38 protein-coding genes and 1 pseudogene (1 of these 39 running past the window's edge) are annotated in these 57,671 nt (G+C 47.7%); 25 read left to right on the forward strand and 14 right to left on the reverse strand.

Annotated elements, in window-relative coordinates:
* The first annotated feature begins 68 nt into the window (after window positions 1-68).
* The 3 genes from nhaA to BHV83_RS17175 all read left to right on the forward strand — a co-directional run bounded on the left by nhaA (window position 69) and on the right by BHV83_RS17175 (window position 8,112).
* Entirely contained in the window at window positions 69-1,433 is a 1,365-nt protein-coding gene (nhaA, locus tag BHV83_RS17165; RefSeq protein WP_005638809.1) for a Na+/H+ antiporter NhaA, read from the forward strand.
* The gene (locus BHV83_RS17170; protein ID WP_005638808.1) at window positions 1,420-2,307 is read left to right on the forward strand and encodes an aldo/keto reductase; all 888 of its coding nucleotides are present in this window, start codon (window positions 1,420-1,422) and stop codon (window positions 2,305-2,307) included. The genes nhaA and BHV83_RS17170 overlap by 14 nt, the downstream gene beginning before the upstream one ends.
* Window positions 2,308-2,580: 273 nt before the next feature.
* On the forward strand, window positions 2,581-8,112 hold the full coding sequence (locus BHV83_RS17175; protein WP_286757806.1) for an alpha-2-macroglobulin family protein: 5,532 nt from the start codon (window positions 2,581-2,583) through the stop codon (window positions 8,110-8,112).
* Between the two features lie 118 nt (window positions 8,113-8,230).
* Here BHV83_RS17175 and msrC read toward each other — a convergent pair whose 3' ends face one another.
* A complete protein-coding gene (gene msrC, locus BHV83_RS17180) occupies window positions 8,231-8,704 on the reverse strand; it encodes a free L-methionine (R)-S-oxide reductase MsrC (protein WP_022322015.1) in 474 nt (157 codons plus the stop codon).
* Between the two features lie 62 nt (window positions 8,705-8,766).
* On the opposite strand from msrC, the gene BHV83_RS17185 reads away from it, so the two are divergent.
* From BHV83_RS17185 to BHV83_RS17225, 9 genes are all read left to right on the forward strand, one after another.
* Window positions 8,767-10,113 carry an MATE family efflux transporter gene (locus BHV83_RS17185; protein ID WP_005638802.1) on the forward strand — a complete coding sequence of 449 codons (1,347 nt, stop codon included), beginning with the start codon at window positions 8,767-8,769 and terminating at the stop codon, window positions 10,111-10,113.
* Window positions 10,114-10,155: 42 nt separating this feature from the next.
* Window positions 10,156-10,797: a cytidylate kinase-like family protein gene (locus BHV83_RS17190; RefSeq protein ID WP_005638800.1), complete on the forward strand. Its 642-nt coding sequence runs from the start codon at window positions 10,156-10,158 to the stop codon at window positions 10,795-10,797.
* 173 nt (window positions 10,798-10,970) lie between these two features.
* Entirely contained in the window at window positions 10,971-11,741 is a 771-nt protein-coding gene (locus BHV83_RS17195; protein ID WP_005638798.1) for a sulfide-dependent adenosine diphosphate thiazole synthase, read from the forward strand.
* A 597-nt stretch (window positions 11,742-12,338) separates the two neighbouring features.
* Window positions 12,339-12,749, forward strand: a complete 411-nt coding sequence (locus BHV83_RS17200; RefSeq protein ID WP_286757807.1) for a DUF6769 family protein — start codon at window positions 12,339-12,341, stop codon at window positions 12,747-12,749.
* Between the two features lie 93 nt (window positions 12,750-12,842).
* Window positions 12,843-14,060 carry an efflux RND transporter periplasmic adaptor subunit gene (locus BHV83_RS17205; RefSeq protein WP_195292706.1) on the forward strand — a complete coding sequence of 406 codons (1,218 nt, stop codon included), beginning with the start codon at window positions 12,843-12,845 and terminating at the stop codon, window positions 14,058-14,060.
* A gap of 23 nt (window positions 14,061-14,083) precedes the next feature.
* Window positions 14,084-17,200 (forward strand): efflux RND transporter permease subunit, encoded by a 3,117-nt coding sequence (locus BHV83_RS17210; protein WP_195292705.1) that lies wholly within the window; start codon window positions 14,084-14,086, stop codon window positions 17,198-17,200.
* Entirely contained in the window at window positions 17,197-18,378 is a 1,182-nt protein-coding gene (locus tag BHV83_RS17215; protein WP_022321485.1) for a TolC family protein, read from the forward strand. The genes BHV83_RS17210 and BHV83_RS17215 overlap by 4 nt, the downstream gene beginning before the upstream one ends.
* A 169-nt stretch (window positions 18,379-18,547) precedes the next feature.
* Entirely contained in the window at window positions 18,548-20,857 is a 2,310-nt protein-coding gene (locus BHV83_RS17220; RefSeq protein WP_022321484.1) for a GH92 family glycosyl hydrolase, read from the forward strand.
* 66 nt (window positions 20,858-20,923) lie between these two features.
* Window positions 20,924-23,161 (forward strand): GH92 family glycosyl hydrolase, encoded by a 2,238-nt coding sequence (locus BHV83_RS17225; RefSeq protein ID WP_371746015.1) that lies wholly within the window; start codon window positions 20,924-20,926, stop codon window positions 23,159-23,161.
* A gap of 144 nt (window positions 23,162-23,305) precedes the next feature.
* Here the strand turns inward: BHV83_RS17225 and BHV83_RS21855 are convergent.
* Window positions 23,306-23,407 (reverse strand): annotated as a pseudogene (locus BHV83_RS21855) (ATP-binding protein); the annotation flags it as partial.
* A gap of 202 nt (window positions 23,408-23,609) precedes the next feature.
* On the opposite strand from BHV83_RS21855, the gene BHV83_RS17230 reads away from it, so the two are divergent.
* On the forward strand, window positions 23,610-24,152 hold the full coding sequence (locus BHV83_RS17230; RefSeq protein ID WP_046451932.1) for a UpxY family transcription antiterminator: 543 nt from the start codon (window positions 23,610-23,612) through the stop codon (window positions 24,150-24,152).
* A gap of 10 nt (window positions 24,153-24,162) precedes the next feature.
* Here BHV83_RS17230 and BHV83_RS17235 read toward each other — a convergent pair whose 3' ends face one another.
* A complete protein-coding gene (locus BHV83_RS17235; RefSeq protein WP_195292703.1) occupies window positions 24,163-25,686 on the reverse strand; it encodes a cobyric acid synthase in 1,524 nt (507 codons plus the stop codon).
* The gene (locus BHV83_RS17240; RefSeq protein WP_005638787.1) at window positions 25,683-26,186 is read right to left on the reverse strand and encodes a GNAT family N-acetyltransferase; all 504 of its coding nucleotides are present in this window, start codon (window positions 26,184-26,186) and stop codon (window positions 25,683-25,685) included. Before BHV83_RS17240 ends, BHV83_RS17235 begins: the two co-directional genes overlap by 4 nt.
* 745 nt (window positions 26,187-26,931) lie before the next feature.
* Here BHV83_RS17240 and BHV83_RS17245 point away from each other — a divergent pair.
* The 8 genes from BHV83_RS17245 to BHV83_RS17280 all read left to right on the forward strand — a co-directional run bounded on the left by BHV83_RS17245 (window position 26,932) and on the right by BHV83_RS17280 (window position 37,204).
* Complete coding sequence (locus BHV83_RS17245) at window positions 26,932-27,522, forward strand: hypothetical protein (protein WP_005638780.1); 591 nt, start codon at window positions 26,932-26,934, stop codon at window positions 27,520-27,522.
* Between the two features lies 1 nt (window position 27,523).
* Window positions 27,524-28,396, forward strand: a complete 873-nt coding sequence (locus tag BHV83_RS17250; protein WP_046451935.1) for a DUF2764 domain-containing protein — start codon at window positions 27,524-27,526, stop codon at window positions 28,394-28,396.
* Between the two features lie 109 nt (window positions 28,397-28,505).
* Entirely contained in the window at window positions 28,506-30,263 is a 1,758-nt protein-coding gene (locus BHV83_RS17255) for a V-type ATP synthase subunit A (RefSeq protein WP_122116162.1), read from the forward strand.
* 8 nt (window positions 30,264-30,271) lie between these two features.
* Window positions 30,272-31,591, forward strand: coding sequence for a V-type ATP synthase subunit B (locus BHV83_RS17260; RefSeq protein WP_005638774.1), 1,320 nt, complete (start codon window positions 30,272-30,274; stop codon window positions 31,589-31,591).
* Between the two features lie 75 nt (window positions 31,592-31,666).
* A complete protein-coding gene (locus BHV83_RS17265) occupies window positions 31,667-32,290 on the forward strand; it encodes a V-type ATP synthase subunit D (protein ID WP_005638772.1) in 624 nt (207 codons plus the stop codon).
* Window positions 32,287-34,107 (forward strand): V-type ATP synthase subunit I, encoded by a 1,821-nt coding sequence (locus BHV83_RS17270; protein ID WP_005638769.1) that lies wholly within the window; start codon window positions 32,287-32,289, stop codon window positions 34,105-34,107. Before BHV83_RS17265 ends, BHV83_RS17270 begins: the two co-directional genes overlap by 4 nt.
* A gap of 76 nt (window positions 34,108-34,183) precedes the next feature.
* A complete protein-coding gene (locus tag BHV83_RS17275; protein ID WP_005638767.1) occupies window positions 34,184-34,636 on the forward strand; it encodes an ATP synthase subunit C-like protein in 453 nt (150 codons plus the stop codon).
* 129 nt (window positions 34,637-34,765) lie between these two features.
* Window positions 34,766-37,204, forward strand: coding sequence for a S9 family peptidase (locus BHV83_RS17280; RefSeq protein WP_005638765.1), 2,439 nt, complete (start codon window positions 34,766-34,768; stop codon window positions 37,202-37,204).
* A 41-nt stretch (window positions 37,205-37,245) separates the two neighbouring features.
* Here BHV83_RS17280 and BHV83_RS17285 read toward each other — a convergent pair whose 3' ends face one another.
* Both BHV83_RS17285 and BHV83_RS17290 read right to left on the reverse strand, forming a co-directional pair.
* Window positions 37,246-37,530 carry an HU family DNA-binding protein gene (locus BHV83_RS17285; RefSeq protein ID WP_005638763.1) on the reverse strand — a complete coding sequence of 95 codons (285 nt, stop codon included), beginning with the start codon at window positions 37,528-37,530 and terminating at the stop codon, window positions 37,246-37,248.
* 1,300 nt (window positions 37,531-38,830) lie between these two features.
* On the reverse strand, window positions 38,831-39,667 hold the full coding sequence (locus BHV83_RS17290; protein WP_270518920.1) for a DUF6261 family protein: 837 nt from the start codon (window positions 39,665-39,667) through the stop codon (window positions 38,831-38,833).
* A gap of 408 nt (window positions 39,668-40,075) precedes the next feature.
* Between BHV83_RS17290 and BHV83_RS17295 the strand changes: the two genes are divergently transcribed.
* The 4 genes from BHV83_RS17295 to BHV83_RS17310 all read left to right on the forward strand — a co-directional run bounded on the left by BHV83_RS17295 (window position 40,076) and on the right by BHV83_RS17310 (window position 44,027).
* Complete coding sequence (locus BHV83_RS17295) at window positions 40,076-40,450, forward strand: BlaI/MecI/CopY family transcriptional regulator (protein WP_005644064.1); 375 nt, start codon at window positions 40,076-40,078, stop codon at window positions 40,448-40,450.
* Window positions 40,451-40,492: 42 nt separating this feature from the next.
* Window positions 40,493-41,701 carry a M56 family metallopeptidase gene (locus tag BHV83_RS17300; protein ID WP_286757809.1) on the forward strand — a complete coding sequence of 403 codons (1,209 nt, stop codon included), beginning with the start codon at window positions 40,493-40,495 and terminating at the stop codon, window positions 41,699-41,701.
* A 7-nt stretch (window positions 41,702-41,708) separates the two neighbouring features.
* Window positions 41,709-42,947, forward strand: coding sequence for a DUF4934 domain-containing protein (locus BHV83_RS17305; RefSeq protein WP_286757810.1), 1,239 nt, complete (start codon window positions 41,709-41,711; stop codon window positions 42,945-42,947).
* Window positions 42,948-43,049: 102 nt separating this feature from the next.
* Window positions 43,050-44,027: a Gfo/Idh/MocA family protein gene (locus tag BHV83_RS17310; RefSeq protein ID WP_005644058.1), complete on the forward strand. Its 978-nt coding sequence runs from the start codon at window positions 43,050-43,052 to the stop codon at window positions 44,025-44,027.
* Window positions 44,028-44,104: 77 nt separating this feature from the next.
* On the opposite strand, the gene BHV83_RS17315 is transcribed toward BHV83_RS17310, so the two are convergent.
* From BHV83_RS17315 to BHV83_RS17350, 8 genes are all read right to left on the reverse strand, one after another.
* On the reverse strand, window positions 44,105-46,600 hold the full coding sequence (locus BHV83_RS17315) for a beta-N-acetylglucosaminidase domain-containing protein (protein ID WP_286757811.1): 2,496 nt from the start codon (window positions 46,598-46,600) through the stop codon (window positions 44,105-44,107).
* 190 nt (window positions 46,601-46,790) lie between these two features.
* Complete coding sequence (locus tag BHV83_RS17320) at window positions 46,791-48,485, reverse strand: DUF3857 domain-containing protein (RefSeq protein ID WP_286757812.1); 1,695 nt, start codon at window positions 48,483-48,485, stop codon at window positions 46,791-46,793.
* A gap of 44 nt (window positions 48,486-48,529) precedes the next feature.
* Entirely contained in the window at window positions 48,530-50,497 is a 1,968-nt protein-coding gene (locus tag BHV83_RS17325; protein WP_119216257.1) for a DUF3857 domain-containing transglutaminase family protein, read from the reverse strand.
* A gap of 53 nt (window positions 50,498-50,550) precedes the next feature.
* Window positions 50,551-51,666 carry an AMP-binding protein gene (locus BHV83_RS17330; protein WP_286757813.1) on the reverse strand — a complete coding sequence of 372 codons (1,116 nt, stop codon included), beginning with the start codon at window positions 51,664-51,666 and terminating at the stop codon, window positions 50,551-50,553.
* A complete protein-coding gene (locus tag BHV83_RS17335; RefSeq protein WP_286757816.1) occupies window positions 51,641-52,684 on the reverse strand; it encodes an o-succinylbenzoate synthase in 1,044 nt (347 codons plus the stop codon). The genes BHV83_RS17330 and BHV83_RS17335 overlap by 26 nt, the downstream gene beginning before the upstream one ends.
* 18 nt (window positions 52,685-52,702) lie before the next feature.
* Window positions 52,703-53,527 (reverse strand): 1,4-dihydroxy-2-naphthoyl-CoA synthase, encoded by an 825-nt coding sequence (menB, locus tag BHV83_RS17340; protein ID WP_005638730.1) that lies wholly within the window; start codon window positions 53,525-53,527, stop codon window positions 52,703-52,705.
* A gap of 37 nt (window positions 53,528-53,564) precedes the next feature.
* On the reverse strand, window positions 53,565-55,229 hold the full coding sequence (menD, locus tag BHV83_RS17345; RefSeq protein WP_005648772.1) for a 2-succinyl-5-enolpyruvyl-6-hydroxy-3-cyclohexene-1-carboxylic-acid synthase: 1,665 nt from the start codon (window positions 55,227-55,229) through the stop codon (window positions 53,565-53,567).
* Window positions 55,230-55,392: 163 nt separating this feature from the next.
* Window positions 55,393-57,671 carry the 3' portion of a TIM-barrel domain-containing protein gene (locus BHV83_RS17350; RefSeq protein WP_286757814.1) on the reverse strand. Its footprint extends 1,588 nt past the window's final position, so the window shows 2,279 of its 3,867 coding nt (coding positions 1,589-3,867); its start codon lies beyond the right edge, outside the window — the gene reads right to left on this strand; its stop codon occupies window positions 55,393-55,395.

Raw genomic sequence — 57,671 nt, forward strand, 5'->3', positions numbered from 1 at the left:
ACAGTTGTTAGGAAAAAATCAAAGGGAAGCGGTTTGCACGCCGCTTCCCATAAATATTTAAATACCATATGGATAGAACCATCAACGTTATCCTTAAACCGTTGCGTCGTTTTGCTATGCAAAAACCGAATGCGAGTATCTTATTATTCATGGCTATGATTCTTGCTATGCTATTTGCCAATTCCCCTTGGGCGGAGTCCTACCATAACATCTTATCTCATCCGATTGATTTGAAGATAGGTAATTTCACACCGTTTATGCATCATGGAGAAGTGATGCCGATGCTGGTCTTTGTGAATGATGCCTTGATGGCAGTCTTCTTTTTTGTGATTGGATTGGAGATTAAGCAGGAAATTCTGATTGGGGAGTTGAGTTCGGTACGGAAAGCACTGCTTCCGATTATTGCGGCCTGCGGCGGGATGATCGTTCCGGTATTGTTTTATTTTCTGGTTTGTCATTCGGCACCCGAAGTGCGAGGTGTGGCTATTCCGATGGCGACCGATATCGCCTTTGCCTTGGCTGTTTTAGGGTTGTTGGGAAAACGGGTTCCACTCAGCATGCGTATTTTTTTGACGGCATTGGCGGTGGTGGATGATATCGGCGGAATCATTATTATCGCCTTGTTTTATAGTGGTGAGATTGCGTTTGAGCCACTTCTGATCTCACTCGCCTTGCTGGCTTTGCTATATGTAGGGGGAAGGATGAGGGTGAATAACATTGCTTTCTACTATATAATAGGTTTCTTTGTGTGGATGCTATTTCTTGAGTCGGGTATTCATCCGACCATAGCGGGTGTGCTGGTCGCATTCACCGTTCCGGCTCGTCCGGTTGTTAAGCTGGATGATTTCACTTGTGAAATGACTGGCTATCTGGATATGCTGGATTACACAGAAGTGCGTCATTCCCGGAAAGCGGCGGTTCTTTCATCGACACAGATTCAAGTTCTCAACAATATTCATTCATTGGCGGACAAAACAATCAGTCCGTTGCAAAGCATTGCCAACAAACTCCATCCGTTAGTCAATTATCTGATCCTGCCGCTCTTCGCTTTTGTCAATGCAGGCGTTACTTTCGGGGATATCGGGATCGGTTCGTTACTGGGAATCCCGTTGGCGGTATTCTTCGGCCTGTTTGCCGGAAAGTCGCTGGGTATTTTCCTGTTCACCTATATTTTTGTCCGTTTGCGTCTTGCTACGATGCCGGAAGGGGTGAGCAAACGGAACCTATTCGGGGTGTCGATGTTGGGCGGTATCGGTTTTACGGTAGCTCTCTTTATCGCGAACCTGTCTTTTGCCGGGATGCCTGATGTCGGAGTAGAGCTATTGAATCAGGCAAAGTTGGGCGTATTTGCCGGTTCGTTCATTTCAGGCTTGTGCGGTTATTTGATATTAAAGAAAGTATTACCTAAAAATTATAGAGATGGACAGACGTAAATTTATTCAGACTGGGATTGCCGGAGTAGCCGGTTTATCGTTAGTCCGCACAGGACTTGCCAACATACAGATGACCGTACCTTCGGATATATCGGTCGACAGGGTGAAACTGGGAAAGACCGGATTGAAAGTCTCTCGTATAGCTATGGGAACCGGGACGAAAGGCTGGAATTACCAGTCCAATCAGACCCGGCTCGGACTGGATAACTTTGTGAAGATAGCCCGTCACGGTTATGAACGCGGTATTCGCTTCTTCGATATGGCCGATATGTACGGTTCGCAACCATTTGTCGGAAAAGCCCTGAAAGAGTTGCCTCGTGAGAAACTCACGCTGATGACGAAGATGTGGACCTACGACGAAGGGTCGGAAAAACGCGAGTCGGTCAGCAAAACCCTCGACCGTTTCCGCCAGGAAGTTGGTACGGACTATTTCGATATCCTCCTACTGCACTGTATGACGAAAGGCGACTGGGCGGAAACTCGTAAATTTTATATGGACGGCCTGGCGAAAGCCAAGCAGGATGGTATCGTGAAAGCTGTCGGCGTCTCCTGTCATAACTGGGAAGCGCTGGTCGAGGCAGTCGACAATCCGTGGTGTGACGTTATCCTCGCCCGCTTGAATCCGTTCCAAAGCCATATGGATGGGACGGTCGAAGCCGTAAACGAACTTTTAGGCAAGGCACGCAAGAAAGGCAAAGGGCTTATCGGAATGAAAATTTTTGGTGAAGGCAAACATGTTTCTGATGCCGAACGCGAACGTTCCATCCGTTTTGCTGTTACCGAAAGTAACTTGCATTGCATGACACTTGGTCTGGAGTCCATCGCGCAGATGAATGATGCGATAGAGCGGGTGATGCGGAATGCCAGAGGATAGCTGCCTTATTCCGCCACCTTGCGTATCTTGTGCCGATACTGATAATCAGCTGTTAACGCGAAAAAATAATCAGTTCGGCACATGGCATTGCCAGCCATAATCCCCTTTCTCCCAATAAGTGAGGAAGGGTGAGGAAAGAGTTTGCAAAAGTAGTCTTTTAAGTCCGGCCAGAAATTACCATTTGGTAAAAAATAAGAATAATAATGTACATAAAAATGCTTATATTCGCAGACAGTCTGTTTGTCGAAAGTGTAACTGTTAAATTCAGGAAATATGGCGAAATATCTGTATTATATCTGTGCCTGTTGTTTTTTGTTTTTATTCAGCAGATGTGGAAAAGGTAAAAGCGAATCCGAAGAGATCCCTTTCAATCCCTATGTGGAGGCGTTTACCTCCGGTACGATTTCAAGATATACGCCCGTATATCTTATTTTCAACCAGGAAATAGCAGTTGACAGAATGGAGCCTGACCAACTTCGTGACCTGGTCAAGATCAAGCCCGAGACAGTCGGCGAGTTCGCATTTGAAAATAGCCGGACGATCGTATTCAAGCCATCCAAGAGTTTTGAGCGCGACACTCGTTACGAGGTAAAGGCTGATCTATCAGAGTGGTTTGATACGGAACGAAAGGACAAATATTTCTCATTCAGATTCTCGACGCAGCCTTTGCTGTTGCGTGCCAACCTGCAATCCGTCGATATCAACCGGAAGAATGAAAACGGCTACGACATTGTCTGCTCGGTATTTACGCCGGACAGGGAAATTCCCGAAACTGTAGAGTCGCTTGTCCGTTTCTCCGAAAAGGCGAATGCCAGATGGCAACATAGTCCCGACGGAAAGAGGCATGAAATTTCTATCTCGAACATACAGGCCGGGACGGATGCGACACGTGCCTTTAAATTATCCGTAGCCCCGAATAAACTGAAAGTGCCGGAGGAGGAACTGCTATCTGTCGATATTCCCGAACTGAATGATTTTGCCGTGTATGAAGTCGAATATGTCGCAGAGCCGGAACGTTACGTCGAAGTCACCTTTACGAAACTACTCGATGCGGCACAAAACATGCAGGGACTTGCCTGGATCGACGGTAACAAATCGGAGACCGTCAATGTCGAGGGCAATAAGCTCCGCCTTTATCCCGATGCAGGTAGCAAAGGTGCCCTTAATGTTCATCTGAGCCAGAACATCAGAAGCAAAAACGGGCTGAACCTGAAAGAAAGCATCGTTCGTCAGATCGTAGTCAGTGATGAAAAGCCGGAAGTCCGTTTTATCGGCAACGGTGTGATCATCCCACAGTCCACACAACTGACTATTCCTTTTCAAGCCGTCTACTTGCGCGGCGTAGTAGTGCGTGTCATCAAGATATTCGAACAGAACATCGGACAATTCCTTCAGGTGAATGATCTCGAAGGAACGAGTGACCTGATGCGTGTCGGTCGCCTGATCGCGCGTAAAACGATCTTCCTCGATGAAGACGCCACCCAGGATCTCAGTCGTTGGAATACCTACGCGATCGATTTGAAAGAACTGATCGACCCCGAACCCGGCACCATCTACCGGGTGGAACTGTCGTTCAACCGGGATTTGTCCGCCTATCCCTGCGAAGACCTCGTCAAGAAAAGTAAAGAACAACTGCTTGCCGATGATGAGATCAAGTTCAAGGAAGAAAGTAGCCGTTTCGATGGAGGCGGTTATTACTACTATAACGGCGACTTCGACTGGTCCGACTACGATTATAGCAAACGTGGCGACCCCTGTTCCAACAGCTATTATTATAATACGACCGTCGGCAAGAATGTCCTCGCCACCAATCTCGGTCTGTTGGCGATGGCCGGCGAAGATAACGATATGACTGTCCTTGTACATAACATTCTGAGCACCCATCCAGAGAAAGGTGTCAAAGTCGTTGTCTACAACTACCAGCGTCAGGAATTAGCCTCCGGCGTGACAGACGACAAAGGGCAGGTGCGTTTCTCGCTGAAAAACGGCAAGCCGTTCTATCTGACTGCTTCCCTCGGACAGCAACGCTCGTATCTTCGTGTAGACGACGGTTCCGCCCTTTCGCTGAGTTCGTTCGATGTCTCCGGAGAAGTCGTGCAGAAAGGTATCAAGGGCTTCATCTACGGCGACCGCGGTGTATGGCGTCCGGGCGACACGCTGCATCTCGGCTTTATGTTGAACGACCGCAGCCGGATGCTCCCTGCTAACCATCCGGTCATCATGGAACTTTACAATCCGCTCGGCCAGTTCTACCTGCGCAAGACACAGACAAAAGGCGAAGCAGGACTTTATGTTTTCGATATGCCGACCGAACCCGATGCGCCGACAGGCGCTTGGAACGTCAACGTGAATGTCGGCGGCGTCACCTTTACGAAGCGTCTCCGTATCGAAACGATCAAACCGAACCGCTTGAAGATATCCCTTACGATGCCCCCCAAAAAATTGCTCCGAGGCGAACCGCTCGATGCCGCTATGCACGTGGAATGGCTACAGGGAGCAACTGCCCGCAATCTGAAATACGATATTCAGGGAACCTTTATCTCGACCCCGACCACCTTTTCCGGCTATAAGAAATTCTATTTCGATGATCCTTCGAAAATCTTCAACAGCGAAGAAAGCAAAGTGATCTCCGGTGTGACCGATGCAGCGGGCGACGCCACCATCAAAGCCCGTTTCGAGACCGGCGCTTCGGCTCCCGGTATGTTGTTGGCGAGTTTCGTCACCCGTGTGTATGAGGAATCCGGCGATTTCAGCATCGATGCTAACCGGGCGTTCTATTCACCCTACCGTCGCTATGCCGGCATCAAGTCGCCCCAGCAAGACGGGGAACCACTGAAGACAGGAACCGAATATAAATATGAGGTAGCCTCCGTTGATTATCTTGGACAGGCGGTAGCTAATACCGAACTCGAAGTGAAAGTCTATAAAGTCCATTGGTACTGGTGGTGGAGCTCAGATAACGGGAGCCTGGCGAACTATGTCTCGAATTCGTACAACAAACCGGTGAAAACCTTCACCGTCCGTACTGGTACGAATGGTATGGCCTCCTTCAACCTGAGATATGCCGATGCCGATTGGGGAACCTATTTTATCTCGGTGAAAGACAAAGAGAGCAAACACTCTACCGGTGTGATGAACTATTTCGACTGGCCTTACAGTGAAGGCAGACGCGATGCTGACGGTTCTTCCTCCGCCAATATGCTAACCTTCAAGACCGACAAGGACACATACGCACCAGGCGAACAGATCGTTGTTACCTTCCCCTCTGTCAAGGGAAGCCGCGCGATCATCAGCATTGAGAACGGAACACGTGTCCTTTCGACCACTGAGCACATGTGCAACGACGGGCAGACTACGGTCAAGCTCGCCGTCACTCCGGATATGCAGCCAAACGCGTACCTTTATATAACACTCTTGCAACCGCATGGTGTCACGAAGAACGACCTGCCGATCCGCATGTACGGTGTCGTCCCTTTCACGGTTACATCTCCCGAAAGCCATTTGGCCCCGATTATCCATATGGCGGATGAGGTCAAGCCTGAAGCACCTTGTCACGTGATGGTTTCCGAAAAGAACGGTCGCGAGATGGCCTACACACTGGCGATTGTCGACGAAGGGTTGCTTGACCTAACCCGCTTTCGCACACCCGATCCCTGGCAGGCGTTTAACGCCCGCGAGGCATTGGGGGTTAATACCTGGGATTTGTACAACTACGTGGTCGGCGCGTATGGCGGCCGTATCGAGCAACTGTTCAGTATTGGCGGCGACGATGCCTTGAATAAAGGTCCGAAGGCGATAGTGAACCGCTTTAAGCCGGTCGTGCAGTTTGCCGGTCCGTTTCTGCTGAAAAAGGGAGAAAAACGGCAGCATACCTATAAGATGCCGAACTACAACGGCCGTGTCCGCGTCATGGTCGTCGCTGGAAACGGGGAGGCTTACGGCAACACGGAGAAGAGCGTGCTCGTGCGCAAGCCTGTCATGCTGCTCGGCACACTCCCGCGCGTTATCGGCATAGGAGAGGAGATGGTGGTTCCTGCTACCGTCTTTGCCACCGAAAAAGGAGTTGGAGACGTGCAGGTCACGATCGCCTGCTCCGGCAATATGGAGGTAGTCGGCGAGAAGAGCCATATGCTGCACTTTGAAACGGTCAGTGACAAACTGGCGCAGTTCCGCATTCGTGTGAAAGATACCCCCGGAGCCGGACACGTGAAGATCACGGCTACCGGCGGTGGTGAAAAGTCTGTATATGAAACCGATATCGAAATCCGTTCCGTACGCCGTCCGCAAATCAAGGTGACACCTGTGACGCTCGAAGCCGGAAAGAGCTGGAAAGGGACGGTCGGCCTTCCCGGCGTGGAGGGTACGAACTCCCTTGTGCTCGAAATGTCGGATGTCCAACCTGTCAACCTCTCCACGCGGTTGTCCTATCTGTTGGGCTACCCGCATGGATGTGTTGAACAGATCACTTCGAAGGCATTCCCGCAACTGTACTTGAGCGGGGTCGCCTCGTTGACCCGCGAACAGGAGCAATCGACTGAAGCGACCGTGAAAGAAGTGATCCGTCGCCTGCGTTCCTACCAGACGGTAGACGGTTCCTTCTCCTACTGGCCTGGTGGAACGGCTCCCAATGCTTGGGGGACTGTTTATGCCATCCACTTTCTGCTCGAAGCGGAGAAGAAAGGTTACCTTGTACCCGAAGGCATGATGCGGAATGCGTTGAATGACTTGAGCCGTATTGCCCGTAACTGGAAACCGGAAGCCTCCTATTCTGCCGAATCCGAAGAAATGACGCAGGCATACCGCCTGTTTGTCCTCGCTTTAGGGCAAGTTGCCGAGGTCGGCGCCATGAATCGCCTGAAAGAGAGTAAGACGCTCATGTCTATGAGTCGCTATCTGTTGGCGGCGGGTTATGCTTTGGTCGGACGTCCGGATGTATCGAAAGAGTTGGTTGTAAAGACAACGGCTCTGACAACGGCTTGTTCCGGATACGATCAGACGTTCGGCAGCGACTTGCGTGATACTTCGATCCGCCTGATGACGCTCTGTCTGCTCGATGGCGGTAAGGAAGCGGCTCTCTTGACAAATGAAATATCCAAGACGCTCGCATCCGACGATTGGCTGAGCACGCAATCCACGGCATTCAGCCTGGTGGCTCTTTCCGACTATATGGAGAAATATAAGATGTCCGGCTCGATGGACTTCTCCTATGCCGTAGACGGCAAGGCGAAGAAGGTTTCCACCACTCGGAACATCTGGACGGAGACTTTGCTTGACAAGACTGCCTCTTCTGCCTCCTTAGAGTTGAAGAACACCGGCAAATCCACTCTGTTCGCCCGCCTCGTGGCCGAAGGTATCCCAGCCGAGGGTAAAGAGGAAGCCTATGCGAACGGTCTTACGCTCGCCGTCAGCTATATGAATCATGACGGCCATCCGGTGAATACCTCCGCTTTGCAGCAGGGTACGAACTTCACGGCTGTGGTGACCGTCGCAAATTCGTCTCCTCGTGGCTATAACCACCTGGTGCTGACTGAGGTTTTTCCGGCTGGTTGGGAGATATTGAACACGCGTTTCCTTACAGGCGGCACGGTTGACAATCGGGTGACAGGTGTCAATTACCAAGATATTCGTGATGATCGTGCTTACAGCTATATCGACTATCTGCCTGCCGGAAAGCAAGTGACGGTCCGTATCAATCTTTGTGCTGTTTACCCCGGCCGTTTCTATTTGCCTCCGGTCTATTGCGAAGCGATGTATGACCATCTTGTCCGAGCGAATACGGAGGGAAAGATGGTGACGGTCGAATAGACAATAAAAAACGGAAGACCTCCGTTTGAGGCTTCCGTTTTTTCAAATTATATCATATGGATTCTTCCTGGACGGATTGGGGGGGGAAGGGTTGTCACAATTATATGTTTTCCACCGTTCAAAACGGTAAGATTGCGCAAAGTCGTTCCAGATATTCCGCATCCGTCTTGTCGAACTCGTTCAGCTTGTCGCTGTCAATGTCCAGTACGGCAACCACTTTTCCATCTCTGACTATCGGTACGACGATTTCTGACCGTGAATCCGAGCTACAGGCAATATGTCCCGGAAATTGCTCTACGTCCGGGACAATGATTGTTTGTGCATCCTTCCAGGCTGTTCCGCATACACCTTTCCCGTACCGGATGCGCGTGCAGGCAAGAGGCCCCTGGAACGGGGCAAGCACGAGCATCTCTTCTTTTACCACATAAAAGCCTACCCAGAAGAAATCGAATGTTTGTTTCAGGGCAGCGGCGACATTCGCCATATTGGCGACGACGTCCGTCTCTCCCGCTGTCAGCGATTGCAATTGAGGAAGCAGCGTCTCATATAGTTCCCGCTTGTTCTCACCGTTGATTATTAAATTTTCTGCCATTTTTTATACTTTATAAGAAAACAAAAGTAACCTTTTTTTCGGATTCTGCGTATCTTTGTGACATGAGTAAACAAAATTCTCCTTTAGTGCTTGGAACCGAGCGCATCAGCAAGTTGTTGACACAGTATGCCATACCGGCCATTATCGCCATGACCGCTTCTTCGCTCTACAATATGGCAGACAGTATATTTATCGGACACGGGGTAGGACCGTTGGCGATCTCCGGCTTGGCCTTGACTTTTCCATTGATGAACCTTGCGGCTGCTTTCGGTTCTCTGGTTGGGGTGGGGGCTTCAACGCTGGTGTCCGTGAAGTTGGGACAGAAAGATTATGAAGGGGCGAACAAGGTGCTCGGAAACGTACTGGTGCTGAACGTAGTTTTGGGACTCGCATTTACGTTGGTCTTTATGTTGTTGCTCGATCCGATCCTCTATTTCTTCGGGGCGAGCGAGAACACGATTTCGTATGCCCGCGATTATATGAATGTGATCCTGATAGGAAATGTGATTACTCATATGTATCTAGGACTGAATGCGGTGTTGCGTTCTTCCGGTTTCCCTAAATTAGCGATGTATGCGACGTTGGCGTCGGTGGTGATCAACTGTGTACTGAATCCGCTTTTTATCTTCGGTTTCGGTTGGGGGATCAAGGGATCGGCATGGGCTACCGTCATCTCTCAGGTCATTTCGCTGACCGGACAGTTGATTCATTTTTCCCGTCCGAAGGAGTTGTTGCATTTCAAGAAAGGCATTTACCGGCTGAAAAGCGAAATCGTGAAGGGGATTCTTTATATCGGAATGTCACCTTTCCTGATGAATCTTTGTGCCTGCCTGATCGTAATACTGATTAACCGGGGACTGAAAGAGCATGGCGGCGATATGGCGATCGGCGCATACGGGATCGTGAACCGGGTGGTATTCCTCTTTATTATGATCATCATGGGGTTCAACCAGGGGATGCAGCCGATTGCCGGTTATAACTTCGGTGCCCGCCAATATTCGCGTGTGACGGAAGTGACGAAGTTGACGATGAAGTGGGCGATAGGGGTGGCGACAACAGGGTTTTTGCTCTGTCAGTTGTTCCCCTCGGTGATCGTCCGCATGTTTACGACCGATCCGGAGCTGATCGAGGCGGCGGTGTACGGTTTGCATATCGTCTTTGCGGTCTTTCCGATTGTCGGTTTCCAGATGGTGGCGACAAACTTTTTCCTTTCCATCGGGATGTCTAAGAAGGCGATCTTCCTTTCGCTCACCCGGCAGATGCTGTTCCTCGTTCCCTGCTTGTTGATTCTTCCCCGATGGTTCGGAACACTTGGCGTATGGATCAGCATCCCGATCGCCGACACGACAGCTACGATTGTTACGGCTCTCGTCTTGATAAACCAGTTCAGGAAGTTTCATTCTAAATAAATTTTATTTACCTTTGTCTTGATACCAAAAACATAGATAGACATGGATAATAAAATCATATTGACCATCGGCCGGCAGTTTGGCAGCGGTGGTCGCGAGGTAGGACAGAAGCTGGCAAAAGAACTGGGCATCGGCTATTATGACAAGGAACTGATGGCGCTTGCCGCGAAGGAAAGCGGATTGAGCGAGGAGTTTTTCGAGAAAGCGGACGAGAAGGCTTCCAGTGGTTTGGCGTATGCTTTTACGATGGGCTATTCGTATATGGGGTTGTTCCCGCCGTATGCCGATGTGCTGTCTAACGACCGTTTGTTCCTGTATCAGAGCGATACGATCCGTAACTTGGCGGAAAAAGGTTCTTGTGTGATTGTCGGACGATGTGCCGACTATATCCTTCGTGACAATCCTGACTGCCTGAGTTTCTTTATTCATAACAACAAGGAAAACCGTATTCAACGGATCATCGAAAGCCAGAACCTGACGGTCGAACAGGCGGAGGAATTGATGCTGAAGACCGACAAGTCGCGTGCTGCTTATTATAACTATTATACGAATAAGGAATGGGGCGTTGCATCCACCTACAACTTTTCGATAGATGTCTCTGTCTTGGGGATAGACGAGACGGTTGCGTTCATGAAGAATTTTGTGGAACGGAAAATGGACAAGCGTCCGCCGCATTTCGGATAATTATTATATCTTTGCCTCCGACTTATCATAGGGGTGCCTTACTATACAGGCTGAGATTATACCCATTGAACCTGCCGGATAACGCCGTGAAGGGAAAAGGTAGAATTACTAAATAAAGGGAAGCGTTACCTCTATGTGCTTCCCGATGTTTAAACTCTAATTATTATTTTGTAATGGAACAGATTGTTTCAACAGGAATTATCGACTCTTACTTTGCGAAGTTAAAGAGCAATTTGTCTATTGATGTCGCTATTGTCGGTGGTGGTCCTTCTGGTATCGTAGCCGCTTATTATCTGGCTAAGGCCGGAAAGAAGGTGGCTTTGTTCGACCGTAAGCTGGCCCCCGGTGGAGGTATGTGGGGGGGCGCCATGATGTTCAACGATATCGTGGTTCAGGAAGAGGCTATGCCGATCGTGCGTGAGTTGGGTGTAAGTTATAAGGATGCCGGAAACGGTACTTATATCATGGATTCCGTACACACGACCTCGGCTTTGATCTATGGTGCGACGAAAGCCGGTGCGACTATTTTCAACTGCTATTCCGTAGAAGATGTAGTGTTCCATAACGATGCTGTAGCCGGAGTGGTGGTAAACTGGGCTCCGGTTATCCGCGAAGGTATGCATGTGGACCCGCTGACAATCATGTCCAAGGCTGTCCTGGAAGGAACCGGCCACGACTGTGAAATCGCACGCGTGGTGGCTCGCAAAAACGATATCAAGCTGAATACTCCGACTGGGGGCGTGATCGGCGAACGTTCGCTGAATGTCGAGCTGGGTGAGTCTACAACCGTAGAAAATACGAAGGAAATCTATCCGGGACTGTTCGTTTCTGGTATGGCTGCCAATGGGGTGAGTGGTAGTTTCCGCATGGGGCCGATCTTTGGCGGTATGCTGATGAGCGGTAAGAAGGCGGCCGAACTTATTTGTGCTAAGCTGGACAAATAAAGGCTTATTTCCGAATAACAAGGAGATGTCAAAACACATCTTCATCACGATTTTTTAGGCATGGATTATATGGGTTTATATCCATGCCTGATTTATGTCATTTCGTAAGTAAGTTTTCACTTGGCATACCTTTCTTCTCTATCGGGAGAAATCATAGAAACTGTTTTCATCTATCACTCTATCACTGACGAGCCTGTAGTTATTGATATTTAAACGTTAGAGGTAGTGATAGATGACATTTTCCTCTATCACTACTCTATCACTACTCTGTCACTCCTTTGTCACTCATGAAATATGGAGCTTTTATCATATGATTGAAAAACAATATGGTTCTTCATTCCACAAAAGCTATCTCTTTTTTTGGCAGAAATAAGCACATAATTTCACGAACACCCCCATGTTGCCACCCTTTACATCCGGGTGAAGAGGGGGGGGTACACCCGGATGTAAAGGGTGGCAACATGGGGGTGTCTGGCAACTAAAGTGCCTTGCCAGACAATGAAAACCGCCTGGTTTGGTGAAAAACAAAACAGTTTCTTAATTTAGGAAGCATAATTGCGTAGTAATTAAAAAACTTCGTATTTTTGTATCGGAAGTATGAGAGTGAAAAAGAAAATATACCAATATGTGATGCTGCTTGTTAGTATCGTGATGCTTATGTCGGTAGTCGTACCGCACCATCACCATAGTAACGGGTTGCCTTGCTATAAATCACTTTCAGCCGAGGCGGCTCATGGTGGGCATGGAAGTTCCGAATCACATGATTGCGGATGCAACGGGCATAACATCGCACTCTACACTTCCATTTTCTCGCATGTGACAGATGGAAACGGGAATCAGTTTCTTTTCCCTTTGCTTGTATTGTTTGATTATATAAACCCTCCTGTTCCGGTCTTTTACAAGCTCTTGTTCGAGAATGACCGGGCCTACTACATCGAGTCCCTGCATGATACGTGGATTGTTTCTGCGTCAGGGCTTCGTGCGCCTCCGTATGAATTTGATTTATAATTTATGATTTATGATTTATGTGTTGATGATATAAATCATAAATCATGAACCTTCTTTTATTCATAACTCATAAATCAAAATTCATACATCATAATGAAAAAAATATATTTAGTGTGGGTGATTTTCGCCTACATCCTGGCAGGTTGCAATGGCAATACTGCGGCACATGGAGAGCATGAACATGAAGCCCACGAACACGAAGAAGGACACGACCACGATCACGAAGGGCATGACCATGAACATGAGGGACATGATCATGAACATGAAGAGACCGGAGAAGGACATGCCGGTGAAATTTCGTTTAAGAAAGCATTGGCGGAAGCAGTCGGATTGCAGACGTCTAAGGTTGAGCCGGGTGTTTTTACCGATGTGATCAAAACAAGCGGGCGGGTGATGGCTGCGCAGGGAGAGGAGTCGACTGTGGTGGCTACGGTTCCCGGTGTGGTAACATTCGGCAACCTGTCATTTGTCGATGGAACGGCTGTTCGCAAGGGACAGGCTATTCTGAGTCTTGCTTCGAGCAGTTTGTCTGACGGTAATGTGGCGGCTAAAGCCAAATATGCGTATGAGAATGCAAAGAAAGAATATGAACGTATGGAAACCCTGGTAGGAGATAAGATCGTTTCTGCCAAAAATTTTGAACAGGCACGTCTGAATTACGAGAATGCGAAGGTGGCTTGGGAAGCGGTAGCAGGAAAACAGACTGCTAACGGGGTGTCGGTCGTTTCGCCAATAAACGGTTATCTGAAAAACTTGCAAGTGAAAGAGGGTGATTATGTGACGGTAGGCCAGCCGTTGGCCACGATTTCGCAGAATGGCCGCCTGGTGTTGCGTGCGGAGGTTTCAGAGAAATATTACAACTACTTGCCATCTATACAGTCCGCTAATTTCTGTACGCCGTACGATAACGTGACTTATAAACTGTCCGATCTGCGTGGACGTCTGCTTTCTTATGGCAAGGCCTCCGATACTAACTCTTTTTATGTTCCGGTTACATTCGAGTTTGATAATAAGGGAGCTATTATTCCCGGCTCGTTTGTCGAGATCTATCTGCTTACGGCTCCGATGCAGAATGTCATCAGTGTCCCTGTTTCCGCCCTTATCGAGGAGCAGGGTGTTTATTCAGTCTTTGTTCGCGTGCATGAAGAAGCCTATAAAAAGGTTCCTGTGACATTAGGTGCCGACAACGGCTCCGAAGTTCAGATATTGAGCGGCCTGAATGCAGGTGACGAAGTTGTGACGGTCGGTGCTTACCAGATCAAGCTGGCTTCTGCTTCTAATGCAATTCCCGCACATACACATAATCATTAATGAATTGACAATTAAAAAAGATTATGCTGAATAAGATAATATATTACTCGCTGCATAACAGGTTGGTTGTATTGATCTGTTCCTTGCTGCTGATGATTGCCGGTACGTATACCGCTTTCCATACAGATGTGGATGTGTTCCCGGATTTGAATGCGCCGACCGTTGTCATTATGACGGAGGCAAACGGTATGGCGCCAGAAGAGGTAGAACGTCTGGTTACTTTTCCGGTAGAGACGGCTGTGAATGGTGCGATGGATGTGCGCCGTGTCCGTTCGTCTTCTACGACGGGTTTTTCTGTCGTGTGGGTTGAATTCGATTGGGGAACGGATATTTACCGGGCTCGCCAGATCGTTTCCGAAAAGTTGGCTGTCGTCAGTGAGAGCCTGCCGGAGAATGTCGGGAAACCGACGCTGGGCCCGCAGTCTTCCATTTTAGGGGAAATGATGATTATCGGGCTGACGGCTGATGATAGTAAGAGTGGTTCACGAATCGCCCCTACAACCCAAATGGACCTGCGTACGATTGCCGACTGGACCATCCGTCCGCGATTACTCTCGACGGGAGGAGTGGCACAGGTTGCCGTGATCGGTGGCGATATCAAGGAGTACCAGATATTGCTTGATCCCGCCCGCATGAAGCACTATGGTGTAAGCTTGGGTGAAGTTCTGGCCGTTACCCGCAACATGAACCGGAATGCCAATGGTGGTGTCCTTTATGAATATGATAATGAATACATCATCAGGGGTGTTCTTTCTACTGCGAATGCCGAGGAGATCGGAAAGGGAGTTGTCAAGATTGTCGGAGATTTCCCCGTTTTATTGGAAAATATCGCAACAGTGAAGATTGGCAGCAAGAGTCCGAAGCTTGGAACTGCTTCCGAACGGGCGAAACCTGCCGTGTTGATTACGGTCACGAAACAGCCGAACACCAGTACGATCGACTTGACGGAAAAGTTAGACGCGATTATGGCGGACTTGCAGAAGAACCTGCCTGCTGATGTGCACGTTTCGACCGACATATTCCGTCAGAGCCGCTTTATTGACAGCTCTATTGATAATGTGAAGAACAGTCTGTTCGAAGGCAGTTTCTTTGTTGTTATTGTTCTGTTCCTGTTCCTGATGAATATCCGTACAACGGTGATTTCGCTGGTTGCCTTGCCTCTTTCCTTGTTAGTTTCCATACTGACATTGCATTATATGGGATTGACTATTAATACCATGAGTTTGGGAGGAATGGCGATTGCTATCGGTTCGTTGGTCGATGATGCGATTGTTGATGTGGAGAATGTATATAAACGGATACGGGAAAATCATTTGTTGCCTTCCGATCAGCAACGTTCCATTTTGGAAGTCGTGTTCGATGCATCTCGCGAAGTACGTATGCCGATTTTGAATTCGACGCTCATTATTGTGGTCAGCTTCGTGCCCCTTTTCTTCCTGAGCGGGATGGAAGGGCGTATGCTGGTGCCGCTGGGGATCGCCTTTATTGTTGCGCTGTTTGCCTCTACGGTCGTGGCGTTGACATTGACCCCCGTGTTGTGCAGCTACCTGTTGAACCGGAAGTCTACAGACAAGAAAGTAGAGAAGGAGGCATGGGTGGCCCGCAAGTTGAAAGAATTGTATGGCAAAGCCTTGAATGGAGCATTGGCACATAAAAATATGGTGTTAGGGTGTACGATTGGCCTGTTTCTTGTTGCATTGGGAATGTTCTTTACGCTGGGACGTAGCTTCCTGCCGCCATTTAACGAAGGTTCGTTTACGATCAATGTAAGCTCTCTTCCGGGCATTTCCCTCGAAGAATCGGATGAGATGGGACGACGGGCAGAAGAATTGCTGATGCAGGTTCCCGAAATCCAGACTGTTGCCCGCAAGACCGGACGTGCCGAGCTTGACGAGCATGCTTTAGGGGTAAACGTATCGGAAATCGAAGCTCCGTTTGTCTTGAAAGACCGTAGCCGCGATGCGGTTATGAATGATGTCCGTGAGAAATTGTCTACCATCAGTGGAGCTAACATCGAAATAGGACAGCCTATTTCTCATCGTATCGACGCCATGCTCTCCGGTACGGAGGCGAATATCGCAATCAAATTGTTCGGTACGGACTTGAATCTGATGTTTACGGTCGGTAACCAGATCAAGGAGGCTATACAAGGAATCCCCGGTCTGGTGGACTTGAAAGTGGAACAACAGATCGAGCGTCCGCAGCTTACCATTACACCGAAGCGTGAGTTGATGGCACAATATGGCATCACGTTGCCGGAGTTTGAGGAGTATGTCAATGTCATGCTGGGGGGCGAAGCTGTCAGCCAGGTGTATGACAATGGCAAGACATTTGACCTGACGGTAAAGACTTCGGATGAAAGCCGTGCCACAATGGAGGATATCCGTAATCTGATGATCGATGCGGGTGGTAAGAAAGTCCCGTTGAGCTATGTCGCCGAAATCCGTTCCGTGACAGGTCCGAACACGATCAATCGCGAGAATGTGCAGCGTAAGATCGTGATCAGTGGTAATGTTTCCGAGCGCGACCTCCGCAGCATCGTCAATGAGATACAGCAGAAGATAGATGCTTCCATCCAGTTGCCTGAAGGCTATCATATCGAATATGGCGGGCAGTTCGAGAGTGAACAGGCTGCCAGCCGTACGTTACTGCTTACTTCGTTGATGTCTCTGTTGGTGATCTTCCTGTTGCTCTATAATGAGTTTAAGAATGCGAAAGAGAGCGGGGTTATTCTGTTGAACCTACCGTTGGCGTTGATCGGGGGCGTGTTTATCTTGAAGCTGACTTCCGGCGAGGTGAGTATTCCGGCTATTATCGGTTTCATTTCCCTGTTCGGTATTGCCACTCGTAACGGTATGTTGCTGATCAGCCATTACACGCATCTTCGGACTGTAGAGAATGTACCGTTGAAACAAGCCGTCCTGCAAGGTTCTATGGACCGTTTGAATCCTATCCTGATGACGGCGCTCAGTTCGGCTCTCGCGTTAATCCCGCTTGCGCTGAACGGCGATTTGCCAGGCAACGAGATACAAAGTCCGATGGCGACCGTTATCTTAGGAGGTCTGCTGACATCCACTTTCCTGAACGGCTTCATCATCCCGATTGTTTATTTATTAATGAATAAAGAAGATAAAGAATGAAACGATTCATATTAACAATAGCATTGCTTTCTTCTGCATTGGTGGCCGGGGCGCAAACTTCCATCGAGGAAGTGCTCCGGAGTGTAGAGACCAATAACAAGGAATTGCAGGCAAACCGTCAGATGGTGACGGCACAAAAGTTGGAAGCCAAACTGGACAACAACCTGCCTGATCCTACCGTTACTTATTCCCATTTGTATGGAAACAAAGAGGGAATGGGATTCACCGGTGAATTAGTCGCTTCGCAATCATTTGACTTCCCGTCTTTATATATGCAACGGAACAAGCTCTCCAAGCAGAAGGGCGAAAACTACGACCGACAGGGCGAAGAAGTGCGCCAGCAGATTTTGTTGCAAGCCAAAGAAGCTTGCCTGGACTTGATCTTTCTGAATCAGCAAAAGAACCTGCTGGATATCCGTCGGAAAAGCGCCGAACAGCTTGCCGCACTCTATCAGCAACGCTTGGAACAGGGTGATGCCAATATTTTGGAAACGAACAAGATCGAACTTGAACTTTTGAACGTCCGTAACGAGGTACGCATGAACGAAGCGGCCCGTGTGAATAAACAGCGGGAACTAGAAATGCTGAACGGGGGGATTTCTATTCAGTTGACTGATACGGCTTACGAGGTTGTGGAGCTTCCGCTCTCGTTTGCCGACCTGCGCCAGGAAATCTTGGAGAATGATCGGCGTCTGTTGTCTTTGCAAAGTGCGAAGGCCGTATCATCGAGACAAATCAGTGTCAACAAGACGATGGGGCTGCCTTCGTTTGAGTTGGGTTACCGTATGAACCCATCTTCGGGTGGCGAACGTTTCAATGGCTTTTTGGTCGGCATCAGTATTCCTCTTTTCTCAAACCGCAACAATGTGAAACAGGCGAAAGCACAGAACCTTTACACCGATTTGCAACTGGAAAGCACGATGACGGCGGTAGAGAATGAATTGCTCCAACTCTATAACCAGTCGGTAGCCTTGAAGACTTCCATCGACGAGTATGGCGAAGTGCTGGAGAGCCAGAATAACCTGGCGTTGTTGAATAAGGCGATCCAAGCGGGACAAATCTCGATGATCGAATATTTTGTAGACGTCACCACGCTCTATCAGAGTATGCAGAATCATATGCAGTTGCAGAATGAATACCAGAAGGTGATGGCGCAACTGTATAAGTTCAAACTATAGAGTTGATATCAGGACTCATTAAAAAGCAGTTTTGATCAGAAGGGCGGTTGTTCATAGATGGGTAACCTCCCTTTTTATTGATTTTTGAGAAAAATTCACATTACTTGCTTTTACTTAAGGAGTTGTTTGACTTATCTTTGTAAGTAGAATATTAATCGTATAAATAAAAATGAAGAAAAAAAGTATATGGGCTTTTGCTCTTATTGCTATGCTAACCTGCCTGGGAAGGTCTGCCGTTGCGTCAGACGGTGCTTTTGACCCGGTAGAGTTTGTTAATCCTTTAATGGGGACGCAATCGTCGTTTGAGCTATCAACCGGTAACACCTATCCGGCTATAGCACGTCCTTGGGGTATGAATTTTTGGACCCCGCAAACCGGTAAGATGGGGGATGGATGGGGGTATACCTATACCGCCAATAAGATACGTGGCTTTAAACAAACCCATCAGCCAAGTCCCTGGATCAATGATTACGGGCAGTTTGCCATCATGCCGGTTGTCGGTATTCCTGAATTTGATCAGGATAGACGGGCCAGTTGGTTCTCTCATAAGAGTGAGATAGCAAAACCGTACTACTATGAAGTCTATCTGGCAGAGCATGATGTGAAAACCGAACTGACACCGACTGATCGTGCTGCCATGTTTCGTTTCACTTTCCCGGAAAACGAACATTCCTATGTCGTAGTGGATGCGTTTGACAAAGGTTCCTATATCAAAGTGATCCCTGAAGAAAACAAGGTTATCGGTTATACGACCAAGAATAGCGGTGGTGTACCGGATAATTTCAAAAACTATTTCGTTATCGAATTTGATAAACCTTTCACTTATGAAGCAACTTTTGCCGATGCAACTTTGAAGGAAGGTGTTCGTGAGCAACAATCCGACCATGTCGGTGCCGTTATCGGTTTTAAGACGACGAAAGGCGAGATTGTACATGCAAAGGTCGCTTCTTCGTTTATCAGTTTCGAACAAGCTTCGCTCAATCTGAAAGAGTTGGGTTCTGACAATTTTGACACATTGGTACAAAAAGGCAAAGATGTTTGGAATAAGGAGTTGAGTAAGATCGAAGTGGAAGGTGGCACTCTGGACCAGTATCGGACGTTCTATTCCTGCATGTACCGTTCGCTTCTGTTTCCCCGTAAGTTTTATGAAATAGACGCCTTAGGGAAAGTTGTACATTATAGTCCTTATAATGGAGAAGTATTGCCGGGCTATATGTTTACGGATACTGGTTTCTGGGATACTTTCCGTAGTCTGTTCCCGTTCCTGAACCTGATGTACCCGACCATGTCGAAAGAAATGCAGGAAGGTTTGATCAATGCTTATAAGGAAAGCGGTTTCTTCCCCGAATGGGCAAGTCCCGGACATCGTGGTTGTATGGTGGGCAACAATTCCGCTTCGGTTTTGGTGGATGCTTACGTCAAAGGTATAAAGGTGGATGATCTCGAAACATTGTACAAAGGTTTGATCCACGGAACGGAAAATGTACATCCGACGGTTTCTTCCACCGGCCGCTTAGGACATGAATATTACAACAAATTGGGCTATGTGCCTTATGATGTAAAGATTAACGAGAATGCTGCTCGTACGTTGGAATATGCCTATAATGATTGGTGTATCTACCAGATTGCAAAAGATCTGGGACGTCCCAAAAAAGAACTGGATTTGTATGCCAAACGTGCAATGAACTATAAAAACTTGTTTGATAAGGAGACCAAATTGATGCGCGGAAAGAATAAGGACGGCAACTTCATGACTCCTTTCTCGCCGTTGAAATGGGGAGATGCTTTTACAGAAGGGAATAGCTGGCATTATACATGGTCGGTTTTTCACGATCCGCAGGGATTGATCGATTTGATGGGGGGACGAAAAGAATTCATCACTATGCTGGATTCCGTATTTGCTGTTCCTCCCGTATTTGATGATAGTTATTATGGACAGGTTATCCATGAGATTCGTGAAATGCAGATTATGAATATGGGAAACTATGCACATGGCAACCAGCCGATCCAGCATATGATTTATCTGTACAATTATGCCGGTGAGCCTTGGAAAGCCCAATACTGGCTACGTCAGGTGATGGACCGTATGTACACTCCGACACCGGATGGCTATTGTGGTGACGAAGATAACGGACAGACTTCCGCCTGGTATGTATTCTCTGCTCTTGGCTTTTATCCGGTTGCTCCCGGAACGACACAATATGTATTGGGCGCACCTTTGTTTAAGAAAGCCACTTTGCATTTTGAAAATGGAAAGAGCTTGGTTGTCAATGCGCCGGAGAACAGCGACAAGAATATCTATATCGAGTCTATGTCTTTTAACGGAAAGAATTATACGAAAAACTATCTGGAACATTTCGAACTGCTGAAAGGCGGTGTCTTGGATATCAAAATGGGAGATGAGCCGAATATGAACAGAGGAGTGAGTCCGGAAGATTTTCCATATTCATTTTCAGTAAATGAAAAACAAAAGAAATAAACAATGGAGATACTAAAGAAAACAGGAAAATTTTTATTGGGCGTCGTGATCGGAGTTGCCATCATGATGTTTGCCGATAGGTATTATGTCAAAGGAAAACGGTTGATCGCCGATAACCTGCCGAAAGAACCGGTAGAATATGTTAACCCTTATATGGGGAACATCAGCCATCTGTTGGTGCCGACTTATCCGACCGTCCATCTGCCTAACAGTATGTTGCGTGTCTATCCCGAACGTGGTGATTTTACGGGAGACCGGTTGGGTGGGTTGCCTCTCATCGTGACAAGCCATCGAGGTAGTTCGGCTTTCAACCTGAGTCCTTATCAGGGTGATGAGGCGGGTCTGAAACCTGTTATCCAGTATAGTTACGATCGGGAAAAGATTGTCCCGTATCGATATCAGGTATATTTGGATGAGGCGAATATCGAGGTCGATTATGCTCCATCTCACCAGAGCGCGGTTTATAGCCTTACGTTCGAGAAAGACGGACCGGCTTATCTGGTGTTCAATAGTCGGAATGGAGAGTTGAAATGTGATGGAAACACTGTCAGTGGTTTTCAATATGTAGATAAGAAAACAAAGGTCTATTTATATGCCGAAACAGACAAGACACCGGAGAAATCCGGTGTCCTGACCAGTGGAACCGTGAAGTACGGTAAATCGTCTGTAGAGGGAAAAGATGCCGCCTTGGCATTGGCTTTCTCCGGTCAGAAAGAGATCGGTGTGCGCTATGGAATCTCTTTTATTAGCACAGAGCAAGCCCGGAAGAACCTGGAGCGTGAGATCAACTCATATGATGTAAGTGCAATCGCCCGGATCGGACGAAACGAATGGAACGATGCTTTAGGCAAGATACAGGTAAGTGGAGGAAGTGAAAACGACAAGACCGTTTTCTATACTTCCTTATACCGTTGTTATGAACGTCCGGTGAATCTGAGCGAAGACGGTAAATACTATAGTGCTTTTGATGGCAAGATACATGAAGACGGTGGCCATTCGTTCTATACCGACGACTGGATTTGGGATACCTATCGTGCTACCCATCCGCTTCGTATCCTGATCGATAAAGAACGTGAGACCGATATTATCAATTCATATCTCTTGATGGCCCAGCAGATGGGGACGAACTGGATGCCGACATTCCCTGAAGTGACCGGCGACTCCCGCCGTATGAACTCCAACCATGCCGTTGCCACTGTTATCGATGCTTGGCGGAAAGGTGTTCGCGGTTTCGATCTTGAAAAAGCATATGAAGCAGCCCGTAAGGGTATCGAAGAGAAAACGTTGATCCCCTGGTCGGCGGCTCCTTCCGGATGGTTGGATGAATTTTATAAGGAACATGGCTATATCCCGGCTTTGAAACCGGGTGAAAAAGAAACGGTGGCTGATGTCTCTCCGTGGGAAAAACGCCAACCGGTTGCCGTTACCTTAGGAACGGCTTATGACGAATGGTGTCTTTCTCAGATCGCGGCCGAACTGGGTAAGAAAGAGGATGCGGAATATTTCCTTGCCCGGTCTTATAACTACCGGAACCTCTTTAATCCGGAAACCCGTTTCTTCCATCCGAAGGATAAGGACGGTAAGTTTATCGAAGGTGTGGATTATCGGTATTCTGGTGGTTTGGGTGCTCGCGATTATTATGATGAAAATAATGGTTATATTTATCGTTGGGATGTACAACACAATATCGGCGACTTGGTTTCGCTTATCGGAGGAAACGAGGTCTTTACGGCTGCTCTCGATTCGATGTTTGATACTCCTTTAGGAATGTCCAAGTGGCAATTCTACTCGTTTTTGCCTGATCATACCGGCAATGTCGGAATGTTCTCGATGGCAAATGAACCGAGCCTGCATATCCCGTATCTGTATAATTATGCCGGACAACCTTGGAAGACGCAGAAACGCATCCGTGTCCTGCTTGACCAGTGGTTCCGTAACGACCTGATGGGAGTTCCGGGTGATGAAGACGGTGGCGGTATGTCTGCCTTCGTGGTGTTTAGTATGATGGGATTTTATCCGGTGACACCGGGATCTCCGACTTATAATATCGGTAGTCCGGTCTTTTCGGATGTGAAGATTGATCTCGGCGATGGTAACGTGTTCGAGATTGTAGCAGATGGTGCTACCCATGATAATAAATATGTGCAATCGGTCACGTTGAACGGCGAAGAGTTGAGTGGTCCTTGGTTTGACCATAGCCGGATTACTGCCGGCGGTGTCCTGTCTCTGAAGATGGGGCCGAAAGCAAATAAGAAATGGGGGATTGGAAATCCTCCGCCATCGGTGGGTCCGATGCAAAAGTAATGAAAAGCGGTGTGTCAAAATGTACTTGTCTCCGCTCCTACAGGGAGGCAAAAGAACAGGTCTTATCAATCAGATATTTATATGGTCTGTTTTATGTGATCCTATGTGGAGTACGGGAACAAGACTGTTTTGCACACCGCGTTTTTATTCGAGTGGTAGTGTGAACCAGAAAGTAGAACCGGAACCTTTTACAGAGTCGACCCCGATTGCCTCGTTCAAACTCTCGATGATGGTCCTACTGATCGTCTTCCGGAATATTCGGCTTTTGAAATATATTGATGTCGATATACATACATTCAGCATCAAAGAAATTCAGATAAGTCTTCTCTTGAATAGTGTGTATATTTGTTCGTACAGAGATAATTATTGATATTCAGGGAAAATAACAAGATTAATCCGGCTCGTTCGGGAATGGATAAAGGTTTATTGAATATGGGCCATTCCATGTATGAAAAATAGTCGTATATTTGTGTACGTTATGGAGAAAAAAGAACTTAAGATAAACGCCGATAAGACAAGTTGGTATGTGTTGTATACCGCTCCCAGGGCGGAAAAGCAGGTGAGGGACCGGATCGATGCGCTTGGAGTCGAGTGTTGGCTTCCGCTTCATCGTGCGCCCAGGGTTTGGTCTGACCGTGTCAAAATCGTGGAGTTGCCATTATTTAACTCTTATCTGTTTGTACGGTGTACCGACCCGGAGTTAAGAAATCTGACCCGAGTGTATGGCGTGGCCCGTATCGTCTATTACAATGGAAAACCGGCCGTTGTCCGCCAGAAGGAGATCGATGCCATTCAGGATTTTCTCGACCAAGCATCCGAACATGCTTTATGCCCCGGCGAAGAGGTCGAGATCCTTTGCGGAGCCATGAAACATGTTTCCGGAAAAGTAAAGAAGATTAAAAAGAATCATTTAGTTCTTTACCTTGAACAATTAGGGGCTACAGTCTGTGTCAAACTAGATGACGTTGCCAGGGTGGACCGGTTGAAATAATTGACAATTGTCAAACCAGTTGCCGATAGATATAATCCATATCGACATGTTTCCTGACTAAATTCGCCAACTTGTCGTATTGTTCTTCTTTGAATGCTGCATAGTCGAAAGGGTGGTCTGTTGTTTCTTTATCAAATCCTTCGGCCAGATTGTCCAGGACTTCCGGGTTATCCAGTATTCCGTGCATATAGCTGCCCCAGCATGTGTTATCCAGATAATAACCGTCCGTCCGTCCGTCGTCGAGGACGGCCACCGGACTTTCTGGAGCGTCGCCAAGCAGAGTTGTTCGTCCCATGTGTATCTCGTAGCCGCGACAGCCGTAGGAGATGGTTCGCGAACCGCCTTTACAGGAACCGTCCTTGCATAGCCCAGGCAGAAAGGCAAAGGTGCTTTGGCGAGTTATTTTTTCCGGTTCGATGATCGTACATTGCGGTAGCAGGCCCAGTCCGGGAACGGCGGGCAGGTTTCCTTCGATGGCTTTCGGGTCCTCGAGGCGTGCTCCCATCATTTGATACCCTCCACAGATGCCGATAACTTTTTTCCCGTTTTTATGGGCACGGATAATTGCATCGGCTATACCGCACGCTCGCAGGCTTTGAAGATCCGAAAGTGTATTTTTAGAGCCGGGAAGCAGGATGATATCTGCTTTTTCTATCTCGTCGATATTGTTCGTATAATAGGCATTGAAGCGAGGGTCCATATCCAATACGTCGAAGTCGGTGAAATTAGACATTCGTTTCAGCAAGATGATCGCCACGTTGATTTTTCCGTCCCGGTAAGTATTGTGTTTCATATCGAGGGCGACCGAATCTTCTTCTTCGATTTTGATATCGCGAAACCAAGGAATCACACCTACTACCGGCACACCGGTCAAGTCCTCGATAATCTTCCTGCCATCGTCAAAAAGAGATACATCTCCCCTGAATTTATTGATAATGATCCCTTTCATCAAAACTCTTTCTTCCGGCTTCAGAAGGGCGATTGTTCCGTAAACAGATCCGAAAACGCCGCCTCTGTCTATGTCGGCAACCAAAAAGGTGGCCGCTCCTGCCTGCTCGGCCATCCGCATATTGGTGATGTCTCGGTCGCGCAGGTTTAGTTCGGAAATGCTACCGGCCCCTTCCAGGACGATCGGGCTATAGCGACTTTCCAGGCGATGGAAGGCTTCAATCGCTTCTTTGAATAATACCTCTTTTTGGTTTTGCATACCGAAATAATCCTGTGCCGACATGTTTCCGACCGGCCGGCCGTTCAAGACGACTTGGGAGCTTTTATCATTCGTCGGTTTCAGCAACACCGGGTTCATATCCGTATGCGGGGCGATCCCACAGGCTTCGGCCTGTACCACCTGTGCACGTCCCATTTCTCCACCTTCAGGAGTGGAGTAGGAGTTGAGTGACATATTTTGCGCCTTGAATGGTGCCGGATGATATCCGTCTTGCTTGAATATACGGCAGAAAGCTGCATTGATAACGCTTTTGCCTGCATCGGAACAAGTCCCGACAAACATGATCGGTTTTAGGCGTACGTTCATTCCTTTACCTCCATTCTCATTATGTAATCGTTCATGTAATAGCCGTTCCCGATATGGAAATCACGGGTTGCATGTTCGTGAAATCCCATATGCTTATAGAAACCTACGGCTGGGTTGTGGCGGTTTACGTTCAGTTCTATCGTAAAAGGGCTCGGATGGATCGTTTTCAGGTAGGCTATTCCCTGTTCGATAATGAAACGCCCGATTCCCGAACCGTGTAGGGAAGGCAAAGAGTATATTTTTTGGAATTCATATAAATCCTTTTCTACGGTCTCGATAGACAAGTAGCCGGAAGGGACACCGTCGGCATAGATGATGAAGAACTGGTGATGAAGTTCGCTCATTTGCTTTTGAAGGCTTTCATTGCTGTACATCATCTCGAACATATAGTCGAGTTGTTCGCGGGAGAGGATGGAACCATAGGTCGGTTCCCAGATATTGGATGCCAGAGTCTGGATAAGGGGACAATCGGCAAGGGTTGCTTTTTCGATGGAAAACATATATTTTGGATTTACAATGAATGATAAAAAATTGTGACGCAAAGATAGAATGCGAATTGTCATTTCGATAGAAAAAAGACTGTTTTGAATAGATTTGGAACGTTAAAAAATATTACTTGCTATGCTTGCCGCTAAGAGCCTGTTTGAATTTAGCATTTGTTGGTTTTGAGAGTTGTATTGATGTTTTTCTGTAGGAGATGCCGTCTTTTTTCATGAAACACGTGACTTATTTTGCTTCAAACAGGCAGAAAAAGTGCCGAAGATTCCCGTTTACAGGCTTTTGACACCCGGATGTGAACGGTCTTGACACCCGAGTGTCAATGGGTTTATCTTATTATGTTATTGAAAATAAGTCATGTGAAGAAAAATATCGGACAGGCAGTTAATGACAGTATGATAGATGGAAAAGGCATCCATCATACCTACTATCATTGCTTTTGTCCTTTGATATTCAATTGATAAAAGGCGATTAGTGATAGTATGACAGTAGTTTTTCAAAATATATAAATATGATAGATATGGTCTGGTTCTGATATTTTTTAATTCAAACTTGGAAAAGTTTTGCGAAAAGGGTATTTTATCTGTTATCTATCACAAGCTGGTGGCGACCATCCCGACTAACCAGTGGTGTGAAAAATTGTATAATCGCAAATTTTTAGGATAGACTGAATGCTAATTCAAAGAAAAGAATAACTTTGTAGGCGTTTAATACTTACGTGGGAACAACTTAAAAAAATATATAGAAATGGATACAAAGATTCAGGAACTGACCGACAAAATCTACAAAGAAGGTGTAGAGAAAGGCAACGAAGAAGCAGGGCGAATCATTGCCGATGCAAATGCTCAGAAACAGGCTATTTTGACTGAGGCAGAAGCAGAAGCAAAGCGTATTGTGGCACAGGCTGAAAAGCAGGCCGCCGAGTTGAAAAAGAATACGGAAGCCGAGTTGAAGCTGTTTGCTACCCAATCTGTAGAAGCACTGAAGAGCGAAGTGGTAAATCTCATTACGGGAAAAATTACTTCCTCCAATGTGAAAGCGATCGTTTCTGATACTGCATTTATGCAGAAAGTGATTTTAGAAATGGCAAAGGAATGGGTTGTGAAGGAGGCGATTACGATCCGGACGGCCGATGCCGATGCTCTCACCAAATATTTTGAAGCCAATGCCAAAAGCCTCTTGGACGGAGGTGTGAAGATTGAAAAAGTGAGCGGCCATGATGCTTCTTTCACAATCGTCCCGGCTGACGGTTCGTATAAAGTAAGTTTCGGAGAAGACGAGTTTGTTGCTTTCTTCAAGGAATTCCTTCGTCCAGGATTGGTAGAAATGCTGTTCTGATATGGGTAAATATTATTGCTTAATCGCAGGACTCCCCAATATTGCGCTCGATGATAGTAAATTGACCTATTCCATCAGTCAATTCAGACAGGAATTGGACGGTATACTGACGAAGGCCGATAAGAAGTTGATCGATCTGTTCTTTCTCAAATTCGACAATAAGAACCTGATTGCTCATGCCAAACAACCGGATCGTGATCCGGATCCACGGGGACGTATAACGTATGATGAGTTTGATGCTCTTTACAAAGCGTTGAAGGAAGAAGAAAAGCCACCCAAGAATGACCGGATGCCTCCTTATTTCAAAGAGTTTTTCAAGCTTTATCTTGAAGCACAAGGCAAAGAAAACAAACAGGAAATTCCCTGGGAAGACCGTCTGGCAGCCCTCTATTATGCGTATGCCATGAAAAATGCGAATAAGTTCGTCAGCGATTGGTTCTGCTTAAACTTGAATATCAACAATATGTTGACCGCTATTACCTGCCGTAAACATGGTTTCGATAAAGCCGGGTATATCGTCGGAGATAATGAAGTAGCCCAGGCGCTTCGTACATCCAATGCCCGTGATTTCGGGTTGGGAGACACGGTGGATTATTTGCCTGATCTCTGGCGTATTGCTGAGGAAACGGATTTGATGGTTCGCGAGAAGAAAGTGGACCTTTTGAAGTGGGAATGGCTCGAAGAACATACATTCTTTAAGCCTTTCGATATAGAGAGTGTATTTGCTTATCTGCTGAAGTTGGAAATGATCGAACGCTGGGTGATGCTGGATAAGGCGACCGGTGAAAAGACTTTCCGTGAGATCGTCGGAGCGATGAAGAAAGGCAGCGAGCATGCCCTGGAAGAATTTGGAAAATTAAAAATGAAGAATTAAAAATTAAAAAATAAAAGAGTTAAGGATAAAGGAGTAAGGAATTTTCAAGGATTGAGTTCGACGCACAATCTTGATTTTTTAATTCTTAATTCTTAATTAATTAAACGTTATGGCTACGAAAGGAATTGTAAAAGGGATCGTCTCCAACCTTGTTACCGTAGAGGTGGATGGACCGGTTTCCCAAAATGAGATCTGTTACATTTCCGTAGGAGGCGTGAAGCTGATGGCGGAAGTTATTAAGGTAATAGGCAAGAATGCTTTTGTACAGGTATTTGAGAGCACTCGCGGTATGCGGGTGGGTGACGAAGCCGAGTTTGAAGGACATATGTTGGAGGTAACGTTGGGACCGGGTATGTTGTCACGCAACTACGATGGTTTGCAGAATGACCTCGATAAGATGGAAGGCGTTTTCCTCAGGCGTGGAGAATATACGTTCCCGTTGGATAATGATAAGTTGTGGGATTTCAAACCTCTTGCCAAAGTGGGTGATAAGGTGGCTGCTGGTGGCTGGTTGGGTGAAGTGGACGAAAATTTCCAGCCTCACAAGATCATGGTTCCTTTTACCTTCAAAGGAGAATATACGGTCAAGAGCCTGAAAGAAGCAGGACAATATACAATAGGAGAGGTGATAGCCGTCTTGACGGACGAAACCGGCAAAGATGTGGAGGTGACGATGATACAACGCTGGCCGGTAAAACGTGCCATCACCTGTTACAAAGAAAAACCACGTCCTTATAAGTTGCTCGAAACGGGTGTCCGTACGATCGATACGGTAAATCCGATCGTAGAAGGTGGTACAGGATTTATCCCCGGACCGTTCGGAACCGGAAAGACCGTGCTTCAGCACGCTATCTCCAAACAGGCTGAGGCAGATATCGTAATCATTGCCGCCTGCGGCGAACGTGCGAACGAGGTAGTGGAAATCTTTACCGAGTTCCCGGAACTAATCGACCCGCATACGGGCCGTAAGTTGATGGAGCGTACCATCATTATCGCGAATACGTCAAACATGCCTGTGGCTGCCCGTGAAGCATCCGTATATACGGCTATGACGATCGCCGAGTATTACAGGAGCATGGGATTGAAGGTGCTTTTAATGGCCGACTCGACTTCCCGTTGGGCACAGGCTTTGCGCGAGATGTCCAACCGCTTGGAAGAACTTCCCGGACCGGACGCGTTTCCGATGGACTTGTCTGCAATCGTGGCTAACTTCTATGCACGTGCCGGCTATGTACATTTGAATAATGGTGAAACGGGTTCCGTAACTTTCATCGGTACGGTATCGCCTGCCGGTGGTAACCTGAAAGAGCCTGTGACGGAAAATACGAAGAAAGTGGCCCGTTGTTTCTATGCTTTGGAACAGGAGCGTGCCGACCGTAAACGTTATCCGGCCGTGAATCCGATCGACAGTTATTCCAAGTATCTGGAATATCCCGAATTCCAGGAATATATTGCGGGTCATATCTCTCCGACCTGGATCGACAAGGTGAACGAGATCAAGACTCGTATGTTGCGCGGTAAGGAAATTTCCGAACAGATCAATATCCTCGGTGACGACGGCGTACCTGTAGAATATCACGTGATTTTCTGGAAATCGGAACTGATCGACTTCGTGATCCTGCAACAGGATGCATTCGATGCGATCGACGCGGTAACCCCTCTTGCGCGTCAGGAGTTTATGCTGAACAAGGTTGTGAAGATTTGTCATGCCGAGTTCAAGTTCAACACTTTCCTCGAAGTAATGGAATACTTTAAGAAGATGATCAACATCTTTAAGCAGATGAACTATTCCGAATATGAGAGCGAACAGTTCAAGAAGTTTAACGACCAACTTGACGCACTGATTGCAGAGCGCGAAGATAAATAATAGAGTGTATGGCAACAAAAGCATTTCAAAAGATATATACAAAGATTACCCAGATTACAAAAGCTACCTGTTCGCTGAAAGCGACGGGAGTAGGGTATGACGAGTTGGCCTCTGTCGACGGCAAGCTGGCTCAGGTGGTAAAGATTATCGGCGATGAAGTGACCTTGCAGGTCTTTTCCGGTACGGAAGGTATCCGTACGAATGCCGAAGTCGTGTTCATGGGAAAAGCGCCTTCGTTGAAAGTCGGGGACCAGTTGGCCGGCCGTTTCTTCAACGCGTATGGTGATCCGATCGATGGCGGTCCTGTTCCCGAAGGCAAAGATGTTGAAATCGGCGGTCCGTCTGTGAATCCGGTTCGTCGTCAGCAACCTTCCGAACTGATCGCTACGGGTATTGCCGGTATCGACTTGAACAATACGTTGGTAACTGGACAGAAGATCCCGTTTTTTGCTGACCCCGACCAGCCGTTCAACCAGGTAATGGCAATGGTTGCCTTGCGTGCCCAGTCCGATAAGATTATCCTAGGCGGTATGGGGATGACGAATGACGACTATTTGTTCTTTAAGAATACGTTTAGCAATGCCGGTGCGTTGGATCGTATCGTCAGCTTTATCAATACGACGGAAGACCCCTCTGTAGAACGTATCCTGATCCCCGATATGGCCTTATGTGCGGCCGAATATTTTGCCGTGCAGAAGAACGAAAAAGTGTTGGTGTTGCTTACCGACATGACCAACTACGCGGATGCTTTGGCTATCGTGTCCAACCGTATGGACCAGATCCCGTCGAAGGACTCCATGCCGGGTTCCTTGTATTCCGATTTGGCTAAGATTTACGAAAAAGCAGTTCAGTTCCCTGCCGGTGGTTCGATCACGATTATTGCCGTGACGACTTTGTCCGGTGGTGATATCACGCATGCTGTGCCTGACAATACAGGTTACATCACCGAAGGGCAGTTGTACCTCCGTAAGGATAGCGATGTCGGCAAGGTAATCGTCGACCCGTTCCGAAGTCTGTCCCGTCTGAAACAATTGGTGACCGGGAAGAAGACACGCGAGGATCATCCGCAGGTGATGAATGCTGCCGTTCGCCTGTATGCCGATGCCGCCAATGCGAAGACGAAGATGGAGAACGGTTTCGATCTGACGGACTACGATAACCGTACGTTGGCTTTTGCAAAGGATTATTCCGAAAAGCTATTGGCTATCGATGTCAATCTCGATACGACCGAAATGCTCGATGTGGCATGGGACTTGTTCGGTGAGTATTTCGAACCTGCCGAAGTGAACATCAAACAGGCGTTGGTCGACAAATACTGGAAGAAATAAAAGAATTCTGATTCATAATTTATGAATTATCATCGACTCATAAGTTATGAATCAGAAATCATAAATGTATAGAAAATGGCAATAAAGTTTCAATATAATAAAACCTCTCTTCAGCAATTGGAAAAGCAACTGAAGATGCGTGAGCGTTCCCTGCCGACGATCAAAAGTAAGGAAAGCGCCCTGCGTATCGAAGTGAAGCGGACCAAAGATGAAGTGACGAAATTGGAACTTCAGCTTGAACAGGAGATACAGAGCTATGAAAACATGATGGCTTTGTGGAACGAGTTTAATCCCGAACTGATTGCGGTACGGGATGTTTCTCTTTCTACCAAAAAGATAGCCGGTGTAGTGGTCCCTGTGTTGGACGAGATCGAATTCGAGATCGGCCGTTACAGCCTGTTCAATGCCCCTGCTTGGTTTACCGACGGTATCGAACTGTTGAAGAAGTTGGCGCGTACCGGCATCGAAGCTGAGTTTTCGGGTATGAAGTTGGAGTTGTTGGAGCATGCGCGGAAGAAAACCACTCAGAAAGTGAATCTTTTTGAGAAGGTACAGATTCCGGGTTATAAAGATGCGATCCGCAAAGTGAAACGATTCATGGAAGACGAGGAAAGTCTCTCCAAGTCATCACAAAAGATCATGCGGGCTAATCAGGAAAAGCGTAAAGCGAAAGAAGAAAAAGAGGAGGCTGAAGTATGATAGTAAAGATGAGCAAGTATGCCTTTATGGTATATCATAGAGAATATGATGCATTCCTCACGACTCTCCGCGAATTGGGTGTTGTGCATGTGAAGGAAACGAATTCTGTTCTGGATAATGCGGAACTACAGGCTTTGCTGGCCGAACGGAAACAGGTAAGTACAGCGATCCGCTATTGCAAGAACTTGAATTCCCAGACGAAAGAGGTGACTGTTGCTCCGGCACGCGGACTGACAAAAGCCGAAGGATTGAAGTTGGTAGGCAAGCTGGAAGAAATGCAAGAAAAGCAGGCCCAGTTACAGGCAGCGAAAGTTTCGCTGGAAAAGGATATCGCTTATATGGATATCTGGGGAGAGTTCAGCTATGCAAATATCAGGCGGTTGAAAAAGGCTGGCTTCGACGTGACGTTTTTTAGTTGCCCGACTTCCAAATACGAACCTAAATGGGGAGAAGAGTACAATGCTTTTCTTGTCAATAATTTCCAGTCGGTTACCTATTTCGTGACGGTCACCAAGACGGGAACGCCAATCGATATCGATGCTGAACGTCCGAAAATGCCCGACCGGGGATTGGCAAAACTTCATCTTGCGATGGAACAATTGCTGGATAATATCAAGGTATTGAACAATCAGTTGAAAGAGTATGCAGCTGAGCAATACAATACATTGGTAGAGTTGGAAAAGAATATCCAAAACGAATTCAATCTTTCCAATACGCTGGTGCAGACGGATCGCGAAGCCGGCGATAAGTTGATGTTGCTGGAAGGTTTTGTTCCGACGGAAGAGGCTCCGGCTATGGAGGTCGCCCTTGAAAAAGAAGGTTACTATTTCCAGGAGTTGGATATACAGGATGGGGATCGTGTTCCGATCAAGTTGAAAAATAATAAGTTCAACCGGTTGTACGAACCGATCACCAAGATGTTCTCCTTGCCGAATTACACCGAGTTCGACCCGACACCTCTTTTTGCTCCCTTCTTCATGCTCTTCTTCGGACTGTGCTTCGGAGACGGAGGATATGGTTTGTTAGTGTTATTGGCTTGCTCGTTCTTCAAGCGGAAAGTCAATCCGGACTTCAAACCTTATCTTACCTTGTTCCAGTATTTGGGCTTGGCGGCGATAATCGTCGGTACGTGTACGGGTTCTTTCTTTGGGATCGCATTGGCCGATGTCCCGGCATTATCGAAAGTGAAAGACTACTTTGTAAGCAGTGACAATTTGATGACCTTCTCAATCGTTATCGGTCTGGTTCAGATTATCTTCGGAAAGACGGTTGCTGCTTTTAAGATGAAGGCGCAAAAAGGTGTCAAATATAGTATTGCTCCTTTTGCCTGGGTTTTTGTTATTACGGCATTGGCACTGGCATTCGGGCTGCCGATGCTGAATTTGCAATTGCCCGAAACCGTCAAGACGGTCTTTATCGGTATTGCGGTTATCGGCTTGGTTGTAGCTTACCTGTATAATTCGCCGGGAAAGAATATCTTCCTGAATTTCGGTACAGGGCTTTGGAATACCTACAACATGGCTTCCGGATTGCTGGGTGACACCTTGTCGTATATCCGGTTGTTTGCAATCGGTTTGACAGGTGCGATTTTGGGGGGTGTATTCAACCAGTTGGCCGTAGATATGACGGAGGGCATGAACATAGTGTTGCGTGCGGTATGCATGTTGCTGATCCTGTTGGTCGGCCATGCTATCAACATCGGGCTTTGTACGATCAGTTCGCTTGTCCATCCTCTACGTCTTATCTTTGTCGAATATTATAAAAATGCCGAATTTGAAGGAGGAGGTAAAGAGTACCGGCCTTTTAAGAAAGCATAGGCAAACGAGGTATGTTTATCTATTATTAAAAGTAAATTAAACAATAACAAAAAAATAAATTAAAACAATTATCATTATGGAACCAATTTTATTAGCTTATCTGGGTATTGCGTTGATGACAGGTCTGACTTTCATCGGTAGTAGTTATGGGGTAACGATTGCGGGTAATGCCGTTGTCGGAGCAATGAAGAAAAATCCCGATGCACTGGGTACTTACATCGCATTAAGCGCGTTGCCCTCTTCTCAGGGATTGTATGGATTTGTAGGTTACTTCATGATGCAGAAATTTTTAGTTGATAGCATCACAATGTTGAATGCGACCGCTATCTTCGGTGCAGGCCTGGTGTTGGGTTTTGCAGGTCTGTTCTCTTCTATCCGTCAGGCAGAGGTTTGTGCAAATGGTATCGCAGGCGTTGGAGCCGGCCACAATGTGTTCGGTGCTACTATGGTGATGGCCGTATTCCCCGAATTGTATGCAATTTTGGCTTTGCTGGTTGTTATCCTGATCGGTGGTACTCTTCCGGTATAATATAAATAAACAAACGAAAGAGGCTGTATATAATGTCAATACTTTATATGCAGCCTTTTTATTTATGTAATCATTCATAGTTAAATGATGATTTATCTGCAATAACAACTTATATATAAACAACGTCAAATGAAAAAACAACTACTATTAGTGATGCTTTGTGCCGGGATGTTCTGTGGCACGGAAGCGAAAGGGCAGGAAGCGGAGCGGCTATCCGGATACGTCCAGGCCGAACGTTTCACGAAGGAGAAGCTGAACACGATGCTTTTCTCCACATCTGTCGATCCGCACTGGTTCCGGAAGGGCAGTAGTTTTTGGTATGAATATAAGACCGGCAACGGCAAAGTCTGGTATGTCGTCGATCCGGTGGCGAAGACGAAACGTCCGCTTTTTGACCTCGACGATATTGCCGCACAGATAACCGAGATCGTCAAAGACCCGTTCACTGCCCAGCAACTACCCATCCAGAAGCTCGAAGCTGGAGAGGACGGTCGCACTTTTACTTTCCAGATCACCTCTTCGCAAGAGGCTAAAAAAGACAGTACCGACAAGGATAAAGGTCCGAAGAAAGAGATATTCTTTTTCTCCTACGACTATCCCACGCGTAAGCTGACTTGGCTCAAAGAAAAGAAGAAAGAAACGGAATATCCCGACTGGGCCTCTTTCTCGCCCGACGGCAAAACAGTCGTGTATGCAAAAGACCTGAACCTCTATCGGATGTCCCGCGAGGATTACGAGAAGTTGAAGAAAGACGATAAGGATAGTACGGTTACGGATATACAACTCACTACTTTCGGTGTGAAAGACTTTGGTTTCGGCCAGCCCTATAGCTTGCTGAACACCGACACGCTTTGCAACGGCAAGCGGAAAGGCGTTTGGGGGATTGTCTGGTCACCCGATTCCCGTTATTTTGCCGTGACGGTTGAAGACGAGCGTGCCGTGAAAGACTTGTGGGTAATCAACTCTATGGCTTCGCCTCGTCCGACGCTGGAAACCTATAAATACCAGATGCCCGGTGAGAAAGAAGCGCCTGTCCAGCATCTGTTCTTGTTCGACATGAACGACAACAGCTATAAGGAAATCCGCACATCTGCATTCAAAGATCAGACATTGCGCTTGGCACGTAAGCCGTGGAGGCAGAAAGACCGTGATCGGAAAGAGGTGGCGAGTGTCTGGCTGGGCGACAATAACCGTTTCTTCGTTACTCGTTCGAGCCGCGACCTGCACCGTATCGACATCTGTTCGTATACGGTCGGACAGGATTCGATCTGTCCGATTATCGAGGAACGTATGAATACTTATCAGGAAGTCCGCCCGTTGGCAGCCGTAGGTGATGGCAAGGAGTTGATCCAGTGGAGCGAACGTGACGGCTGGGCGCACCTGTACCTCTATGACGGAGAAGGTAACCTGAAGAACCGCATCACACGCGGCCCCTGGCATGTAGACCAGATCGTGAAAGTGGACGAAGCCAAACGTGTCGTTTACTTCCTGGCTAACGGGAAAGAGAAAGATGAGAATCCCTACTACGAACACCTGTATCGTGTGGGCCTCGATGGAAGTGGTTTGCAGCAAGTCACTCCGGGCGACTATTTCCACACAGTCAGCATGGATGACAATGCGGCCTTTGTGGTCAATAATTATTCGCGTGTGAACACTATCCCGCGTACGGATTTGATGGATAGTAACGGCCGCAAGCTGATGACGCTTGAAGAGAGCGACTTCTCTGGGTTGCTGGCTGCCGGTTACCAGTTTCCCGAACCTTTCAAGGTGAAGGCTGCGGATGGCGTGACCGACCTCTATGGTGTGATGTATAAACCGTTTAATTTCGATTCGACGGCCCTGTATCCGATCATCGATTATGTATATCCGGGCCCGCAAGTCGAAGCAACCGTTTATCCGTTCAGCCGTATGAGTGTGCGCACGGATCGTCTGGCACAGGCCGGCTTTATTGTGATCACGGTCGGAAACCGGGGCGGACATCCGAGCCGTTCGAAATGGTATCATAACTTCGGCTATGGCAACTTGCGTGATTATGGGTTGGCGGATCAGAAAGCGGCTATCGAGCAACTGGCCAACCGCTATTCATTCATCGACATCAACCGTGTCGGTATCCACGGCCATTCGGGTGGAGGTTTCATGTCTACGGCTGCTATACTGCAATATCCCGACTTCTTCAAGGCAGCCGTCTCGTGTGCCGGAAACCATGATAACCGTATCTATAACCGTTGGTGGAGCGAGACGCATCATGGCGTGAAGGAAGTGGTCAGCGAAAAGGGTGATACGACTTTCGTCTACAACATCAAGACGAACGAAGAGATCGCAAGTCGGCTGAAAGGTCATTTGATGCTCGTACATGGTGACATCGACAACAATGTCCATCCGGGCAATACGCTGCGTGTGGCAGATGCCCTGATCCGTGCCGGAAAGCGTTTTGACATGTTGCTCCTTCCGCAGCAACGCCACGGCTTCGGCGATATGGACGAATATTTCTACTGGCGTATGGTCGACTATTTCTCCCGCCACTTATTGGGTGAACAGGAAACATCGGTAGATATCCCGAAACGATAAAACAAAAAGAGTGCGCCGGATTTCGGTGCACTCTTTTTGTTTTATTTTCCAGGATTCAGTTTTTGAATCAGTATTTCACTGGCTTTGAATTTTACTGATGTGCGGGCGCGTATTTTACATTCTTCACCTGTACGAAGGTTACGTCCCGGACGCTCTGTTTGGTAATGGGGAACCAGTTTGCCAAAATAATGAATGCTCACCCCTTCACCTTCTGAAAGTTTTTCGGTTATTAGTTCGATGTATGAATTCAGAAACTTCTTCGCGGCAACGTCCGTACATTCCATCCGTTGTGCCAATTCCTTGATTAGAGCTCTTTTTGTAGTCATATAATAGTTGTTTTATCGTTATTGTTTTTCTTTCCGTACCCTGTCCCCGGGTGGATTTGTCTAAGATGAAAAAGCGCGGGACTGTTGTCTTTAATACTATCGCTAATCCTGATAAGTATAAACATAGCCCACGCTTTACAGATACGATAAAACGTAAGGAACTCATTGTTTAGCTACTTCTCCCGGATGGCTTGAAATTGTCTAGATTTCTACTTAGGGATAATACTAAAATCGCTTATTGTGGGAAAAAAATATTATCTTATTAATTCATAGGCATTTTTGTTAAATTGTCCGGTAGTCCTCCAAAATCGGGCGTATTATAAAATGAAAAAGCGTGAGGACTGTTGTTCGGACTTAAGTAGAGGTTCTAGACAACCCGCCATGCAGTACTATACAACAGTTTGCTCACGCCCTTATGCTATATACATTGGGTATATAATCGAAACATGAGCATTTTTGTTTATGACCCTTCTATGGCTTGAAATTGTCTAGATTTCTACTTAAGGATAAACCAAAACGCTTTTTATATAAATCATAAAATAATGTTTCCTTGACGCTTCAAGGTCCAATTACCACGACAAAGATAGAAAACATATATGAAAAACCCGATTCATTTCATTAAAAAAGCTCTTATTTATTCGCAGGTTTTGAGAATTTAATAAGGGCGTGAATTTATAATTTCCAATTCCCTATAGCAATAATAATGTCTAGATTCCTACTCCGATGAATTGGTTTTACCTCCATACCTGATCGCCTTTTCAATGAGATGTTCGGGATTTGTGACTGAAAGGTACGATTTTGCATTCAATAACCAAGAGGCATTTTGATTTGTTTACGACTCCGGGAGCCGGAAGGAAATGCGGATTAATCCGTTTCTTAACTTAAAAAGCTCTGCGGCAGGGGGAGAGGTGTGTAGTGGCGATTGCGGCAAAGGGGAGCGGGAGTGTAGCGGAAGCTGGTGTTTTTCCGATGCAAAAGTTCTGCTTGATTATTATAGAGAATTACGATTTTATTTTTCGTCCCCCTTGGATTTGCAATTGGATGAGATTGGTCTGTCCTCCGATGTTGTTCCAGGGATGGATGGGGAGGTGGTGTGGAGGTAAACAGCTCGGAAAAAGGGAAATGTTCAGTGCCTATTAAAAAATGTTATCAATAAGTATTTTAATAATTCTTATCATGAAATAGTCCTTCGGAGGCGTATGAAAAGGGTGAAAATAAGCACGGATCGACATGGGTTATTGTTGTAAACCATGTCGGTTCGTGCTTGATGGGTTATCTGTTGCAGAAGGGATGAGAGGGCTTAAAGTTCGCCCGGACGTTCGTCATTGCCGCCCTGCCCTTTGTTCTTATTGGATGCGGTGATACCTTTGCGCAGGTTGTAGGCGGTGCGGGTTTCATCGATCAGCTGGTTGAGTTGCGTGATGAAAAGCGTTGCCTCGTCCGACGGGACCGCAATGCTGTGGGCAAAGATGGTGGTAGTGATATAGTCGTATTGCGAGTTGAGGCGGTGGCGTATTTCCTTCGCCGTCCCGACTGCATTGATCGCCCGTTCGTTGGTTCTGTCGCTGGACAATGCGTCGAATTCGTCATTTACGTCGCGCAACTCGGAGACGGTGTCGTCGAGATGCAGAAGCGTTATCTTCTGTTTGTTTTCCGGTTTGTCGAGATCGTAGAGCATGCCTTTGATCTGTGCGGTTTCCTGTTGCATCGGAATGTTTTGTATGCCGCGATACGGTTTCAAGATATTATACAAGCTGATGCATGCTTGTGCATATGCAGGATTCGAACTTTTACGTCCGATGGAGGTCGTGTTGATGATGAATGAAACCAACGGATCACGACGCTTGTCGAGATTGAGCAGTAGAGCCGTGTTGTCGTTCGTGCGCGACTGGTTGACGACATCTGTCAGGAGAAGCATGTCGGCATTGAATGTCGCCTTGTCCTCATCGCTGATCCCTACGAAATCCGATGTCATGTTTTCTTCTTCGCCCAAGAGGCGGAGTTCACTGGGGCGGTCTCCCTCTCCTGATACAGCCTTGAGCGGGATCAGTTTGAAGAAGCGCTCCATGAAGTTTTTGTATTCGGCATTATTCAGGGAATGAATGTCTAGATTTAGAATCCGGATAATTTTTTTCATGTTGTTCTATTATTGATTGTAATTAATTGATTCGAAAGATAGTCATTAATTTTCACAGTCTATCAAATAATCTCATTTATTTCGGAAATGATTTGAAATACTCGAAAAATACGTTCCGGATTTCGGCAAGGACTTCAAATCTTCTTGTGATATGATCCGAAGCTCGGATGGCATCTTGAGGATTTTCGAGGTTTTGTCCGAAGCCCGGACCGGACTTTTGGTGTTTTTGAAATGCGATCCGGAGATCGGACAGCGTTTTTAGGACTCTTGAAGTTCTGTCCGAACTTCGGACAGGATTTTTTACTTTTTACAACTCCTGTTCCACTAAAAAAAATAGTTCATAAACTAATTGAAATAGTTTGCAAACTATTTTTTTTAGTTATATTTGTCCCGAACAAACAAGATATCATGAAACGACTGACTGCAAGAGAAGAAGAAATCATGGGCTATTTCTGGACGAAAGGCCCTTTGTTCGTCAAACAACTGCTTGAGTTTTACGATGAGCCGAGGCCGCATTTCAACACCCTTTCCACGATCGTACGCGGATTGGAGGAGAAAGGTTTTCTGGCACATCATACGTTTGGCAATACCTACCAATATTATGCTGCGGTGACAGAAGCCGATTATAGCCGGAGCACGTTGAAAAACGTCATTGCCAAGTATTTCAACAATTCCTACCTCGGTGTTATCTCTTCGCTGGTGAAGGAGGAGGAGATTTCGGTGGAGGAACTGAAGGAGCTGATAGAATCAATTGACAACAGGCAATCGACAATTGATGATTAAGAGAGGGGGGGATTCATTATTATTAATTTTAATTCTTTCAACGTGGGAGCATTTTTAGTATTCATAATAAAATCCACCTGCTGTCTGGCAGTGTTCTATCTGTTCTATCGCCTGCTTTTGAGCCGGGATACGTTCCACCGTTTCAATCGGATGGCTCTTCTTGGTGTGATAGTTTTTTCAATCGCGATTCCTTTTGTACAGCTTGCCGCCGATGAGCCGGTCGCCGTACAACGTACGGCGTTGGAACTCGAACGGTTCTTGCAAATGGGCGGAACTCCTGTGGAAGAAGAGAGTCGCTTTTCGTCTTGGTTGGCGGCCTTGTTTATGATCTACGCCGGCGGATGCCTCTTTTTTGCAGGACGGTTCCTCTATTCCGTCTGCCAGATCGTGCGTCTGATACGTTCGGGCGAGCGGGCCGTATTGGAAGATGGTACGCGGCTTGTCGTGACCGACCTGACGGTCCCGCCTTTCAGTTGGATGAAATATATTGTTATCTCCCGCATCGATATGGAAGAGAGCGGAGCTGAAATCCTGGCGCATGAACAGGCGCATATCAGAGCTTGCCATTCATTGGATATGTGGTTTGCCGGATGTTGTGCCGTCCTGCATTGGTTCAATCCCGCTGTTTGGTTGCTCAAGCAGGAACTGCAGAACGTGCATGAGTATGAGGCGGACGAGAGTGTGATCGCACATGGCGTGGATGCAAAGCATTATCAATTGTTATTAATAAAGAAAGCGGTCGGAGCACAGCGTTTTACCTCTATGGCCAACAGTTTCGACCACAGTAAACTTAAAAAGCGGATTACTATGATGTTAAAACAAAAATCGAACCCCTGGGCTCGCTTGAAGTTCCTTTATGTGCTTCCTCTTGCAGCCGTTGCCGTTGCTGCGTTCGCCCGTCCTGAAATTTCCCGCCGGTTGGAAAATATCTCCGAAGTGGAGTTTGCCGAAGTCCTCACATCCCGACAGGACAAAAAGATGTCGCAAGCAGAGAAAGACAAGCCTCTCTTGCGTCCTCTGGAATTTAAATCGAATATGCGTCCTGCCGAAGGTGTCCGGTATGCCAAGCCGGACCCGCTTGTCATGATTGACGGTGTCGAATATACGGGTGGACTGGACAAGGTCGATCCAAACGAAATCGAATCGATATCGATAATGAAAGATAAGAGCGCCATCGAAATGTACGGAAAAAAAGCAGTCGGAGGCGTGATCCTGATCACAACGAAAAAAGCCTCTTCTAAAGTAAAATGAAAATCGTATGAAAAATCATGTGTTTGTGGCAGTGGCATGTCTTTTTCTTGCTGCTTGCAGTGGCGGAGGGGAAACAAAGGAGGCAAAACTCGAAGCGATTCCTTTGGGAGTTGCTTTTGAGAATCAGACGGAGTTGAAGACTTCCGACTGTTTCAAGAAAATACGCTATGTCGCCTTGGAAACGACCGATAGTTGCCTGGTGGGGCAGGGAGCGTATGCAACTATCCTGAATGATTGGATTGTTGTGACATCCGGTCGGGACCGCTGCCAGCTATTCGACAAAAAAACGGGTCGCTTTATCCGTTCGGTCGGGCATGTGGGGGAAGATCCTGAAGGCTATTCGGATGTCCACGGAGGATGGCAGAACCCGTATACCGGCCAATTAAGTTTCCATGGCTGGAAAAATGAAATCGTTGTTTACGGGGCGGACGGTCGATTCGACCATATCTGGACTCCTTCGGTTTCCGCCGATGAGTTTCCGGCAATGGGAGTGTTCGACTATTTGGATGCGGATCTTATCGCTGGTTATTATTCGGCTACCGACAGTTTGCCGGCCCGTATCGCTCTGTTCCGTGGAGATGAGATTGTCCGTGTGGAATCGTTACCGGTCGGGCAGGAAGGAGACAAGGCGATCACTCCGGACGATATTGTTTCCATCTCGGTCTTGAAAGATGGGGGAGATGGTTTGGCGTTCATAAAATATAAGGATGGCAGGTCTGCCATTTATCCGCTTGGCAACAGTTGTTTCTGGCATGCGGGCAAGGATCTTTATTTCCGCCAGTCTTATAATGATACGATCTATCGGGTGTCGGCAGCGAAAGAGCTGCAACCTGTGCGCGTGCTGGATTTAGGTGTCTACAGTTGGTCTTACAACGAGCGTTTCGAGGATAAGAAAGATGCTATCTACCCGACAAAGTTCATGGAAAACGAAGATGTGATCCTTTTCCGTTTTATGACGAATGTCTATAACGACAAACAGAAGACTTATAATGCCCTTTACCGGAAGGCGGACGGAGCCGTCAAGGTTTCTCCTCTTGATGACAAGATAACCGACGATACGAATGGCTTCCTTCCCTTACAGCCTGTATCTGTCTCCGCTTCGGGCGAATTTGCTGCCATTCTCCCTTCGGAAGAAGTCGTCTCCTGGTTCGAGGATAACGCCGGTGAAACGGATATCCCTGCCGAAGTGGCCGCCTTGAAAAAGGTGGGTGAGGAGGATAATCCGGTGGTGGTGATTATGGAGTAGGATATAGTATTGCGATCACTTTTGAATTCCATGCTTGTGAAGTAAAAGTTTCATGGGCATGGAATTTTTATTGTATATTTACCCGATAAAAAATGACAGCTAATGGAACGTTTTAAAGTCGGAATTATAGGAGCTGGGCATATCGCCCGCAAAATGGCGCATACGCTGCGCGATATGGAAGGGGTTGAACCGTATGCAGTCGCTTCCCGTAACCAGGAAAATGCCGAAGGGTTTGCCTGTGAATGGGGCTTTACGCGGGCTTACGGATCATACGAGGATTTGGCAGATGATCCCGAAGTACAGTTGATTTATATCGCCACCCCGCATTCCCATCATTTTGAGCAGGCGCGGATGTGCCTCGAAAAGGGTAAGCCGGTCTTATGTGAAAAAGCATTTACCGCCAATGCAGAGCAGGCGGAGACGTTGATACGCCTGTCGAAAGAAAAACAGGTTTTCCTGACTGAGGCGATTTGGACACGTTATATGCCTTTCTCCGAGACGCTTCGCGAACTGGTTGACGGCGGGACGATCGGACGCGTGATGATGCTGACGGCCAATATCGGATATCCGATTGCCGAGAAGGAGCGCATCGCCAAACCGGAACTTTGTGGCGGTGCTTTGCTGGATATCGGCGTTTATCCGATCAACTTTGCAAGGATGCTTTTCGGCTCGGAAATTACGGGGATTACTTCTGCCTGCGTGAAAGGGGAGACGGGAGTGGATTTGCAGAGCAGCATTACTTTTGTGTATCGGAATCATCGGATGGCTGTTTTACAAATGACCGCTTTCTGTGCGAACGATCGCCAGGGAGTTATTTCGGGGGATAAAGGATATATAATCGTCGATAATATCAACAACCCGCAGTTGGCAGTCGTCTATTCGGTCAATCATGAGGAAGTGGCTCGCTATACCTGTCCGCCACAGATAACGGGTTTCGAGTATCAGGTGCAGGCTTCCATCGACGCGATCCGTGAGGGAAAGATCGAAACGCCTTGTATGCCGCATGCGGAAACTTTGCACATCATGCAGATGCTGGATGATCTTCGCTCCGAATGGGGGGTGCGGTATCCGATGGATTGAACGATTGACAATTGAGAATGGACAATTGACAATTAAATGTTTTTGCAGTTTGATTGTCAATTGTCCGTTGTTCTTTGTCAATTGATCTCGTGGATGTTGACAGGGGATGATCCTGCGTTATATAGTTCTAATGCCTTTACACTCTCCAAGGCTTCTTTTTTCAGCTTGATATAATTTGCCGGGCCGGAGTAAAGCACTTGTTTCACTTTCCCTTTCAACGGTGAGCCTTCTACCACAACTTGGCTGCAAGGGGAGCCGGACAAGTACAGTTCGAGCGAACCCTCCTTTTCCTTATCAATCGTGATGCGTGAACTTGCGGTCAATGTGTTGACAGATTCCAGGTTCTTGTCATACATCAGGCGGACGGGGTCGATGGAGGTATCTTCTTTCGTTGTCACGGCAAATTCGTACAGGTAGATTTGCATCTGCTTGTCAGTTGCATTACGCATACGGATATAGCGTGCTCCGGGAGCGAGCTTTTCCAATTTGAAGCGGGCCTGGTCGGCGGGGATGTCGGCGATAGCCGTCCATTGTCTGCCGTCGGCGGACCATTCGAATACCCGTCCGCTGTTTTCGCTTTTCGGCAGGCTGAAGTTGAAGGAGGTGGCCTCTTTCTGCAATTCCCAGGTAAGGCCGAAGGACTGTCCCGGCTCGATACGCAGCACTTCGTTCAGGCGGTTGTATCCGATCTGGTCTTTGCCTTCCTTCAACGGCTGATATTTCAATTGTTCGATATCCGTCAGGATAGAGGCCTTACTCATCTGGGGGGTAGCATCTGTCTGGTCTGCAAACAGCAGGTTGCTTCCGACACCTGAATGTATTTCCTGTACGAACGGGGTCAGGACTCGTGAGCCGACTTTCACGCCTTTCTGATACGGATTCTGATTGTAGGTCCGGTCGATCGTGCGCATGCTGTCGAGCAACGAGGTGAGCGACAGATACGATTGCCAGGTGGCGGCACGATCCTCGCCTTGTCCGGTTTCGGCAGTGCGGATAGCCTTTTGTCCGGCTTTCCCTAACAGGTGGAACTGCATCAGCCACGGTTTGATTTCGTCTATCAGCGCCTTGTTGCGGCTTGTCTCGATGGCGGCAGGGGCGGCTGTGATCTCGGCGAACAGTCGGTTCATCCGGTCAGCGGCATCTGCATTATAGTTGTGCTGGCGGAAGTCATGGAGGAATGCTTCGGCAGATTCGGCATAGCGGATGGATTCGTCGCGGCGGTAACGGTGTCCGTTTGGCCCGGGATCACAGTTGTTCTCGCAGAACGTCCGGAATGCTTCCGGTGCTTCCGGCAAAACATAACGGCAGGCTTCTACGAAGTCGCTTTCAGGGTTATAGGCTTTCATGTTCCAGGCATAATCGGCAACTCCGTAAAGGGCTACTTTGGAAGCTTCCGCCCGTTCCATCGGGTTGGCGACGAAACCCGACATGGCATGTGCCGCATTCGGATCGAGCCCGTAAGACGGTCCCATCAGCAGGTGGTCGCGGCAGTAGTCGCTTACAGGGAAATTCCACCAGACATACGAAGGACGCTGAATACGTTTGTTCACCCATTCCTGCCCTTCGAGTGTGATATCATGGATCACGCTGTTGCCGGTCCACATCACATGGATTGCCGGGTCGAGCGTTCTGCCCAGCACATCCAGATAGTCGCTTCCCGCCCAGGCCCGGTTATATTCGGTCGGACACATGATCAGCGGGCTGACGCCTTCTTTCTTCTCGATAAACTCTTTTTGCAGGAAGTTGAGCAGGTCGGCTTGTTTGTCTGCCTTGGCCCCTTCACCGGAAATATCGTCGAAGAAGACTGCGAAGGAGCGGACTCCCAAATCATACATCATACCGAACTTGTTCAGCACATTCATCCGGTCTTCATCTGTCCATTTAATGTCCAGGCCCGGATGGATCGCCCAGACGAAGTCTACCTTGTTGGAGGCGGCTTCCTTCACGAGATCCTTGATCTGTGCTGCTTCCTTTTCCGGATAAGGCTTGCGCCAGTTTGGGGAACTGTGGTAAGGATCGTCTTTCGGTCCGTAGATATAGGTGTTCATCTTCATCTTTCCATAAAAACGAAGCTGCTCGATGCGGTCGGTATGGCTCCAGGGATCGCCGTAAAAACCTTCGACGGTTCCACGGTAGGCGACGTCAGGATAGTCTTTGATAACTCCGAGTGGCAGTGTCGTATTGCCTTGTCCGTCGGTTTGGGCCAATTGTTGCAATGTCTGTGCTGCGTAGAAAAGACCGCGACTGTCGGAAATTGCAATGTCGATTTCTTCTGGTGTGATAACTAATAGATAGGCTCCTGAACGTTTCAGTTCGGGTGTCCGGTCTTCCAGCGATGTAATTTTGAGCGGTAGCGCTTCGGAGTTGTCTGTTATCGACAAAGTTTGTCTGATCAGGCGCATGGCATCTTCATCCGGATGTTGCATGCCGGAAAGAGTAAAGCCATGAGGCGCTTTCAACCGGTTGGTAGATAATGTAACTTCCTGTGGCTGCGGATGAATGGCCGGTAAAGGGTTTTGTGCTTGCAGAACACCTCCTAAAAAGAGGGCAGCGGTTAGATTTAGTAGTTTCATATTTGATTTATTTTAGATGTTTAATTAATGATTTATCTGTTGGTGGTATCTTAAAATGTACTTGTTCCCGCGTCAAGTACGGGACAAGTACATTTTGAAACCTCTTACCAAAAGATCAAGGCTTTTTGGGGATGGCTGATATCGGCATTAATATAACAGGCAGTATCGGCCATCCTAAAAGTAATTGTCTTTATCGTACTGAAAACAATAGAGTCTTTCCGTTTACGTCGCTCCATTCTGTCAAAAGCTGGCGCAATTCCTTGTATTCGGCAGGTGTATAGAGTTGTTTGTTCAGTTCCAGGCTACGGGTGACGGTTGCCGTACGTCCGTTTTTCTTGACGGAGATGGTCAGGCTACCGGCGGCATTGCGGATCGTCTTGTCGGTTTCCGGGGTGCGCAGTTCCATATTTTCAGGACATTCGATCGTGTATGTATAGACTTCGTTGACAGGGCGTGGGATCAGCAGGTTTTCTTTCCGCTGGCTGTTCAGGTAGCCATAAGGCAGATGGGAGAAGCCATATCCGGCATCCGGCAGTGAGATCGTTGCATACCCGTTTTCCACCTTTAAAGGAGCAGTTTGTTCGTTTTCGCTGTTACCTGTTGTGAAATAAGGCATCAATTCTTTACCGACAGATTCTTTAGTGGATGTCGTCACTTTTCCATCTTTGAAACGAACTGCGATGTCGCTCTTGATCTGGTAATCCTGTGGAACGGCAATAGCTACCGGTTTTCCTGTTTGCAGGCTGAAAAGAGGAGTCCGGTCAAAGTTCACCGTTTGCGGACGGTGGGTAGAAGAGGTGGAAAATAAATATAATTCGCCGTTCACCATACAGGAGACGAACAGTTGGTCGACAGCCTTTAGCGCCAGCCCTTTGTCTGCATAAGCCTGGTAAGTCGCCATTGGTTCGGCTTTGAAGCCGGCCCCATCCAACAATCCTGCGAGCAAATTGGCTTTTTCGACTTCAGTTCCGTACGCTGTGCTCATGACGGCATCGGCAGGGCGGAGGCGATAGCCGGTCTGATCCAATGTCAGCCCGTTGTTGGCAATGTGGTTGGTCGTGTATTCGAGGATAGCTTCCAGTTTGTCTTCGTCCTTTTTTTCCCCTTCGGTCAGGCTCTCAGCCAGAGTCGTGAGTTGTGGATCGCCGGACGGATTGAACTGTTTGAGCAGGGTTGCCAATGCTTCTCCTTCGGATGCGTAAGTCGTGGCGGCGAGAAAAGGAACATCGCCGTTCTTGACATAGACGAACGGAGCGCGGGAAGATGCTGGCAGGTTACGTAATGTCCAGCTTGTCGTACAGGTTCCACCGGATCGTTTGACAGATGCTTTTGCCGGATTGTTTGTCAGTGTGTAGGCAAGTTCTTTGGCTTCGGGTATCACGATCGTCAGTGTGTATTCTTTGACGGGAGAGGATTGGAGCAGTTCTTCGAAAATGTCTACCTCCGGCAGATAGCCTGGTTTGGATGTGACTGTGTAGTCGAGATAGATAGTTGCTCCCAGTTCTAGGCCTGTGTGGACGACAACCATTTCTTTCAGGTGGTTGTAAGCCGGAGCATCAGCCGCGTTGCGGGGAAGGACTTCCACGAAAGCATTGTCCGGTGTCTTGATGATTGTGCCGTCTTTTTGTTTGGTGTAAGACGAGTTGATCTTCAGTTCCTGGTATTGCGGATTGTACACGATGAAGCTTTCTCCGTATGTGCCGTTCATGGCCGTGTGGGTGAAAAGTGTCAGTTCCATTTTATAGCGGAACTCTTGGCTGCCGTCGGCATTGAGTGTCCAGGTCTTTGCTAATTTCTTGTATTCGGCTTCCGATGCTCCAAAAACTGTCGTAGTCATTAGTAGCATACAAAGAAGGAAGGCGAACTTATGTTTGTTTCGTATCATTTGATTTATGATTTATAATTTGTGATTTATGAAGAGGGAAGACCTTATCGTTTTATGACGATATAATCCCCGAATGATTTATGTGCATTCACGGCGTTACGGAAACCATTCCAGTCGCCTGCCTCGTACACGCGTTTCTTCAGCGCTAGCTTTTGGTGCAACACCACTTTGTTACCGTCCTGGCGGAGGGAACCTTCGAAGTCGGCGGCAGAACTTTGCGCACTGTCTTCTTTTCCATTACCCGCTAGCTTATAACCTGTGGGGAGTTGGATCGTTTCGTCCAGTTCGACCAGACGTGAGCAGGCATCCTTGAAACCATACCGGCGTTCTTCGAGGTCGGTGTTGATGCGCAGGTAACTTTTTACTTGGTTATAAAGGTTATTCATCACCATCGGCTTGAACAGCATTTCTCCTTCTCCTGAAAGGGCATAACCTGGTATTTCATAACGGAATGTCATTTTGATCGGTGCAGCCTGGTAGTTCTTCGGGTCTTTGCCATAGTCCACGCTGATAAGACGAGCTTTAGGTGATACGGCAAGAAGTTGGCTTTCCAATGCGGCCTGCCATTGCGACTGCCAGCCGGTGGTGAAGATACGGCGGATATTGCTGTCCGACTGTCCTTCGGCTGTGATCGTGAACTGTCCTGTCAGCGTACCTTTGGCATCCAAGCGGTTGTTGGCTTTTATGCGGACATAATGGTTTTCCGGTGCGGAAACCGGCGTGAGACAGAGATCGGAACCTTCGGGAACTCCCGGTAAATAGTTTTGCTGTTGTTCGGCACTGCTCCACAGTTCGCGGCAGAAGGGGACCCAAGTAGGATCGAGCGGCATATAGGTTCCGCTGGAAAGTTTCACAACGGCGACACAGTGGTTGAAGTGGTCGGCCGGGATGCTTTCCACGCGACTACCGGCCATTGTCATGGCTGGATAGGCTTCGAAGCCTGCCATACGCAGGAAAGCGATCAAGGTACCGGCAATATCTTTACAGACACCACAACGGTCCGTGTAGTTCATCTTCAGGTTATGCAGCGTGTAGCCTTCGCCTTTGCCCATCGAAATACCGGAGTAACGGATATTGTCGGCAACCCAGTGGGTGAGGACGGCGATCTTTTCCATCTCCGTCTTTTTGCCCCGGATCAATTCGTCTACTTTCTTCTGGGCTTCGGGAATGGCACTGAAACTGCCGTAGTCTTCGTTCACTTTGTTAAACCAAAGGGATTTGTCTTGCCAGCGTGGTGTGCTGGACATCATCAGTTTCGGTGCGGCGTCAAACAGGTCGACCATGTTCGGTTCGCGTCGGGTCGGCATGATGTCTGTGCTGACGAACGTATAAGCTTTCCGACCGTCCTCGTAACGCATGGAAGAGGTGCATTCTCCTTGATAGAACTGGAACTGCATTTCTTTCTCCATCGGGATGTTTACCTTATATACCTTGCGGACAGTTGGCTCGGTTGTCCAGAAGGGGACGATATCATAGAATTGTCCGCGCATGGGCGGGATGAAACGGGATTCGTCGTTGCCTATACCGCCAGTCAACAGGGCATAGGTGAAACCTTTTTTGTTGATCTGATAATCGATGATATCGCCCGGATCGAGACGGCCTATTTCCATCATGATCTGCCGTGCTCCCCAATAGATGGCGCGGGCAGGAGCGGCATAATCCTGCTGTTGGGTGATATCGAGGTTGATTACGTCGCCATTGGCTTTGTAGATGGTGACACGATGAAACTCTGCATGTGCCGTCAGCGGGTCGTAATCGTATTTGAGGATGCGATTGGCGACGGCCCCGCGCGTGTTCATAACTTTGACGATTTTGCAGACCGTGAAAGAACCGGAGCCGGTAGGCTGCACGGTCACAGCGGTGCTGTCGAGTAGGTTTACACAGTCATAACCTGCGTATAATTCCGGCTTTTGTAGAGTCGGATCGGATGCTGTCCGGCAACTTTCCCCACTTTGTCCGTAAGCGGACGCCGTGGCGAGAAGGACGGAGGCGAAGATTGATAAATACTTCATAAAATATAGTGTTTTTGTATGTTTATTACTAAATAATTGATGCCCGAATTAATTTATCCTGTATATCTTTCCATTGCCAATTTCCGGCATGCCGCCCGATCGATCTTTCCGCTACCGGTAAGAGGAATTGATTCAATCCGGAGGATGTGCTTCGGACGTTGGTATTTGGGTAATATTCCAAATATCATTTCTTCCAGCTCGGAAAAGAGATTGTTTTCAGGTAATGAGAGAGATTGTTCTCCAATAAGGGAAGAGGCTGTCTTTTTACTCGGGAAGTGGTCATTTCCTGTGGTGATCAATAAAATCATAGCCTCTCCGAACTTTGGATCTGGAACGGATGTTATGGCAAAATTGGTAGGAATGATGGGGCGCAAGATTTCTTCCACAATCTCCGTTTGTATTTTTATGCCTCCGCTGTTGATGATGTTGTCTTTCCTCCCTAAGATGCGGAAACGGCCGTCTGGGAGCAGTTCGGCGACATCGTTAGTGACAAGTGTTTCGTCGGTGACGAGTGGAGCGTCTATTATCAGTGTGTCGTCAGTCGAGAGTGATAGCTTGACAGACGGGAAAGGCGTGTAATAAGGAGATGCATCCGGTCCGTTCAACCGTCGGAGGGCGATATGCGAAAGTGTTTCTGTCATTCCGTAGGTGGAGTAAACGCAGATAGGCAATTCTTGTATCCGTGTTTCCAGTTCATGGTCGATAGAGCCGCCACCGATGATTAGGATATCGATTTGGCAGAGGCGCTCTCGTTCTTCCGGAATCTGTAGCGTATTGTATACTTGTAACGGAATCATGGCTGCGAATCGGAGTGGCATGTCGATGTCTGCCATCGGATGCCCGGAAGGTTCACGTATGACCAAATCTAACCCTGCCACGAGTGACCGTACGACCATCATCTTTCCGGCAATGTATCGGAGTGGCATACAAAGGAGGGCTTTATCCCCCTGCCGCAACCCTAAATAATCGCAGGTGAGGCGGGCACTATTTACCATCTGTTCCTTGCGGACCATGATTCGTTTGGGTGTACCGGTCGAACCGGAAGTTTGTACTTCCAAGTAAGGAGAGACAGACTTCCAATCGGAAATGAATTCGGATAATTGGCAATTGACTGTTGACAATTGACAATTATCGGGATGTTTCTTACTTATCAATTGTTTGTTGTCCATTGTCAATTATTAATTGTCCGTTGTTAATTGACAACGGCAAGTCAATGTTGTTGGTGAAGAGGCCACCTGTTCCTAACCCTTGTGGAAGCGGATTGTCGAAAGTTGCGCACCATTGAGCGATGGCGTTCAGGCCGACATTCGATTCCAATGCAGAAGTGATCCACCAGCCGATCTGCCGATCCTGAGCTTCCTTGATCCATTCGCTACAACCATATAGGCCTCCGTGAAGAGACGGTTTCAAGATGATATATTGCGGATTAATGAAGGAAAGCAATTCTTTCTTCTTTTCCGGTGTGTTGTAGCCAATGAGTTCTTCGTCGAGGGCGATGGGAACTGGAGAAGAAGCAGCTAACAGAGCCATGTCTTCCCACTGTCCTGCACGGATCGGTTGTTCGATCGAGTGCAGGTCCAGTTTTGCCAGACAGTTCAGTTTTCTCATGGCTTCGTTCGGCGAGAAAGCACCGTTGGCATCAACACGCAGTTCGATTTCATCAGATGAAAATTGTTTGCGGATGATACGAAGGATTTCTAATTCTTTATCGAAGTCGATCGCTCCGATTTTCAGCTTGATGCAACGAAAGCCGGATTCTATCTTGTCTGTCACTTGTTCCAACATCTCTTCATAGCTTCCCATCCAGATCAGTCCGTTGATAGGAATACCCACCTCGCCATGCGAGAAAGGGGTGTTCCACAAGGCAAAGGAGCCGGCTTCAAAGTGGCGGAAAGCAGTCTCCAGACCGAACAGGATAGATGGATAATCGCACAGTCCGTCTACGTCGATTCTGCCTGTGCGGGTGAAGTTTTGGCAAGCCTTGGCCAAAACTTCTTCATATCCAGGCACGTCGTCGCAACTCAGTTTAGGCAGAGGAGCGCATTCGCCTATTCCTTGGCGGCCGGGTATTTCTTCTGCGGTGAGGTAGATATACCAACTCTTCCTCTCCGTGTAGGTCCCGCGCGAAGTCCCTGCCGGCTTTTTGAAGTACAAGGTCTTAGGGCGGATCTCTATGTGATAGTGCATAGCCATTGTGACTTTGGATTATGGGAATTTCGGATAATCTTCGAAACGGGGGCGGCGTTTTTCAAGGAAAGCTTTGCCACCTTCCTGGGCTTCGTCGGTCATGTAGTAGAGCATGGTGGCATCGCCAGCCAACTCTTGGATTCCGGCCTGACCGTCTAGCTCGGCGTTGAGGCCTGCCTTGATCATACGGAGGGCAAGCGGGCTGAGCAACATCATTTCTTCGGCCCATCCGACATATTCGTCTTCAAGCTTATCCAAAGGTACGACCTTGTTCACGAGACCCATGTCGAGTGCTTCCTGTGCATTGTATTTGCGGCAAAGAAACCAAATTTCACGTGCTTTCTTTTGGCCGACGATGCGAGCTAAATAGGATGAACCGAAACCTGCGTCGAAACTCCCCACACGAGGACCCGTCTGTCCGAATATTGCGTTTTCAGAAGCAATCGTCAGGTCGCAGACCACATGCAACACATGCCCGCCACCGATTGCAAAACCGTTTACGGCAGCGATCACCGGTTTTGGAATCGAGCGGATTTGCTTTTGTACATCGAGTACATTTAACCGTGCCACACCATCTTTACCGATGTAGCCGCCGTGACCTTTCACATGCATATCACCTCCAGCACAGAAAGCCGTGTCTCCGGCTCCTGTCAGCACGACAACATTGATATCCGGTCGTTCACGACAGATATAGAGAGCATCGCTCATCTCCGTCGTTGTTGTCGGAGTGAAAGCGTTGCGATAGCGTTCGCGGTTGATAGTGATGCGGGCAATTCCGTTATAGAAATCGAACAGGATTTCTTCATATTCTTTGATGGTTGTCCATTCTCTTTTTGTTTCCATAAGATGAATTTAGAATTATAAATTATGAGTTATGTTCTTATTTTTTTAGTTGGTGGAAATACTCTTTGAGTAGCCGTACATCTTCAGACGCATCCGTGAATACCTCCATCAACATTGGTTGGTTGTGGGGGGCGGACTGGGTGAAAACAGCCATTGCACTCGTCAGTTCTTCATCGTTATGGACGGGAAGGTAAGAGAATCCTCTTTCTTTGGCCCATCCTTTGGCAGAAGTTTTGTGTGTAGCTGTCACGAAACGGCGTGTTTTATCCTCCATTTTCAGTCCGGGAAGTGCTTGGAATATTTCACCTCCTCCGTTATTGAGCAGCAGGATACGTAGGTTACAGCCGAAGTTGCTGTTCCAAAGTGCGTTCATATCATAAAAGAAACTCAAATCGCCGATCACTACAAAATTCAGTTTGTCTGAACAAACGGAGTAACCGATGGCAGTCGAAAGCGATCCTTCTATGCCGCTCGTCCCCCTGTTGCAGCAGACTTCGACATCTTCTGGGAGTGTGTATAACTGGGCGTAACGTACGGCTGAACTGTTGCCTAAATGCAAGGCCGCAGGTGTTGGAAGCGACTTGATCAATGTTCCGATAGCAGCCATTTCCGAATAGCTGAATTCCGGTTGTGGCAGGTCGCGGGTGTTGTTTTCCCAGATGCGTGGAAACTCCGTTGTCCGGTTTTCCAGCAGGTAAGCGATTTTTTCGAGAAATTCGAACGGGTCCATCTCGATAACGGTTGTCAGGGAACCGTAAAGGTCTGTTACTTCTCCGCTAAGCGAAACATGCCAATGTTCGCGTGGCGGATGCTTGCGGAGAAATTGTTTGAGGCGTTTCGACACGATATGTCCACCGTATGTGATCAGCAGGTCAGGAACCATCTTCTCTAATTTTTCTTCTGGCAGGGCGTAAAGGGCGGCGTCGAAATTCTTTACCGGGATGCCGGGAATGGTCTTGTTACCTGTGTGCTCGGTAAGCCAGGCAAAATGCTTGTATAGCAGTTTGGAATATTTCTTTTCAAAAAGATAGATCAGGTTCATCTGACCGGCAACGATCATGCGACGGTTGTAGTTGTTCAGCCGCTCGATCAACCCAGTATATTCACGGTCGTAGACATTTAATCCTTGGTAGCGGGTGATGACGCGTACCTTGGGCAATTCCTCCGTAGTGAAGCGGAACAACGGTTCCGAGATTGGTACGTTGATATGCACCGGTCCTTTCCCATGATGGTTCAGTTCGAGCAGAGCTTCGTTGATAAGACGATTGCAATACCATTCGTCTTCATCGGTATGTATCTCCGGCAGGTTGACGGATTTTTTAACCTGCGAACCGAAAACACCCGGTTGAGGAAACGTTTGCCCGTCCATTTGTCCGATCCAGGCCCCGGGACGGTCTGCTGAGATTACGACCAATGGCACTTGCTGATAGAAGGCTTCCGATACGGCAGGATGAATATTAAGTAATGCACTGCCCGATGTGCAGCAGACAGCAGCCGGACTACCGCCATGTAATGCCAGCCCGATCGCGAAGAATGCCGCACTCCGTTCGTCTGTCACCGGATAGCAGGAGAAGAACGGGTGATTGGCAATCGTATGTACAATAGGTGAATTGCGGCTGCCGGGACACAAAACGATTTTCTTGATGTTATGCTCGATGAGCAGGGCTACGAGCTGCAGGATGTTTTTTTTATCTGAGTACATAATGTATTTGTTTGCTTTGTCATGCGATGGTTCTATCGCTTTTTCTGCAAAGATAACATCTGTGGGGCAGAAAACATTCATAATCTTAATGAAAAAGGCTTCACCCCGGAATGGTCCGGTAGGCGAAGCCTTTCTGCTTTCGTTTATATCAGAAATTCATTGTTCAGAACTTCTGCATATTCAGATTCTTATCAACCAGGATGCCGTCGACTGCTTTCAGGTTGAATGTAACTTTGCGTTTCGTTTTCAGCTTGATGGTGAAGAGATCTTCAGAACCTTCGAGCACTTGTTTGTCTCCGAGATTGACGAAAGTAGGATAGAGCGCCTTTTGACCGCTGGTATGCAGGCGGTCGTATGTCAGGTTTTCCATCGTACCGAGGTTTGCCGGTTCGATGCCGACAAAGTCATAATCCTGTTGGTCGTAAGGCAATGCGAAACTCAAAGCGTTGACAGCTTTGACACTGTCACCTTTGACGGTGATTTCGACTGTTTCGCCGGCGTTGTACGTCTGTTTCGGAGTGGAAAGGAAGATCGTTCCGGCTACACGGTCCGTACCTGGATTCTCGATGCCGTCCTCCAATTGGGTTGCCACGACCGATATGTCGTAAGCATCGATCAGACCGTTCCGGTTAATATCACCTGCGCTGACATAATCGAAATCGCTGTCACCACGGCGTAGCCCTGTGTAGTTCATGTACGAGGTCAAGTCGTTTGTGTCGATCTTTTTGTCGTTATTGATGTCACCTGGCAGATAGCTTTCCGTGCCCGGAACCTTGAATACGTATAATTCGCGTCCGGAAGCGTAGTTGCCGACACCTTCCGTAATATGCAATTTAATGTAGCGGGCTTTCGGTTGGTCCTTGAAAGTGAATACTTTCATGTCACCATTACGTTCCCAGCGGAACGAGTCGACCGCTGTCCAGTTTTCCTTATCCATGCTGTAGGCCACGTCGCCGGCAAGGATCGTTCCGTTGCCTCCATCCTGGCGGGACAGATAATGGAACTTATCCAGTTGGTTGATGGTGCGTAGATCGATGATCATATCGAACGGCATTGCGTTCTTGCGGTATTTCGTGTGGAACATATCGCCTAACTCGGCATAGTCGAACAAGCGGGAGATTTCAAAGCCTTCCTGTTCTTCGGCTGTCACTTCTCCACGGATGCCTTTGATAGCAAATTCCAGCGGGTTGGATTTGGTCTTGACGGAGAAGGTAGACCAGTCTGAATAACCGTCCTTGTTGACTGAGCGAATTTTGAACGAATAGTCTGTTTCGGCTGAGAGGTTGTCGAACAGCAGTTCCGCATTCTTGATCTGCGTATAAAGCATGCCGTTAAATTCTATTTCATAGAAGTCGGCGCCGGGAACTTTATTCCAAGTCGGTTTTAGTGTGTAAGCTTCCGTGTTCCCATCCGTCACCTGTGCGATCGGCGCGGCCAAAGAACCGGTAGAAACGCGGTGGGTGTCGGGCGTGTCGAATTGGTAACCATCGATGATGATAACCGTTCCGTTCATGCTGATGTCTGTCGGAGCTAGTTTTACTAACAACTGAGGGTTCTTGGTGATTGTCTTCTTTTCGAATTCGCTTCCTTTGGTGGCGAATTTGTTCAGGTTCGGGGCAACATCGTAGAAATAGACATTCGTACCGTTCTGGTATTCGTTCATCGAACGGGCGGCTACCAGTTTCACTTTGGAGGAACCGACTTTAGCGGTGATCTTCTTCGGCATTTCCGAGAGATTGATACGCAGTTCGGTTGCCTTGTCTTTCACGAAACCGTCAAAATCGCCTGTTGTCGGATGGATAGTGATTGAGACTTTTGATGGGTCATTGTTCTTGATTTCGATCCGTGTGGTTGTCCCTTTGCCGTTCAGATAAGCCTGCGTTATACCATCATCGTCATATTCGACGAACTCGCTATATCCGGACGGGTAAAGTTCATATATGCGCAAATTCTTGTCGATTTCCCCTACGTTATTGTTCGGATTCGTCATCGGGATGATCGCACCGGCTTTTACGAATACAGGAAGTTTCCAAAGTGGAGAAGCGAAGTTGTTGACCACACAGCCGCCCGTGTATTTCTCGCCGGTGAAATAGTCGAACCATTCGCCTTCAGGCAGGTAGATACCATCACGGATGTCATTTCCCTTGTCATCCATTTGCGTCTCTTGGTAGATCGGCGCGATGAGGAAGTACGGCCCGTACATGAACTGGTATTGTGTAGCTTTACCAAAAGTGTAAGGATTCGGATCTTCAAGGAACATGGCGCGAATCATCGGCTTGCCGTCTACCGCTTCGCGGGCAATGCTGTAAGCATACGGCATCAGGCTGGATTTCATTTTCAAGTACCAGCGGTTGATGGAAGTTGCCGGTTCGCCTAAGGCATGCGGATATTTCTCATTCGATCCCCAGCCGTCCATGTTCAGCTCCATCGGCGTCCAGGTCT

It is taken from the genome of Parabacteroides sp. merdae-related_45_40, assembly GCF_001915675.1.

What these genes read in the sequence shown, in the direction of transcription:
- nhaA (WP_005638809.1), top strand. Translation starts at nt 69, where the DNA reads ATGGATAGAACCATCAACGTTATCCTTAAACCGTTGCGTCGTTTTGCT.
- BHV83_RS17170 (WP_005638808.1), top strand. Translation starts at nt 1,420, where the DNA reads ATGGACAGACGTAAATTTATTCAGACTGGGATTGCCGGAGTAGCCGGT.
- BHV83_RS17175 (WP_286757806.1), top strand. Translation starts at nt 2,581, where the DNA reads ATGGCGAAATATCTGTATTATATCTGTGCCTGTTGTTTTTTGTTTTTA.
- msrC (WP_022322015.1), bottom strand. Translation starts at nt 8,704, where the DNA reads ATGGCAGAAAATTTAATAATCAACGGTGAGAACAAGCGGGAACTATAT.
- BHV83_RS17185 (WP_005638802.1), top strand. Translation starts at nt 8,767, where the DNA reads ATGAGTAAACAAAATTCTCCTTTAGTGCTTGGAACCGAGCGCATCAGC.
- BHV83_RS17190 (WP_005638800.1), top strand. Translation starts at nt 10,156, where the DNA reads ATGGATAATAAAATCATATTGACCATCGGCCGGCAGTTTGGCAGCGGT.
- BHV83_RS17195 (WP_005638798.1), top strand. Translation starts at nt 10,971, where the DNA reads ATGGAACAGATTGTTTCAACAGGAATTATCGACTCTTACTTTGCGAAG.
- BHV83_RS17200 (WP_286757807.1), top strand. Translation starts at nt 12,339, where the DNA reads ATGAGAGTGAAAAAGAAAATATACCAATATGTGATGCTGCTTGTTAGT.
- BHV83_RS17205 (WP_195292706.1), top strand. Translation starts at nt 12,843, where the DNA reads ATGAAAAAAATATATTTAGTGTGGGTGATTTTCGCCTACATCCTGGCA.
- BHV83_RS17210 (WP_195292705.1), top strand. Translation starts at nt 14,084, where the DNA reads ATGCTGAATAAGATAATATATTACTCGCTGCATAACAGGTTGGTTGTA.
- BHV83_RS17215 (WP_022321485.1), top strand. Translation starts at nt 17,197, where the DNA reads ATGAAACGATTCATATTAACAATAGCATTGCTTTCTTCTGCATTGGTG.
- BHV83_RS17220 (WP_022321484.1), top strand. Translation starts at nt 18,548, where the DNA reads ATGAAGAAAAAAAGTATATGGGCTTTTGCTCTTATTGCTATGCTAACC.
- BHV83_RS17225 (WP_371746015.1), top strand. Translation starts at nt 20,924, where the DNA reads ATGTTTGCCGATAGGTATTATGTCAAAGGAAAACGGTTGATCGCCGAT.
- BHV83_RS17230 (WP_046451932.1), top strand. Translation starts at nt 23,610, where the DNA reads ATGAAAAATAGTCGTATATTTGTGTACGTTATGGAGAAAAAAGAACTT.
- BHV83_RS17235 (WP_195292703.1), bottom strand. Translation starts at nt 25,686, where the DNA reads ATGAACGTACGCCTAAAACCGATCATGTTTGTCGGGACTTGTTCCGAT.
- BHV83_RS17240 (WP_005638787.1), bottom strand. Translation starts at nt 26,186, where the DNA reads ATGTTTTCCATCGAAAAAGCAACCCTTGCCGATTGTCCCCTTATCCAG.
- BHV83_RS17245 (WP_005638780.1), top strand. Translation starts at nt 26,932, where the DNA reads ATGGATACAAAGATTCAGGAACTGACCGACAAAATCTACAAAGAAGGT.
- BHV83_RS17250 (WP_046451935.1), top strand. Translation starts at nt 27,524, where the DNA reads ATGGGTAAATATTATTGCTTAATCGCAGGACTCCCCAATATTGCGCTC.
- BHV83_RS17255 (WP_122116162.1), top strand. Translation starts at nt 28,506, where the DNA reads ATGGCTACGAAAGGAATTGTAAAAGGGATCGTCTCCAACCTTGTTACC.
- BHV83_RS17260 (WP_005638774.1), top strand. Translation starts at nt 30,272, where the DNA reads ATGGCAACAAAAGCATTTCAAAAGATATATACAAAGATTACCCAGATT.
- BHV83_RS17265 (WP_005638772.1), top strand. Translation starts at nt 31,667, where the DNA reads ATGGCAATAAAGTTTCAATATAATAAAACCTCTCTTCAGCAATTGGAA.
- BHV83_RS17270 (WP_005638769.1), top strand. Translation starts at nt 32,287, where the DNA reads ATGATAGTAAAGATGAGCAAGTATGCCTTTATGGTATATCATAGAGAA.
- BHV83_RS17275 (WP_005638767.1), top strand. Translation starts at nt 34,184, where the DNA reads ATGGAACCAATTTTATTAGCTTATCTGGGTATTGCGTTGATGACAGGT.
- BHV83_RS17280 (WP_005638765.1), top strand. Translation starts at nt 34,766, where the DNA reads ATGAAAAAACAACTACTATTAGTGATGCTTTGTGCCGGGATGTTCTGT.
- BHV83_RS17285 (WP_005638763.1), bottom strand. Translation starts at nt 37,530, where the DNA reads ATGACTACAAAAAGAGCTCTAATCAAGGAATTGGCACAACGGATGGAA.
- BHV83_RS17290 (WP_270518920.1), bottom strand. Translation starts at nt 39,667, where the DNA reads ATGAAAAAAATTATCCGGATTCTAAATCTAGACATTCATTCCCTGAAT.
- BHV83_RS17295 (WP_005644064.1), top strand. Translation starts at nt 40,076, where the DNA reads ATGAAACGACTGACTGCAAGAGAAGAAGAAATCATGGGCTATTTCTGG.
- BHV83_RS17305 (WP_286757810.1), top strand. Translation starts at nt 41,709, where the DNA reads ATGAAAAATCATGTGTTTGTGGCAGTGGCATGTCTTTTTCTTGCTGCT.
- BHV83_RS17310 (WP_005644058.1), top strand. Translation starts at nt 43,050, where the DNA reads ATGGAACGTTTTAAAGTCGGAATTATAGGAGCTGGGCATATCGCCCGC.
- BHV83_RS17315 (WP_286757811.1), bottom strand. Translation starts at nt 46,600, where the DNA reads ATGAAACTACTAAATCTAACCGCTGCCCTCTTTTTAGGAGGTGTTCTG.
- BHV83_RS17320 (WP_286757812.1), bottom strand. Translation starts at nt 48,485, where the DNA reads ATGATACGAAACAAACATAAGTTCGCCTTCCTTCTTTGTATGCTACTA.
- BHV83_RS17325 (WP_119216257.1), bottom strand. Translation starts at nt 50,497, where the DNA reads ATGAAGTATTTATCAATCTTCGCCTCCGTCCTTCTCGCCACGGCGTCC.
- BHV83_RS17330 (WP_286757813.1), bottom strand. Translation starts at nt 51,666, where the DNA reads ATGGACAACAAACAATTGATAAGTAAGAAACATCCCGATAATTGTCAA.
- BHV83_RS17335 (WP_286757816.1), bottom strand. Translation starts at nt 52,684, where the DNA reads ATGCACTATCACATAGAGATCCGCCCTAAGACCTTGTACTTCAAAAAG.
- menB (WP_005638730.1), bottom strand. Translation starts at nt 53,527, where the DNA reads ATGGAAACAAAAAGAGAATGGACAACCATCAAAGAATATGAAGAAATC.
- menD (WP_005648772.1), bottom strand. Translation starts at nt 55,229, where the DNA reads ATGTACTCAGATAAAAAAAACATCCTGCAGCTCGTAGCCCTGCTCATC.